Origin of the sequence: Enterococcus sp. DIV1283b (assembly GCF_051710965.1) — a bacterium.
GTDB classification, from domain to species: Bacteria; Bacillota; Bacilli; order Lactobacillales; family Enterococcaceae; genus Enterococcus_B; species Enterococcus_B lactis.
In genome coordinates, this window is the sequence record NZ_JBIOLR010000001.1 from 2500639 (window position 1) to 2550000 (window position 49362).

The 49362-nt window shown below is 38.4% G+C and carries 45 protein-coding genes and 1 other RNA gene (1 of these 46 only partly in view); 12 read left to right on the forward strand and 34 right to left on the reverse strand.

All coding sequences use genetic code 11. The features are described from left to right. Positions 1–68 precede the first annotated feature (68 nt). The 3 genes from IGJ53_RS12325 to spxA all read right to left on the reverse strand — a co-directional run bounded on the left by IGJ53_RS12325 (position 69) and on the right by spxA (position 2547). Positions 69–1067, reverse strand: coding sequence for a competence protein CoiA (locus IGJ53_RS12325; RefSeq protein WP_259741995.1), 999 nt, complete (start codon positions 1065–1067; stop codon positions 69–71). Between the two features lie 97 nt (positions 1068–1164). After that, on the reverse strand, positions 1165–1818 hold the full coding sequence (locus IGJ53_RS12330) for an adaptor protein MecA (RefSeq protein ID WP_010732871.1): 654 nt from the start codon (positions 1816–1818) through the stop codon (positions 1165–1167). A 330-nt stretch (positions 1819–2148) separates the two neighbouring features. Continuing rightward, complete coding sequence (gene spxA, locus IGJ53_RS12335; RefSeq protein ID WP_002296384.1) at positions 2149–2547, reverse strand: transcriptional regulator SpxA; 399 nt, start codon at positions 2545–2547, stop codon at positions 2149–2151. Between the two features lie 764 nt (positions 2548–3311). On the opposite strand from spxA, the gene IGJ53_RS12340 reads away from it, so the two are divergent. After that, positions 3312–4019 (forward strand): HAD family hydrolase, encoded by a 708-nt coding sequence (locus tag IGJ53_RS12340; protein ID WP_002309968.1) that lies wholly within the window; start codon positions 3312–3314, stop codon positions 4017–4019. Between the two features lie 145 nt (positions 4020–4164). Here IGJ53_RS12340 and IGJ53_RS12345 read toward each other — a convergent pair whose 3' ends face one another. From IGJ53_RS12345 to IGJ53_RS12360, 4 genes are all read right to left on the reverse strand, one after another. Further along, positions 4165–7359 carry a DEAD/DEAH box helicase gene (locus IGJ53_RS12345; protein WP_259741996.1) on the reverse strand — a complete coding sequence of 1065 codons (3195 nt, stop codon included), beginning with the start codon at positions 7357–7359 and terminating at the stop codon, positions 4165–4167. 18 nt (positions 7360–7377) lie between these two features. Beyond that, a complete protein-coding gene (locus IGJ53_RS12350; RefSeq protein WP_259741997.1) occupies positions 7378–10506 on the reverse strand; it encodes an AAA family ATPase in 3129 nt (1042 codons plus the stop codon). Between the two features lie 6 nt (positions 10507–10512). Next, complete coding sequence (locus IGJ53_RS12355; protein WP_259741998.1) at positions 10513–11634, reverse strand: exonuclease SbcCD subunit D; 1122 nt, start codon at positions 11632–11634, stop codon at positions 10513–10515. Between the two features lie 187 nt (positions 11635–11821). Beyond that, complete coding sequence (locus tag IGJ53_RS12360; RefSeq protein WP_259741999.1) at positions 11822–12445, reverse strand: lysophospholipid acyltransferase family protein; 624 nt, start codon at positions 12443–12445, stop codon at positions 11822–11824. A 128-nt stretch (positions 12446–12573) separates the two neighbouring features. Between IGJ53_RS12360 and IGJ53_RS12365 the strand changes: the two genes are divergently transcribed. Further along, on the forward strand, positions 12574–13308 hold the full coding sequence (locus IGJ53_RS12365; RefSeq protein WP_002373071.1) for a tRNA1(Val) (adenine(37)-N6)-methyltransferase: 735 nt from the start codon (positions 12574–12576) through the stop codon (positions 13306–13308). Then, on the forward strand, positions 13298–13582 hold the full coding sequence (locus tag IGJ53_RS12370) for a GIY-YIG nuclease family protein (protein WP_002309959.1): 285 nt from the start codon (positions 13298–13300) through the stop codon (positions 13580–13582). The genes IGJ53_RS12365 and IGJ53_RS12370 overlap by 11 nt, the downstream gene beginning before the upstream one ends. A gap of 74 nt (positions 13583–13656) precedes the next feature. Here IGJ53_RS12370 and IGJ53_RS12375 read toward each other — a convergent pair whose 3' ends face one another. The 4 genes from IGJ53_RS12375 to hisS all read right to left on the reverse strand — a co-directional run bounded on the left by IGJ53_RS12375 (position 13657) and on the right by hisS (position 19866). Further along, positions 13657–15540 carry an acyltransferase family protein gene (locus tag IGJ53_RS12375; RefSeq protein WP_010732866.1) on the reverse strand — a complete coding sequence of 628 codons (1884 nt, stop codon included), beginning with the start codon at positions 15538–15540 and terminating at the stop codon, positions 13657–13659. 266 nt (positions 15541–15806) lie between these two features. Continuing rightward, positions 15807–16682: a YitT family protein gene (locus IGJ53_RS12380; protein ID WP_002291388.1), complete on the reverse strand. Its 876-nt coding sequence runs from the start codon at positions 16680–16682 to the stop codon at positions 15807–15809. Between the two features lie 108 nt (positions 16683–16790). Then, on the reverse strand, positions 16791–18560 hold the full coding sequence (gene aspS / locus IGJ53_RS12385; RefSeq protein WP_438750379.1) for an aspartate--tRNA ligase: 1770 nt from the start codon (positions 18558–18560) through the stop codon (positions 16791–16793). Between the two features lie 13 nt (positions 18561–18573). Next, a complete protein-coding gene (hisS, locus tag IGJ53_RS12390; protein WP_002291383.1) occupies positions 18574–19866 on the reverse strand; it encodes a histidine--tRNA ligase in 1293 nt (430 codons plus the stop codon). Positions 19867–20260: 394 nt separating this feature from the next. Between hisS and IGJ53_RS12395 the strand changes: the two genes are divergently transcribed. After that, complete coding sequence (locus tag IGJ53_RS12395) at positions 20261–21208, forward strand: aldo/keto reductase (RefSeq protein ID WP_259742001.1); 948 nt, start codon at positions 20261–20263, stop codon at positions 21206–21208. 87 nt (positions 21209–21295) lie between these two features. Here the strand turns inward: IGJ53_RS12395 and IGJ53_RS12400 are convergent, their stop codons facing one another. The 7 genes from IGJ53_RS12400 to IGJ53_RS12430 all read right to left on the reverse strand — a co-directional run bounded on the left by IGJ53_RS12400 (position 21296) and on the right by IGJ53_RS12430 (position 28479). Continuing rightward, positions 21296–22555, reverse strand: coding sequence for a cytochrome P450 (locus IGJ53_RS12400; protein ID WP_010732864.1), 1260 nt, complete (start codon positions 22553–22555; stop codon positions 21296–21298). 170 nt (positions 22556–22725) lie between these two features. Next, complete coding sequence (dtd, locus tag IGJ53_RS12405; protein WP_002291377.1) at positions 22726–23172, reverse strand: D-aminoacyl-tRNA deacylase; 447 nt, start codon at positions 23170–23172, stop codon at positions 22726–22728. 11 nt (positions 23173–23183) lie between these two features. Continuing rightward, a complete protein-coding gene (locus tag IGJ53_RS12410; protein ID WP_002315645.1) occupies positions 23184–25397 on the reverse strand; it encodes a RelA/SpoT family protein in 2214 nt (737 codons plus the stop codon). Positions 25398–25628: 231 nt separating this feature from the next. Then, the gene (locus IGJ53_RS12415; protein ID WP_002309953.1) at positions 25629–26393 is read right to left on the reverse strand and encodes a 16S rRNA (uracil(1498)-N(3))-methyltransferase; all 765 of its coding nucleotides are present in this window, start codon (positions 26391–26393) and stop codon (positions 25629–25631) included. Then, the gene (gene prmA, locus IGJ53_RS12420; RefSeq protein ID WP_010732863.1) at positions 26394–27341 is read right to left on the reverse strand and encodes a 50S ribosomal protein L11 methyltransferase; all 948 of its coding nucleotides are present in this window, start codon (positions 27339–27341) and stop codon (positions 26394–26396) included. 12 nt (positions 27342–27353) lie between these two features. Beyond that, positions 27354–27842 (reverse strand): DUF3013 family protein, encoded by a 489-nt coding sequence (locus IGJ53_RS12425; RefSeq protein ID WP_002373054.1) that lies wholly within the window; start codon positions 27840–27842, stop codon positions 27354–27356. Further along, positions 27778–28479, reverse strand: coding sequence for a DNA-3-methyladenine glycosylase (locus IGJ53_RS12430; RefSeq protein ID WP_010732861.1), 702 nt, complete (start codon positions 28477–28479; stop codon positions 27778–27780). Before IGJ53_RS12430 ends, IGJ53_RS12425 begins: the two co-directional genes overlap by 65 nt. Positions 28480–28616: 137 nt before the next feature. Here IGJ53_RS12430 and IGJ53_RS12435 point away from each other — a divergent pair, with 137 nt between their 5' ends. The 4 genes from IGJ53_RS12435 (at position 28617) to IGJ53_RS12450 (ending at position 31074) form a co-directional block, all read left to right on the forward strand. Then, complete coding sequence (locus IGJ53_RS12435; protein WP_010732860.1) at positions 28617–29903, forward strand: replication-associated recombination protein A; 1287 nt, start codon at positions 28617–28619, stop codon at positions 29901–29903. A 71-nt stretch (positions 29904–29974) separates the two neighbouring features. Continuing rightward, a non-coding RNA gene (gene ssrS / locus IGJ53_RS12440) (6S RNA) lies at positions 29975–30169 on the forward strand. Between the two features lie 77 nt (positions 30170–30246). Then, positions 30247–30531: a hypothetical protein gene (locus IGJ53_RS12445; RefSeq protein WP_002291361.1), complete on the forward strand. Its 285-nt coding sequence runs from the start codon at positions 30247–30249 to the stop codon at positions 30529–30531. A 72-nt stretch (positions 30532–30603) separates the two neighbouring features. Then, a complete protein-coding gene (locus IGJ53_RS12450; protein ID WP_002335230.1) occupies positions 30604–31074 on the forward strand; it encodes a universal stress protein in 471 nt (156 codons plus the stop codon). Between the two features lie 252 nt (positions 31075–31326). Here IGJ53_RS12450 and IGJ53_RS12455 read toward each other — a convergent pair whose 3' ends face one another. The 9 genes from IGJ53_RS12455 to comGA form a co-directional block, all read right to left on the reverse strand. Beyond that, entirely contained in the window at positions 31327–32511 is a 1185-nt protein-coding gene (locus IGJ53_RS12455; RefSeq protein ID WP_002291355.1) for an acetate/propionate family kinase, read from the reverse strand. A gap of 24 nt (positions 32512–32535) precedes the next feature. Then, the gene (locus IGJ53_RS12460) at positions 32536–33543 is read right to left on the reverse strand and encodes a class I SAM-dependent methyltransferase (RefSeq protein WP_010732859.1); all 1008 of its coding nucleotides are present in this window, start codon (positions 33541–33543) and stop codon (positions 32536–32538) included. A gap of 171 nt (positions 33544–33714) precedes the next feature. Further along, entirely contained in the window at positions 33715–34074 is a 360-nt protein-coding gene (gene comGG, locus IGJ53_RS12465; RefSeq protein WP_086311451.1) for a competence type IV pilus minor pilin ComGG, read from the reverse strand. Then, the gene (gene comGF, locus IGJ53_RS12470) at positions 34046–34471 is read right to left on the reverse strand and encodes a competence type IV pilus minor pilin ComGF (RefSeq protein ID WP_002335232.1); all 426 of its coding nucleotides are present in this window, start codon (positions 34469–34471) and stop codon (positions 34046–34048) included. Before comGF ends, comGG begins: the two co-directional genes overlap by 29 nt. Then, positions 34434–34781, reverse strand: coding sequence for a hypothetical protein (locus tag IGJ53_RS12475; protein ID WP_259742003.1), 348 nt, complete (start codon positions 34779–34781; stop codon positions 34434–34436). Before IGJ53_RS12475 ends, comGF begins: the two co-directional genes overlap by 38 nt. Continuing rightward, the gene (gene comGD, locus IGJ53_RS12480) at positions 34753–35223 is read right to left on the reverse strand and encodes a competence type IV pilus minor pilin ComGD (RefSeq protein WP_259742011.1); all 471 of its coding nucleotides are present in this window, start codon (positions 35221–35223) and stop codon (positions 34753–34755) included. Before comGD ends, IGJ53_RS12475 begins: the two co-directional genes overlap by 29 nt. Then, a complete protein-coding gene (gene comGC, locus IGJ53_RS12485) occupies positions 35198–35476 on the reverse strand; it encodes a competence type IV pilus major pilin ComGC (protein WP_259742004.1) in 279 nt (92 codons plus the stop codon). Before comGC ends, comGD begins: the two co-directional genes overlap by 26 nt. Beyond that, complete coding sequence (gene comGB / locus IGJ53_RS12490) at positions 35473–36522, reverse strand: competence type IV pilus assembly protein ComGB (RefSeq protein WP_438750385.1); 1050 nt, start codon at positions 36520–36522, stop codon at positions 35473–35475. Before comGB ends, comGC begins: the two co-directional genes overlap by 4 nt. Beyond that, entirely contained in the window at positions 36479–37408 is a 930-nt protein-coding gene (comGA, locus tag IGJ53_RS12495; protein WP_438750387.1) for a competence type IV pilus ATPase ComGA, read from the reverse strand. Before comGA ends, comGB begins: the two co-directional genes overlap by 44 nt. A gap of 131 nt (positions 37409–37539) precedes the next feature. Here comGA and ade point away from each other — a divergent pair, with 131 nt between their 5' ends. Next, positions 37540–39267 carry an adenine deaminase gene (gene ade, locus IGJ53_RS12500; RefSeq protein WP_259742006.1) on the forward strand — a complete coding sequence of 576 codons (1728 nt, stop codon included), beginning with the start codon at positions 37540–37542 and terminating at the stop codon, positions 39265–39267. 104 nt (positions 39268–39371) lie between these two features. On the opposite strand, the gene trmB is transcribed toward ade, so the two are convergent. From trmB to IGJ53_RS12520, 4 genes are all read right to left on the reverse strand, one after another. Next, entirely contained in the window at positions 39372–40037 is a 666-nt protein-coding gene (gene trmB / locus IGJ53_RS12505) for a tRNA (guanosine(46)-N7)-methyltransferase TrmB (protein ID WP_259742007.1), read from the reverse strand. 68 nt (positions 40038–40105) lie between these two features. Then, positions 40106–40888, reverse strand: coding sequence for a phosphotransferase family protein (locus IGJ53_RS12510; protein ID WP_002291341.1), 783 nt, complete (start codon positions 40886–40888; stop codon positions 40106–40108). Positions 40889–41091: 203 nt separating this feature from the next. Continuing rightward, positions 41092–42303 (reverse strand): ABC transporter permease, encoded by a 1212-nt coding sequence (locus IGJ53_RS12515; RefSeq protein ID WP_259742008.1) that lies wholly within the window; start codon positions 42301–42303, stop codon positions 41092–41094. After that, on the reverse strand, positions 42296–43033 hold the full coding sequence (locus tag IGJ53_RS12520; protein WP_002309930.1) for an ABC transporter ATP-binding protein: 738 nt from the start codon (positions 43031–43033) through the stop codon (positions 42296–42298). The genes IGJ53_RS12515 and IGJ53_RS12520 overlap by 8 nt, the downstream gene beginning before the upstream one ends. Positions 43034–43170: 137 nt before the next feature. Here IGJ53_RS12520 and IGJ53_RS12525 point away from each other — a divergent pair, with 137 nt between their 5' ends. The 3 genes from IGJ53_RS12525 (at position 43171) to IGJ53_RS12535 (ending at position 45133) form a co-directional block, all read left to right on the forward strand. Further along, positions 43171–43605 (forward strand): HIT family protein, encoded by a 435-nt coding sequence (locus IGJ53_RS12525; protein WP_002291337.1) that lies wholly within the window; start codon positions 43171–43173, stop codon positions 43603–43605. Then, a complete protein-coding gene (locus IGJ53_RS12530; RefSeq protein WP_002373026.1) occupies positions 43598–43945 on the forward strand; it encodes a YtxH domain-containing protein in 348 nt (115 codons plus the stop codon). The genes IGJ53_RS12525 and IGJ53_RS12530 overlap by 8 nt, the downstream gene beginning before the upstream one ends. Positions 43946–44122: 177 nt before the next feature. Further along, a complete protein-coding gene (locus IGJ53_RS12535) occupies positions 44123–45133 on the forward strand; it encodes a peptidylprolyl isomerase (RefSeq protein WP_002316849.1) in 1011 nt (336 codons plus the stop codon). Positions 45134–45200: 67 nt separating this feature from the next. Here IGJ53_RS12535 and IGJ53_RS12540 read toward each other — a convergent pair whose 3' ends face one another. The 3 genes in view from IGJ53_RS12540 to IGJ53_RS12550 are tightly spaced (each overlapping or abutting the next) and all read right to left on the reverse strand, a layout consistent with a single transcriptional unit that may run on beyond the window. After that, positions 45201–46145, reverse strand: a complete 945-nt coding sequence (locus tag IGJ53_RS12540; protein WP_002291331.1) for a 3'-5' exoribonuclease YhaM family protein — start codon at positions 46143–46145, stop codon at positions 45201–45203. Further along, on the reverse strand, positions 46129–48849 hold the full coding sequence (locus tag IGJ53_RS12545; protein WP_438750391.1) for an AAA family ATPase: 2721 nt from the start codon (positions 48847–48849) through the stop codon (positions 46129–46131). Before IGJ53_RS12545 ends, IGJ53_RS12540 begins: the two co-directional genes overlap by 17 nt. Continuing rightward, positions 48846–49362: the end of a metallophosphoesterase family protein gene (locus tag IGJ53_RS12550; protein WP_010732849.1), read on the reverse strand. It continues 704 nt past the right edge of the window; only the last 517 of its 1221 coding nucleotides appear in the window; its start codon lies beyond the right edge, outside the window — the gene reads right to left on this strand; it ends in the stop codon at positions 48846–48848. The genes IGJ53_RS12545 and IGJ53_RS12550 overlap by 4 nt, the downstream gene beginning before the upstream one ends.

Here is a 49362-nt window from a genome sequence, read left to right on the forward strand (position 1 = left end):
TATCAATTTTAGCACAACTGAAACTTGTTTTACATAGAAAACCGGTTCCTGTTCTATTTTTATACTTACTATATTTTCCAAGAGGACAAACGTGTGCATTCATCAAAAAATTGCCGATAGACCATCTCTTCCTCAATCATAGGGAAAAGCCACTTCATTTTATATTCTTTTACTTGGCAAAACCATGAGCTGAAATCAGGTATTTTCTGTTGTTTTAAGGATTCTTCGTACAACATTCGATAAAGAAAAACCTGTTCTCGTAAATAAAAGAAAAACCGACTGTTTTGATAGATCCACGGTGGTAGATACAGAAGGTGCTTGTGACGCAAGTAGCACTGTTCTTGTATGGATACTGTATTTTTTTGTTTGTAAATCAGCTGGCGCGCCAGCCACTTCTTCACATCCTCGCTTAACTTGTCTGTTTTCTTCATCTGATTTATTTTGATTTCATTATTAGTAAATATTTTTTTAAGATCATTACCAGAAAAAGTCCAGCAGCTACTGAAAAAAGAAATGCGACCTGATACAGTCTCTGTAATATGATGATATAAATAAAGTTTTTGGTTCTTAAGGTCAGCTTTCCAGCAATGTAGCCCCCTTTTTCTATTATAATAGCAGCAACTTTTTTCTATCAATGAAAATTGCCGTTGTCCAAGAAAAGAATGACCAAGTATCCACCATACTTGGTAACCGTTGTTCAAATAACTTTTGGTTCTTTCAACAAATCTCTGATGAGACAACCTAGAACATTGGATTTCTAATGCTAGATTAGCCAATAAAATATCTGGTCTCTGCCTCAATCTTGGCAAATAGGCTTCCAAAAATGCAGGTTCTGCTGACTGTCCCAGCCAATCCATGAAACATTCCTTTAACTGCAAGTGTTCTTCTGATTCCCCCTCACTAAAAACCGAACAGTTGTCGGTTTTTCGATGGGCAAAATGAGCACATTTCTTCTTTCCCTTTTTCAAAACCACTCTTTTCCGACAACTACGACAATAATACGTTTTCTCTTTTTCTGCATATTTAGCAGGACAGCATTCATGATATTCATTCATCGCAAGCAGCATTTTTCTCCCTCTGAACTTATTTACGTCTAGCAATTTATTTACACGAAAAAGAGCCATATCGATATATGATCGATATGGCTCTTACTATAATGGTGATTTATACAAAATAAAATTTCGTACGCTCGATAGCATTACGCGCCATCAGACACTTTCCATACTCATTCAGTGTTTCTGGTGTACGATCGCTCTTTTCTGCAAACTCCAAAATTCGAGCAATCTGATTCTCTACATCCGCTTGGTTGAGATTCTCCATCCAGAAATGAACGACTAGGTAATAACGCTCTTCGAATAAGTACAAATCAGTCCAAGCAGACTCTAGTTCAACATCTGTTGCCAGCTGGATCACTTGCTCAAAATCTTCAAAAGCAAAAATTGCTTGTCTTTCCTGTTCTTCTAGGGCGCTTCCAGATAATTCTTCTTCCGGATCGCTACCAATAATTTGCTGACGGAGAAATTCGCTCACGTCTTCTGAATCAACAGCAGAATCTTCTGATTGAGAAATTTCTTCCTCTGGCAGGTTTTTACTGATAAACAGTTCTAATCCGTCTCCTTTTGGCAAAACTTGGAAAGTGACAGCTTCGCTTCCTCGGAACTCCTCTTCGATATCAACTTCTTCCAGAATACTATAAAAGAAATTTTCGATTTCTTTGTGATTGCCAAGTAAATCCAAAAATGAAACGCCCCGTTCTTCTAAATCTTCATGACCTATCAGTACACGGATCGTATTTTCATTAATATGTTCCATTTCCATTTTGCTACACCTCACTTTGCCGCAATGTTCAATATAGATTCATTGTAGCGAAATCAGCTTAAATGTAAAGAAAAAAAATCCCGCTGTTAAATGAATTTAATAAAACCAGCAGATTTTTTCAATCGTTCAAGCTATCTTATTTAACTATAACATTTTTGGGAGATGAATACTATATAGCCGACTTTTTAGCTAATCAATCACTTCTGTTTTTCATACCATGACCACTCTCACACCTTTTTTTGTGCCCACAATAAAGAACGCTATTTATAAAAACAAAAAAACTTGGAAAAACTATCATTATAATAGTTTTTCCAAGTTTCATTTTATCTTCTATAATCCAGCCATCAATTGTGCTTGACGCAATTCTAATTGTCGTACATCGCGCGGCAGGAATCGACGAATCTCATCTTCATTAAAACCAACTTGTAGACGTTTATCATCAATCATGATTGGACGGCGAAGCAATCCAGGATTGTTTTGCACAAGTTCCAATAGTTCTTGTAACGGCAGATCATCTAAATCCATGTTCAGTTTTTGGAATACTTTGGAACGTGTCGAGATGATTTCTTCTGTTCCGTCTTCTGTCATTTGTAAAATCGCTTTTAATTCAGAACTGTTCAATGGTTCTGAAAAAATATTACGTTCAACAAATGGAATCTGATGTTCTTGCAACCACGCACGAGCCTTTCTGCAGGAAGTACAACTTGGGGAAGTATATAATGTTAACAACGTGCACCACTCCTTTTCGTGATAAGAATCACTTTTTTGTAACAGAAGATCATAATGATCTCCCATCTGTTTCTATTATACATAATCAACTTTTAAATAGCTACCTTTTTTTCATAATTTTTTTAAAAAAATGAAAGTTATCTAAGGTTAATATACAGTAAAACCAGCGTTCTTGCTTTTTCTATCATTTAAAAATTAGAGTTTTCAAATCTAATTCAAATTTTATAAGACGATGAAACAGCCAATAAAACTGTACTATTATTTTATCTAAAAACACAAATGAAACCGATTTCTTAAGATTTTTTATGTTTTTTATTTCTTTGATAGTAATGATTCTTGTCATTTTAGATAATATTGTTCTTTATTATAACGCTTATTTTCTCTGTTATATAAGCGGAATATTTTAAAGCAATGATTACTAGATAAAATTTACTACAAACAAATAAACTAAATAACGTTATTTTATGTTTGAATAGTTATATTGAGACTGTATTAAAAAAATAAACCTTTCGAAAATTCCTCAGAGATTGCATTAAAATAAACCAACCGAGTTACACAATAATGATTAATTTGTTCATCAAACCTATTGACGTGTTTCATGATTTTTAGTGAAAAAAACTGAAATCTAAAAACCTTATTCTGTCAAGGAAACAGAAATATAGTAAGAAAAACCTTTATTTATCAGCTTTTTTAGATAATTTTTTCTGTTACAATAGTCAAGGATTTGTGAAAAAATCAATGAAAACCGAAAGGCGTGTAAAATTTTGATTAAATCAGTTGTGTTTGATGTTGATGATACAATGTATGATCAGCAACAGCCATTTCGAAACGCGGTAAAAAGAGTCGTGCCGCTTGTTTCAGATGAAGATATGCATCCACTATATATCCGATTCCGTCATCATAGTGATGAAAACTTTCCAAAAGTAATGGCAGGAGAGTGGACGCTAGAATATATGCGAGCACATCGAATCAGCCAATCACTAAAAGATTTAGACTACCCTCACATCACAGAAGAAGAAGGTCTCCTATTTCAAAAAATTTACGAGGAAGAACTTGATAATATCTGTTTGCATGAGGAGGTCAAAAAAACACTTGACTTCTTGAAGGAAAAAAATGTCCCATTAGGAATTATCACAAATGGACCGACTGACCATCAGACAAAAAAATTAAAACAACTTCAATTGAATAATTGGATTCCTTCCCACAACATGCTGGTTTCTCAAGCAACAGGGTTCCAAAAGCCAGAAAAAGAGATTTTCCAGCTTGCTGAGAAAGAATTTCATATGCTTCCAGGAGAGACTCTATATGTTGGCGACAATTATGACAATGATGTTTTAGGTGCAAAAAGTGCCGACTGGCAAGCACTTTGGTTCAACCATCGAGAACGCAAAATCGACCAGACACCTATTTGCGATATCGAGATTTCTTCTTTTGATCAGCTATTAGAAACAATGAAGACAATCTTTGCTTAACTCCTATAAATAAAAACAAAAAATAATAGCAAGGAAATCGGGTTAAAACGGAAACCCAACTTCCTTGCTATTCCTTAAATCAACTAAACACTTGCTTTTTTCGAAAGATCTTCTTATCCACTACTGAACGATTGTTTCGAATCTCTTACTTCTCAATCTCACCTACACTTAAGATCATGCGGATATCTTCTTCAGTCAGTTTTGTCAGCTGTTCTTCATTTCCTTGGATCACTTTTTGGAACAGTTCGCGTTTTTCTTGTTGGAGCGAATCCATTCGTTCTTCAATCGTTCCTTCAGAAATCATACGCCATACTTCTACCACATTTTTCTGTCCGATTCGATGCGCACGACCAGCAGCTTGTTCTTCAATTGCAGGGTTCCACCAAAGGTCATACAAGATGACCGTATCTGCTCCTGTCAAATTCAGTCCCGTTCCCCCAGCCTTTAAAGAAATCAGGAAAACATCTTTTTCGCCTGCATTAAATGCATCTACCATACTTAATCGATCTTGCGGTTTTGTACTGCCTCTTAAATAAAATGTTGAGATCCCCAGCTCGGCTAACTCTTCTTGTAAGATAGTAAGCATACCTGTAAATTGAGAAAACAGCAGAACTCTGCGTTTGTTTTCTTTGGCAGCGACTAATAGATCTTTTACTTGTTCGAGTTTGCCAGAACCGCCTTGGTAATCTTCAATAAACAGACGAGGATCGCAACAAATTTGACGCAACCTTGTCAGACCTGCTAGTATCCCGATCCGGTTTTTCTTGAATGCTTCAGAATCCATTGACGAGATTTCTTCACGCATTTGACGCAAGTAAGCTAAATAAACGGTCTTTTGTTCTTCTGTCAGTGCAGAATATAGATTCATTTCTGTTTTTTCTGGTAAGTCTTTCAACACAGTTTGTTTATCTCGCCGTAAAATGAACGGTCGGATCATTTGCGCAATTTCTTCTGCGGCAAGTTCTCTGAATTTTGTTTTGGTTGGGAAAAATCCTGGCATGATTGTTGCAAACAATGACCACAATTCTTCTAAATTATTCTCGATTGGTGTCCCACTTAATGCAAATCGCTGAGGCACAGCTAATTCTCTCAATGCTTGAGCAGTTTTCGTACTACTATTTTTGACCATTTGCGCCTCATCAAGGATCAAATAATCAATTTTTTGTGATTGGTAATCAGCTAAATCTTGTCTCAAACTGGCATAAGAGGTCACTCGAATATCTGCGTCTTTAGCCAGCAATTCTTCCCGTTCTTTTTTATTCCCATTGATTACTTGGATACTCAAAGAAGGAGCGAATTTTTTTACCTCTGCCTGCCAGTTGTAGATTAAGCTGGCCGGCGCTACGATCAAAGCAGAAAAGCTTTCCCGTTCTTCTTTTTCCGAAAGTAAAAAGGCAATCGTCTGCAGTGTTTTCCCAAGTCCCATTTCATCGGCTAAGATACCGCCAAACTGATAATGGCCTAACATCTTCAACCATCGGAATCCTTGCTTCTGATACTCTCTCATCTTTGCATTCAATCCTTTGGGAAGTTGTGCCTGATACCCTTCTGGATGAATGAGATCTTGGACCATCGTTTGAAACGATTCGCTAAAAGTAGCATTGCTTTTTTCCAATTGATTTTGAATGATCAGTCCTTGATTCTTAGGTACATGGATCGTCCCTTCTTCTGAACGTATTGACTCTCGTAATTGTTGCAATACTTGGCTTGTTTGTTGGAATTCCTCTGAATCAAAAGAAAGAACCTGTCCGTTTTCCAATGTATAAAAAGCATCATTTCGCAACAAGCTTTGCAGTACATGATCAATCTCTTGCTCTTCTATCCCCGATACGTCGAACCGAATATCAAGCCATGAACCAGTCTCGGTTACTTCGATTTGCGGTTGATGTTTATGCGCATCTAAATACAACTCCCGCAACTTTCTGCCAAGTCTGACTTCACCAAACTGACGGAAAACAGATAGTTCTGTGCGGAAAAAGGCATACAGCTCCTCCCCGCTTGGCAACGGACGCTCATAGCCAGTTTCATTTTTCTGGTAGCGATACATCCTGAATAAATCAAGGACTCGTTTTTCTTCAGCTCTGTCACGCAGCACCTGAAAGTCCTGCTTGGCCGAGATCTCATGTTTTGGATCGGTCGAATAGATGACTTCGCCATAGACGAAATCGACTCGAGCTTGGATTTTTCCTTTGGCTTTTCGGAAAAAGAAAATAAATTCGACTGGAATATCTGCTACTTCCTTTTCTACTTCAGAGGCAACCACTACGTCTCCAATCTCCGAAAGAAGAGGAATGATTTCTTTAAACAAGGCCGGTAGTTCTTTTTTCTTGAATACTACTTCTGGTTTATCCAATCGGCGAATCAATTGTTTCCAAGTTTGATAAACTGTTTGTTGATGCTTCGTTAGAGAATAGAATACTCCCTGGATAAGTCCCCACTGATAATGCATAAAGAAAAAATCAAAATCATTTAATGCTTGTAACAAGTAATCTTCTCCCTGTTTTTCCACTTTGAATGATAAAGGCTTGTTTTGATCAGAAAATTGGATTCCTTGATCGTTTTGTTCATTTATCTGCAGATGCAAACGTGTCGTCTGATTCATCTGTTCTAGCAGGAAGCGGGCTTGTTCTACTGGGAGAAGCAGGTATCTTTTGTCTAGTTTCCCTTTGACTTGCAAGCCATTCGTGCCTAATAATTGATGCGTTTGGGCACTTCCTGCAAGGTGAGCGAGTATTTTTTGATCTTCTTTTTGAAAAGCCCGTTTATCTAGACGAAACTGATACTGCTTATTGACTGTGTAGGTTTCTTTTTCTGTGTAAGCCTGTAAAAAATCATAGATGTTTTTTACGATATATGTTTTTTTCGGCGATGCCAAAGAACCGATACGTAAGTAAAGCGCCAAAATAGAAAGCTCTGGATGATACTGATTTGTCTCAATCGTTTCTACTTGGTATTCAATAATCAAGGGTTGCACCGCTTGAGGATTTTTTTGTATTTTTAGACGAGAAAAACCTTTTGCAATGATTTCTCCTTCACTTGTTGTTTTTACCGGTTCTAACATCGGCTGGTCTTTTTTCATGATACGAGATAGATTTTTCGACCGTAAGTAAAGTTCCACAGCAACTGTATGCTTACAATATTTATGTTCCTCCCAATATGGACATTGGCAGTAATCTATCTCTTTTGCTGTCCCATCCAAATCAACCATATACAATTCACTGCCCAAGACTTCTGCATGCCACACGTTTTCTTCTTGGTCAGGGACAACCGATAACACTCGGCCTTCTTGCAAGTATTGACGCCCACGTGCAATGACTTTTTCCGGAATACTCCATTTCATAGTTACCAATCTCCCTTTTTATCCAAGTTGATAGCGTATTTTGCTTTGTCCGCTACCTTCTGTATCAATTCTTATTTGCTGTAATACTCGTTCTTTCAATTCTCTTACATGACTAATGATCCCGATCATTCTTCCTTCACTTTCAATCGTTTCTAAAGCTTCCATCGCCATTTCCAAAGCTTCTTCATCTAATGACCCAAAACCTTCATCAATAAACAATGCATCGATTGCTACCCCACCAGCTTGTGTCTGGATCACATCCGCAAGGGCTAATGCTAAAGAAAGTGCTGCAATAAAACTTTCACCACCAGACAGCGTATGCGCGCTTCGAGACATGCCTGCCTGATCATCATAGATATTGATTTCTAATCCGGTTTTCCCTCGATAACTGCCGATCGTATCCGCTAGTTCAAACTGATAACGATTTTTCGTTAAACGTTGGAGATGATCATTTGCTACTTGTAACACTTCTTGTAGATAAACTTGAAGCACATACCGTTCTAAACTAGTCTTCTTAGGATTTTCTCCGTTGAATGTTTGCGAAAGCTGCTGTAATTGCGTAAGTTCATCTAATTGCGTCTGGCTTGTGTGATAAATCGAAAGACATTCATCGTAGATTTTCTGGTTATTGATTTTTTGTTCTTGTAAACTGTATATCTTTTCTTGCTTTGTTTCGATCATCTCTCTTATCTCTTCCAATTGCTGGCTGATCTCTTCTGTATCTGGAACTATCTCCGTCAGCTGGATATTTTCTAATTGACGTAGTCGGTCAGCTGTCACTAATTGTGCTTCATGATAAGTAGTGATTATGCGCTGGTTCTCTTCGTATTGTGCTTGCTGTTGTGCGAATGCACAGACTTCCTCAGTTGTTGAAAAATACGATTGGCTTTCCAGCTTTTCAGCTATTCTTTGCTGTTCTTTTTCTATTTTTTCATCTGTTTTTTCTATTTGTTCCTGTTGAAGATCAAGTTGTGTCCGAAGCATATGCAGATCTTGCAACAATTGCATTCCTGCTTTCTGTTCAGCAGCGAGTTGGTTCGAGTCTTCTTCTAACTGTTTTTCAAGTTGTCGTATCTCTTCTTCTAAACAGTTGCTATCCGTATCTTGTAATTGTTTTTCTAAACTTTTGATTTCGCCTTGCAGTTGTTGAAGCTGATTATTTTTTGCTGTCTGTTGCTGCTTGTAGACAGCTAATTGCTGCTCAATCTTTTCTACTTGTTGGCTTATTTCTTCCAGTTCTGCTCTTGCATTGGCTATCTTGCTTTTTCGTTTATCTAAAGATTGTTCGATTACTGTAAGAGCAGTTGTTGTTTTTTGTTCTGTTATCGCAGGAAATGCCTGTTGCAAAGCCTGTTGTAAGTGTTTTTCTTGTCCAGCTAGTTGTATATTCGTTTCCATGATTTTTTGTTCTAAATCAGATAATTGCTGTTGAAGATTATTTTCATATGCTTCATTTTTGGCAATGATTTGCTGGGTTCTTTCTACAGCTGACTCAGCTTCTGCCAGTTGTTGCTCTACTTTTAAGATATCTTCCTTATTTGGCTGTTCATGTTTTGATTGTTGTACGGGATGTTCTGTCGACCCACAAACCAGACATGGTTCCCCCGGACGCAAAAAAAGCTGAAGACGAGCAATTTGCTGCTTTGCCCATTGGCTCTTCAGCTGTTCTGCTTGTTCTATCTGTTGTTTCAATCGCTGATTATTTTTTGTTGTTTCTTCGGCTGCTTTTTTGAGCTCTTCTCTTATCTGTTCGAGTGATTCGATGCTTTTTGTTTTTTGTTGTTCTATTTCCTGCTGTTTTTCATCTAGATATTTTAACTGTCCAAAAGCAAGACGATCTTCCTGCAGTTTTTCCTGATCCAATAAGATTTCTTGAAGAATTCGAGTTCTTTCCTGATAAATAGCCTGTTTTTGATGTAGCTTTTCGGCGTTCGTTTCTTCTTTATCTAATGAATGTTTTAATTGTTCTGCTTCTTGTTTTTTACTACGCAAGGCTTCGACAATCGGTACCATCATCTGTTTGTTTTGCAATTGTTGAGCAGCTTCTTTGATTTTTGTTTGCCGATGTATGCGGTCTGTTTCATTTTTTTGCCACTCTTCATAATGTTGCGTAGTCACCGCTAGTTTCTTTGTTTGTTCACTGCTTTTTTGTGACAGTTCTATTTTTTCAGCTTTTATTTCTTTCAGGTGCTGGATTGGTTCAATTAAGCGTTGTGTAAATTCATAATACCCAATCCATCGTTTCTTTTCCTCTATTTCGTCTTTTTGAGTGGCTAATTTCTTTTGCTTATTTAGTAATGTCGCTTTTTCTTCATAGCTTTTTTTCAAGGTTTCAAAACGATAGTAGGAATTTTCTAATTGTTTCTGTTTCTCCTGATAGTCTGCTAAAACTTCTTTTTCTTCAGCGATTTGTTTTTCTAGTATGGCCTGATGGTTTGTCCATTGGGAAAGAACGGCTTCAAACCCCGCTGCTGCTTCCTCTTCTTTGACTAAAACAAATCTTTTTTGCAGAAGATGAAGTTCTTGCTCTAAATGATCTAGTTTTTGTTGCTGTTGCTTTGCTTTTTCCTTTAATCGCTCATTGAACTGTTGGAAAAACTGAGTACCGAACAAATGACGTAAAACAGTCTCTTTCTCACTGCTTGATGAAACCAAAAAATTACGGAATTCTCCTTGGGGCAGTAAAACGATTTGGGAAAACTGTTTCGCATCGAGATTCATCAGTTCTCTGATCAACTGGTCTGCTTCTGTACGTTTTGTGATTTGTTTTATTTCTTTTCCTTTCCCATCAAAAATGGTCAACATTACTTTAGCTGCCTGTTTTTTTGTTCCGTTTCCTTTTCGTTTCGCTAAAACTTGTTCTGGTTTTCGTTCGATTTCATAGCTCATCTGCTGATGTTCAAAAGAAAAAGTCACGCTTGTTTCTTCTTCTGGTGTAGCAAACAAGGAACGCATCTCTTTTCCAGAACGAAGTCTTCCGGAAGTTTCACCAAAAAGTGCGAAAGTGATCCCATCAAAAATCGTCGTTTTTCCTGCTCCTGTCTTCCCGCTGATCAAAAAAAGTGGTGCTTCTGTCAATCGTGAAAAATCAACGGTCTCATTGATAAAAGGACCAAAATTTTTAAGTTTTAATTTTTTCGGTTTCATTCTTGATCATTCCATTTCCATGATTTCTTGCAACGTTTCTCCGAGCCATTTTTCTTGGTTTGCCGTTAGCTGTTCTTCCGTCATTTCACTAAAAAATGCTTCTGCTAATTTTTGAGGATCTTTCATTTCTAGTACTTTTCGTTTGCGCTTTGTTTGTTCTGCTCGGCCGTTTGCCCGTTCAATCCCCAAAATACGAGGATATATTTGCCGAAGCTGGTTCATCATATTCGGGATGATCGTTCTGTCCGTGAGATAGATATGGATATAATTCTCCCGATTGACGGACTGATAGAAGGCAGGATCCAACAATTCTTTAAAACTTGCTGTTATTTCTTCAATATCATGCAGTGGTTCGATCTCCCTAAAATTCAACTCTAGGTCTGTTGCCAGGTCAACGATCCATACGCCTTTTTTCTGGTTGATCTCAGATAGAGAAAATTTCAACGGCGAGCCACTGTAGCGAGCATTATCCTGTCTTAAAGCAGCTTGATTATGCAAATGTCCTAGTGCTACATAATCAAACGGTGCAAGCAGTTCGCCTGGAATCGAATCCAGACCCCCTACTTCGATTTTCGTTTCCGAATCAGATTTTACACTTCCCATTACAAAAAAATGGCTAATCAATACGTGTTTTTTCCCTGAATCAAACAGCTCCTGCATTTTATCTATCACTTTTGCTACCGCTTGCTGGATCGTTCGGATACTGTCATCTTCAAAATATAATCTGGCTGCAATTGGTTCAAAGTAAGGAAGAAAGAAAAATTGTATGTTGTTAAACTCGACTGGTTCGAAAGCTTCTGCTAGCTGCGTTCGCAAAAAATAGTTCGAATAACTGAACCATGGCGTACCAGCTGAAAGTCGCGTACTGCTATCGTGATTTCCTGATATAGCAAAAATTGGGATCCTTTCCTTTAAATTCCAATCAACCATCAATTCATTGTATAATGCTACGGCATCGACAGCCGGCACACTCCTATCATATAAGTCTCCTGCAATCACGATTGCCTCTACTTTTTCTTCTTTCGCGATATCCAGTATAGAAGATAATACATGACGTTGGTCTTCAATCAAGTCATAACCTTGTAGTTTTTTTCCGATATGCCAATCGGCTGTATGTAAAAAACGCATCCAATCACCTCAAAAAATGTCCTTCTAATCATTATAACACTTTGATCCATTACATGACACCTGTCTTCTATTTTGCACGTTGGAAAGCAAAAAGAGGGCAGACTTGACGTCTCTCCCTCGTTTTTCATCGAAAAGTCTGAACAGAACAGGAGATTCAAAAAGACCGCCTATTCATAAACTTATCACTTTATTTTTTTTTGATTTCATATTTGAAATCTGGGTTCACTTCTTTGTCCAATTTGTCAAAAGCCGCTTGTGTTCGTCGTTCGATCTCCGCCATTCCTTCTTTATCCGTTTTCTTGATATCTGATAGGTCGATTGGTTCACCGAAACGCACTGTCACTCTCTTACGTTTGAACAAATCCCCAAGTGTCAGTGGACCTTGGTATACGGCTGGTACGATTTTCGCTTTAGACATTCTGGAAATCAACGCCATCCCGCCTTTAAGTTCTGTAGCATGCCTTGTCCCACTGGGGAACATGATTAAACTTAAATTTGTCGATTTTAAAATCTTTACAGGTGTTTTAATGACGCTTGGTCCTGGATTCTCTCTTTTAACTGGAAAAGCATTGGATCGAATTAATATAAATCGCAGAACCGGATTTTTGAACAGTTCTTCTTTTGCCATAAAGCTGAATTCCTTCGGTGCTGCAGCTACCGCTAGATATAATGGGTCCCACCAAGTACGATGGGGAGCAACTAGTATGTAATTCTCATCTTGCGGTAATACTTCTTTATTCTCATAACGGGCATTTCCATTGACTAAAGCTAATAGTACTCGAACTACCCCTCGCATAAATCGATAAAACATAGTCTCTTCCTTTCCCTTCTTATGGTCATAGTATGCATAAAAAACAGAGGTTTGACAAGCCACCTTGGTTCTTTTTAATAAAAATAGTATAATACAAACGACTATTTTTTTCATTTTGGAGGGAATCCATGCTTCACGAAGACGAACGAATCGACCAATTATACGCAGAAGATATAAAAATTATCCAAAGTTCCCAAGTATTTTCTTTTTCTTTAGATGCTGTGCTACTTGCTCACTTCTCTCGTGTGCCTAAAAAAGGACAGATTGTTGACCTTTGCGCAGGTAATGGTGCAGTAGGCCTGTTTTTAAGCAAACGAACTCAAGCAGCTATTGATGCTATCGAACTTCAGCCTCGCCTAGCAGACATGGCAAGACGCAGCATCGCGCTGAACCATCTAGATGAACAGATGACAGTCCACACCATCGATCTGAAAGACAGCTTATCCGTCGTTCGGCATAATTCTTGTGACTTAGTCGTCTGCAATCCACCTTATTTCAAAGGACTGCCAACAAATAAAACGAACCCTAATAAACACCTAGCAATCGCCCGTCATGAGATCCATACAACATTAGAAGAAGTGATTGATAATTCAAGTAAGTTACTAAAAACAAATGGGCGTTTCGCTATGGTCCATCGACCTGAACGATTCTTAGAGATCATCCAAATTATGCAAAATCATCGGATCGCACCTAAACGGATCCAATTTGTTTACCCAAAAGCTGGAAAAGAGGCAAATATTTTGTTAGTTGAAGGAATCAAAGAAGGTAAATTAGATGGATTCAAAGTCGCTCCGCCATTGATCACTTACGATGCGGACGGGGAATACACAGCAGAGATCCGTGAGATGCTCTATGGCAAATAAACATTATTTTTACGTATTATTCTGTAAAGATCAAACATTTTATGGTGGGTACACAACAGACCTTTCTAGGAGACTAGGGGAACATAACAATGGTACTGGCGCTAAATATACACGTCTTCAAAAAAGAAGACCTGTTAAGATGATCCATGCAGAAGTATTTTCTTCAAGAAGCGAAGCAACAAAAGCAGAAGCTGCATTCAAAAAACTCACCCGAAAACAAAAAGAACATTATTTGAAGACACACTCAACCGTTTTGCTTCCTGAAAATAGATGACTGTTAAAAACACGATAAATATAAAAAAACTTCAGGCAAAAACAACTGTTTTTGCCTGAAGTTTTTTGTAGCTATTATTCTGATACGTTTGTCTCACTGCTGTTCGTACTTGAACTTCCTCCTAGCAAGGCTTCACTGACTAAGTGAATGTAATGTGTCATCCCTTCAGGATTTGGATGGACTTGGTCATCATAAAACCAGTCACTATGGTCATTACTGTAGCTATACCAATCAATCAGCGTCATATTGTCGTATTTTTTCGTCATCTGTTCAAGCATCGCATTCACGTCATTTTGCCAACGTTTCGTCGGTACTCGGACATTGACCCAGTATACTTTTCGATCACCGATTGCATCCATCACGCTATCAAACTGGGCTTCAGAGAATGAGCCATTCGTTCCTAGTCCAATTAGAACAGTGTCTTTCAATAAATCTTGTTCCTTTAATTTTTCAATATACGGTACACTGGCGTATAATTGTCGCCCCACATCGCCATCTACCACTACTTTTGGATAAAGCTCTTGTAGATCAGTTGCAGCATCTAGCATAACTGAATCACCAAATGCCGTTAGCTCTAATTTTTGTGCCTTGTTTCCTTGGGTCTTAGACAACTCATACTTATCAAGAATCGCTTGGTCAACTGAACTAGTGGTATTTTCTGAATTGTTCCTGGTTTCTTCTGCTAATTTTTTACTTTCAGCGATCTTTGCCTGCAATTGTTTTTGATCGGCCGTTACAGCATTTTTCGGTGCTGTAACGAAACCAACGAATGCAATTGCTACAAGTAATGTGCCTGGAACGACCCATGGTTTGCTCTTACTGATGATTGGTTTGCTGAACCATCCTTTCATCACTTGGAATGTACGACCATAGTCAAAACGTGCTAGCGGACGTTCCACATATCGATAAGAAAGTTCACTGATGATTAAAATCAATGTGATTTCCACTAAAGTATGGAACAGAACATGATCAGCAATATCAGTCACTTTTGCTTCATAAAAAATCATAACTGGAAACTGATACAGATAAATCCCGTAGCTTCGTTTGCCAATCCAAGTAAATACTGGATTTGTCAGCCAACGATTCAAGCTTGCTCCAGGATGTGCTGTCACTGCAACTAGTACTACGCATAACAGACTCACTAGGAGCATCCCTCCATAATAGATGAAATTGTAATGATCATCTAAAAAGAAGAAGCAAAGAATCAGTGCCAGAAGTGAGATTCCTCCAGCGATATTCAAGATACTTTTTGCTTGTTTTGGGATGTTTTTCTTCAAACGAGTACTTGGCCAAACAAAAGCGAGCGCACTTCCCAACCATATAGAAAACAGACGGGTGTCAGTTCCATAATAAACACGGGTTGGATCGCCCCCTGGTGTATACAAAATCATCATCAAGATCGCAGAGAGGAAAGATGTACCTAACACGGTATAAAAGATCCATTTTCTTTTACGAACAAATACCATCAACAATACAAACAAGATTGGCCAAACCAAATAGTTTTGACCTTCTACCGCTAAAGACCAGATATGTGTAAACGGTGATTCATTAGCAAATCGATCGAAATAAGATAAACCGTTATTGATTTGCCACCAGTTGTTGACATACAGTAAGCTGCTGACGACAACTCCTCGAAGATTATTCAACAATCCTCGCTGGAACAAGGTGATATAAGCCGAAGCTGTAACGAGCATAAAAACGAGTGCCGGATAGAGTCTCTTCATTCTTCTGACATAAAATTGCCAAATATTGATTTTTCCATTTTGTTCCCATTCCTGCCGTAGCAGATCCGTGATCAGATAACCAGATACGACGAAAAAAATCGGAACGCCCAAATAGCCGCCTTTCATACTAGTTGGCAGAAGGTGATATAAGATAACACCAACCACAGCTAATGAACGGAGCCCATCAAACCCAGTGATGTAGCGGCTGTTTTTTAACCTTTTTTGTTTTTCCATTCAATATTCCAACTTTTCATAAACTTTTTTCATTCGTAATATACGGGTATTAAGTGAAAATAGCAAGTAGAATCGTGTCCTTTCTCTACTATTTTTTTCTATCATCCCATAAATTTTAAAAAATAAACATGCTTTTTTTCAACTTTAAGAAAATTTCAAATAAAAAAGTAGTTTCTATTTGCTGATCCGTCCTTTGGTAGAAAAAAACTGCAGACAAACGAATGTCTGTCTACAGTAGTATTTCATGAATTTTTGTCAAACTCGATCTAAATGCCATCCTCGTAGAAACGCCCAAGTATCTGGACATTTTCTGCAATACTTACAAAAGCTTGCGGATCAGAAGCTTTCATCGCTTCTCTGAGTAAAGGTAGTTCGTATCGTGTAACGATCGTCATCAATACTGTCTGCTTATCATGTTTATAAGCACCTTCTGCTTCATTGATGATCGTGATCCCTCTACGCATACAGTTTTGGATTTCATTCACTACTTTTTCTGGATGTTTCGTTACGATCATTACCTGCATTTTCTTTTGTTTAGTATAAACGACATCAGTTACTTTTCCACTGACGAAAATAGACAACGTACTGTAAAACATGTATTGCCAGCCAAATAGAATTCCAGCAACAAAAACGATCAATGCATTGAAGTAGATCGAGATAGAACCAATCGACTTTCCTGTTTTTTTACGAATCGTGATACTCACGATATCTAGACCACCCGATGATAGGCCATTTCTCAACGCTAGCCCAATCCCTAGTCCCATCACAGCCCCACCAAACAACGCACAAATGATTGGATCGGTAGATAAGACTGTTTCTGGTAAAATATGGATACAAAGGGAGGTCAAAGTGACTGTGATAAAAGTGAAAATTGTAAACTTCTTCCCGATTTTGAACCACGCCAAGACGAACAAAGGTATATTCAGTAAATACAAAGTGGTTGATACCGGCACCTCGAACCCTATCAGTGATTTTGACAAAGTCGTCAAAATCTGAGCCAGACCAGTAATACCACTTGAATAAATATGTCCTGGTTGATAAAAGAAATTCAATGCGACAGATGCAATCAACGCATAAACGATTGATACCGAAAGTTTGGTCGTGTAATCATGGTAAGCCCAATTTTCGAATGTTTTTTTCATGGAAAAGCCCCGCTTTATATGTTATGGCTTCATTATAAAGTGTTTTTCAATTAAATCAAGGTTGCCAAAAGAAGCAGATTCGACAAATCCTTTTTGCCTTTTTATCGACTATTCTTCTATATTTGTTACATCAATATTCAATTCGAACAATTGTAAAGGTGAAACCATACTTGGTGCATCACTCATCACATCGGCTGCTTTCCCGTTTTTAGGAAAGGCAATGACTTCACGAATATTGTCTTCTCCTGCTAGTAACATTGCAAAACGATCCAATCCTAATGCAATGCCACCATGTGGAGGGAATCCGTAATCTAAAGCTGTTAGCAAGAAACCAAATTGTTCTTCCATTTGTTCTTTTGTAAAGCCTAAAGTTTTCAGCACTTTTTCTTGAAGTTCCCGAGTATGGATCCGGATAGAACCTCCACCTAGTTCATAACCGTTCAAGACGATATCATAAGCTTCTGCATAGACTTTTGCAGGGTCTTCAGCCAGTAATGGGATATCTTCTGCTTTTGGCATCGTGAATGGATGGTGAGCAGAGACATATCGACCTTCTTCTTCTGAAAATTCAAATTGAGGCCAATCAGTTACCCATAAGAAATTGAATTTTGATTCATCGATTAGTCCTAATTCTTTTCCTAAACGTGTTCGGATAGCCCCTAATGCAGCAGCGACGATTTCACTTTTATCTGCGCCAAACATCAGCAAGTCACCTGGTTCTGCATCTGTTGCTTTGATGATTGCTTCTGTTGCTTCTCCCATGAATTTAGCAATCGGGCCTTTCAGACCGTCTTCTTCCACTTTCAGCCATGCAAGTCCCTTAGCTCCGAATTGCCCTACATATTGTCCTAACTGATCCATATCTTTTCGTGAGTAGCGATCTGCAGCGCCCTTCGCATTCAATGCTTTCACGACTCCGCCGTTTTCAAGAGCCATTTGGAAGACTTTGAATTCTACTTCTTTGACTGTTTCGCTTAGATCGATCAATTCCATTTCAAAACGTGTATCCGGTTTGTCACTGCCGTAGCGAGCCATTGCTTCATCATAGGTCATACGGGGAAATGGCAATGTGACTTCGATGCCGCGAACTTCTTTCATTACCTTCGCAATCAATCCCTCTGTGTAAGTTTGGATTTCTTCTGCTGTTAGGAACGTTGTTTCAATATCTACTTGCGTAAATTCAGGCTGACGATCTCCACGTAAATCTTCGTCACGGAAACAACGAACGATTTGATAATAACGGTCGAACCCAGCATTCATCAGCAATTGTTTGAATAGTTGAGGAGATTGCGGCAACGCATAGAAATGTCCAGCATGGACACGTGAAGGAACTAAATAGTCTCTTGCGCCTTCTGGTGTAGATTTTCCTAGGTAAGGTGTTTCAATATCTAGAAAGTTATTATCGTCTAAATAATGACGAATCGCTTTTGTTGTCGCATTTCTCAATTTGATGTTTTTAGTCATTTTGGGACGTCGCAGATCCAAATAACGATATTTCAAACGTATTTCGTCACTGATTGCTTGATCATCTTCAATTTGAAATGGCGGTGTTTTTGCTTGATTCAAAATCACGATTTCACTTGCAATCACTTCAAATTCTCCAGTGGCCATTTTAGGATTTACTGCATTATCACCGCGTCTTCTGACTACCCCAGTTACTTCGATCACGTATTCACTGCGACATTTATCTGCAATTTCCCATGCTTCCTTGTTGATTTCAGGATTGAAGACGATTTGAACGATTCCTTCACGATCACGTAGATCGATAAAGATTACTCCCCCAAGGTCTCGTCTTTTTTGTACCCATCCTTTTAATGTAACTGTTTGTTCTAATTGTTGTTCGGAAACTAATCCGCAATAAATCGTTCTTTGTGCCATTTCTTTTTTCCTCCTACTCGAATAAAGTCATTTCATCATAGACTTCATCAAAATGCTCATATATTTCTTCTAATGGAAAACTTTTTTCTTTTCGGCTTGCCATTGCTTTGACATTGATTGTTTGGCTAGCAAGCTCATCTTCACCGATCACCAATACTAATTTGGCATTCGCTTTATCTGCTGTCTTAAATTGTGCTTTTGCTTTACGGTTCATGAAGTCGCGGTCAGCTGAAAAACCGAAGTTTCGAATCGCTTGGACCACTTTCAATGCTTCGATATTTGTTTCGTCTCCGAGTGCGACCACATAAGCATCCAACTCATTAAATGCAGGGATAACTACTTCCTCTGCCTCCATAGTCAAGAGTAATCGCTCGATACCCATTGCAAATCCAAAGCCAGGTGTTGAAGGACCACCCAGTTCTTCCACTAAATTGTCATAACGTCCGCCTGCGCAAATCGTTGCTTGTGCCCCCATTTTCGGTGCGTCACTCATGATTTCAAAAATCGTATGCGTATAGTAATCTAATCCGCGAACCATATTACTGTCGATTTCATAAGGAACAGCCAATGCATCCAGCATGGAAACAACGGTATCAAAATGTTTTTGAGCAGGTTCGCTTAAATAATCTAAGATAGATGGCGCATCTGCTACAAATTTTTGATCTCGTTTGTCCTTACTATCCAACACACGCAAGGGATTTTCGTGAAGACGGCGTTTAGAGTCTTCACTCAACTCTGCTTCAAAAGGTAAAAGATAGTCGATTAATGCTTGACGATAGGCTTGACGTGTGTCTTTATCACCCAATGAATTGATGACTAGACGGATTTGCGTGATTCCCAACTGTTTGAAGAAATCGAGTGCCATCACCATGCTCTCCACATCTGTTGCAGGATTCTCTGATCCAAATGCTTCTACTCCGATCTGATGGAATTGACGTAACCGTCCTTTTTGCGGACGTTCGTAGCGAAACATTGGTCCCATATAAAAAGTTTTGAACGGTTTTGCATACTCTGGACCGAACAATTTATGCTCAACAAAAGAACGAACGATTGGTGCTGTACCTTCTGGTCGAAGCGTCACATGACGTTCCCCTTTGTCATAAAAATCATACATCTCTTTTGAAACGATATCCGTTGTATCCCCTACACTTCGGGATATCACTTCATAGTGTTCAAAAATCGGTGTACGCATTTCATTATACTGATAATCTCTGAATAATAAACGTGCTGTTTCTTCGACAAACTGCCATTTTTCTGATTCGCCTGGCAAAATATCATTTGTTCCTTTTGGTCTTTGGAAACTCATAGTTTTCTCTCCCTTTCTTAGCTATGTAAATAAAAAAATCACCCTTGTTCATCATGAACAAGGGTGAATGAAATTCATACACGGTACCACCTAATTTTGAAAGATTTCTCTTTCCTCTTACGAATAACGCTCGTACGCGGGACGGCTTTTCACTCGTCCATCTCCAGAGTGTCTTTAGGCTAATGAAACTTTAGATCATTTTCAGCCTCGATGATCCTCTCTTGTAAAGTTTCAAAAACTTACTCGCTCTTTCATTGACATTCGATATTACTTATAACCTACTAAAAACCAGTCTCAAAGTCAAGAGTTATCTGACTATTTCCCCTCACAAAAACGTTTTAGTTCAGCTTTTTGTTCTTTTGTTTTAGACTAGACAAAAAAGGAGGAATCAGCTATGGCAGAAATAAGAATCGGACATTCACAAGTCTACGCAGAACAGCTTGGACTAGGAGCAAATGCCGTTGGGGGACACAATCTTTTTGACGGTTTGGAAGACGAGACAGGAAAACAAGTGGTTCGTACAGCTTTGAATAGCGGAATCAATTTGATCGATACCGCCTATGCTTATGGAAACGGCCGTTCTGAAGAACTGATCGGTGAGGTATTGAAGGAAAAAGAATATGATCGTTCACGTATCGTCATTGCTACAAAAGCTGCTCATGTACCAAATAAAGGACGAACATTTGACAATTCACCCGAGTTTCTCAAACAATCGGTGGAAGACGCACTGAAACGTCTGCAAACTGATTACATCGACATTTTTTATATCCACTTTCCGGATAAAAGCACACCAAAAAATGAAGCAGCTGCTGCATTGCATGAATTGAAAGAAGCAGGAAAAATCCGAGCAGTTGGTGTATCGAACTTCACGTTAGAACAATTGAAAGAAGCGAATGCAGATGGATATGTCGATGTAGTAGAAGATAAATACAGTTTGATCCATCGGGAGGCTGAAAAAGAATTATTTCCTTATCTTGAAAAAAACAAAATCAGCTTTGTCCCCTATTTTCCTCTTGCTTCCGGCTTACTGACAGGAAAATATGAACGTGGTCAGGAACAACAATTCGGCGAAGGAGATCCTCGAAAAAGCAATCCGGATTTTCAAGGAGAACGTTTCAAAGAAATTTTAGACGCTGTCGACATACTTCGCCCCATTGCTAAAAGATACCAAGCCACCCCTGCACAACTTGTTCTAGCCTGGTATATAAAGAATCCAAGAGTGTCTGTAGTCATACCCGGAGCTAAACGTCCAGAGCAAGTCTCTGATAATGTCCAAGCTTTAGATTTGCATTTATCCAATGAGGATTATCAAACCATTGATGAAGCATTTCACGGATTTTGAGCAATTGACCTTATCCACTTATAGTAATATGAAAAAAGGAAGATCAAACAGTGCTGATCTTCCTTTTTTCGATAAGTTTATGCTAATCTAATTCTTATAAAGTAGCGCTCGGCTATTTGGATAAGTCGGAAACTGATTGAATGGGATCGTCCAATCTTGTTCAGGTACAGAGAATTCAAACTTGTTTACTAGCTGATCGGAAAACACACGTAGGCTGTGGAGAGTGATCCATTCTCCTGCGCAGCGATGCATTTGTCGAAAGTCTCCTCCACCTTGTGCAATCATCTCATATTCTTCTTTATATGAAATATCTTTTGCTTTTCCTAAATATCGTTTGATCATAAAGGAATCTGGTGCTTCAACCGTTCGTTCATCATGATCTGTTCCATATAAATCTAGAATGACCCAACTATCTTCTGGTATACGATAACCATCGACTTCTACTTCTTTCAGAGAAATCGCAGGTAACATCGGAAAGAACGGATAATAGCGTCTCATTTCTTGAATGAACGGATCTTGCAACGTAGAAAAGTCGTTTTTCAATTGTTGGTACAAATCAGGTCTGCTGAAAAGCGCGTGTCCCATCAACGCCGCCCATACAGTCAAAGCAACTGTCGGACGGATGATATTCAATAATTCAACAGCTGCTACTTCCAGAGGCAAAAGCTGTCCGTCTAGATCTGTGGCATTGGCAAATGCATACAATGCCACATTTTCTTTTCCAGCCACAGGATTTTGCCGAGCTTCCTCAATCAAGCTTTGCGCCCATTTCTCTGATTTCTTGCGATTTTCGACACCTTTTATGTGATCGATCGGAGAAGTAAACGTTCCGCTGATCATAGAGATTTGATATTCTGCTAATTTTTCGACTTCATCCTTAGAAAGCAAAGACAAATTGATACCTGCCCACTCACAAATCGATGTAAAGAAAACCATCTTGCTTAAATCAAATAATTCAAATTGACCATGCTGTGTTTCAAGTGCTTGCGTCAGGTTCTTATCTAAGATACGATGATAATCTTCCATTCTTTCGGGGGTCATCAGATCCATAAAAATATTTTTTCGATGATGATGGGCAGCTCCATCCAAAGTCTGTACTCCGCCTTGACCAAAAAGTGTCTTCAACACTAATTTTGGCATAGCACCTTTTCGTTTGAAATTTCTTGGGTCATAAAATATTTTTGCCGCTGACGATCCGTAGATCACAATAGCTTCTTTATTGAAAATCTTTGCTTTGACAACGGGAGCGTCTGCTTCATGACGTAGCTCTTCCAACATGTTGTATCCTTTTTGATACAATCTTTTTAGATCCGTGATTTTGACATCTACTACTGGTACTTCTTTCATCTTCAGCAACCTCCTAAAAATAACTTGTATAATTTAATCTTAACTTTTTTTCTGACTGCTGACAAAAGAAGCGCTTTTTGTAGACGAGAAAAAAGTCGCTTAAGTTAGAGTTTTTCAGTCTAACTTAAGCGACTTGATTTATATTTCTTATTGATGAAAACCAACTGACTTTATTTGTTTTTAGAATCAATAATAATCGTTACAGGTCCATCATTGACGAGAGAAATCGACATATCTGCTCCGAATTGTCCGGTAGCGACTGTGATGCCGCGACTTCTGATTCCTTCATTGAACGATTCGTATAAAGGAATAGCTATTTCTGGTCGTGCGGCTTCCACAAAACTTGGTCGATTTCCTTTTTTCGTATCCGCAAATAGTGTGAATTGAGAGACACTTAAAATTTGTCCTCCTACGTCTTCTACACTAATATTCATTTTTCCTTGATCATCTTCAAAAATACGCATTTGTGCGATTTTTTTTACTAGATATTCCACATCTTTTGGCGTATCTGTTTCATGGATACCTAATAAAACGAGTAGGCCACAGCCAATTTTTCCAATCTCTTGCTGATCAACTGACACTGCCGCTTGACTCACCCGTTGAATGACTGCTCTCATATCTGGCCCTCCTATCCATTCGTCCGGCGTACACTGTAGACATCAGGTACTGCTTTGATTTTATCCACGATACTTTTTAGGTGGGACAAATTCTGGATACCAACCGTCAAATGGATTGTCGCCATTTTATCTTTATTCGTCCGAGCTTCGACGCTGTTGAGATTTTTCGTCAGCGCATTGACTGTTTGAAGTACATCATTCAATAAGCCTGAACGGTTATAGCCGTAGATTTCCAAGTCTGCATCATACTCTTTTCGTGTATTCGATGTATCTTCCCATTCGACTTCAATCAAACGTTCTGCTACATTTGGTTTATCAGGCTGAACATTCGGACAATCTCGACGATGGATGGATATCCCTCTGCCTTTAGTGATGTAGCCAACGATATCATCACCAGGAATCGGATTACAGCATCGGCTGATACGAATCAGTAAGTTTTCTACCCCTTGAATGACAACGCCACCTTCATGACGTACTTTCATTTTCTCAGGTTCTTTTTTCGGCTGATTCATGATTTCTTCTGCTTCTTGCTTTTGCTGCTCGATTTTTTGTTCTTTCCGTTCTTTTTCTGTCAGACGATTGGCCATCGTCAAAGGACTGACTTCCCCATATCCTACAGCTGCATATAAATCATCTTCTGATTGATAGTTAAAACGATCAAGTGCTTCTTGAAGTTTGTTTTTTGTCAAAATATCTTTAGGTGTAAACCCTAAATCTGTAATACACTTGACCACAGACTCATGACCTTTGATTACGTTTTCTTCCCGATCTTGTGCTTTGAAGAAACGCTTGATCTTATTTCTTGCTTTGCTAGTTGCAACCAATTTCAACCAGTCACGACTTGGACCAAATGAATTTGGAGAAGTCATGATTTCAATGATATCCCCGTTTTTTAATTTGTAATCAAGTTGCACCATTTTGCCATTTACTTTTGCACCAGTGGTTTTATTACCGATATCTGTATGGATACTGTATGCAAAGTCCAGTGGTCCAGATCCTTTTGGCAGCTCAGTAACGTCTCCTTTTGGCGTGAAGACATAGACTTTATCACTAAAGATATCTCCTTTTACACCTTCCATAAATTCAGAGGCATCATAGCTTTCATCTTGGAGTTCAAGTATCTCATGGAACCAGCTTAATTGTTTCGTCATACCATCTGGTTCTACTTTTTCATTTTTTCCTTCTTTATACGCCCAGTGCGCAGCCACCCCGAATTCAGCGATTTCATGCATTTCCTGTGTACGGATTTGGATTTCTACTGGATTTCCTGCCGGACCAATCACTGTAGTATGCAAAGATTGGTACATATTAGCTTTTGGCATGGCAATATAGTCCTTGAATCTGCCAGGCATTGGTTTCCATTTTGTGTGGATCGCACCTAATACAGCATAACAATCCTTGATTGAATCTACGATTACTCGAATAGCTAGCAAGTCATAGATTTCGTTGAACTGCTTTTTCTGATCTTTCATTTTACGATAGATCGAATAAATATGTTTTGGCCGTCCATAGATCTCTGCAAAAATCCCCAGCTCTTCTGTTGCTACTCGAATATCCTCAACAGTACCATTCACGTATTTTTCACGTTCTTCTCGCTTCGTCTGCATCAAATGAACGATACGGTAATACTGTTTTGGATTAAGATAACGAAGTGCTGTATCTTCTAATTCCCATTTGATTCGGCTGATCCCTAAACGATGTGCAAGAGGTGCATAGATTTCTAAAGTTTCTTGAGCAATCCTTCTTTGCTTATCTTCTCGCAGATGTTTCAACGTACGCATGTTATGTAGTCTATCAGCTAATTTGACCATGATAACGCGTAAATCTTGAGCCATTGCCAGCAGCATCTTTCGATGATTTTCTGCTAGCTGCTCTTCGTGGGATTTGTATTTTATTTTCCCTAATTTGGTTACTCCGTCTACTAACATAGCGACATCATCGCCAAATTCTTCTCTCAGATCTTCTAAGGTGACTTCTGTATCTTCAACCACATCATGCAAGAAGCCAGTAGCCACTGTGTGGGGGTCCATTTTTAAATCTGCTAATATACCTGCGACTTGGATAGGATGGATAATGTAGGGTTCTCCTGATTTTCTAAACTGTCCGTCATGTGCAGCAGTCGCATATTCGCATGCTTTCTCAACAAATGCTACATGTTCGGGCCCCATATATTGACTAACGAGCTTTATGACACCGGGACCCGTTAAAATTTCTTCTTTTGGCACAGGAATCGATCCCCCTTTCTTTTTCGGTAAAACAGGAATCGGGACAAATATCTGTTTGATAGTTGCCCCAAAATCCGTGAAGTTATACATTTTTTTACGGAAATGTTCGCTTTTAAAAAGCTTTTTCAAACAATTTTTCGTATTCATTGTACAAATAATTGTTTCTATTATACAAATTGTTCCCTATTTTTTCAATTCTTTCCGTCGATACTCTTTTATTGATGAAAAATGTTAGCTATGAGAGGGATCCATTAACTCCCATTGATAGCTAGCAGCACTTAATAAATAAAGAGGCGCTGTTTCTGTACGAAGGATTCTTGGTCCTAATCCACATAGTATCCCTTTGTGTTCTACGAAATAATCGATTTCCTCGTGGGATAAGCCGCCTTCTGGTCCAAAGACAGCTAAGATTCGACTGCCCGGTTTTGTTTCACTAAGAATTTTGGCTACATTTGATTTTTCTCCTTGTTTTGCTGATTCCTCATAAGCAACCAAGACCACATCATAATCATCTAGCCGTTCAAATAAGTCACGTTTCGTTTCCAGTAACTCTACTGAGGGCACGATTTGCCGATGGGATTGTTCCGCTGCCTCTTGAGCAATCTTTTCAAGCCTTTGTTGTCGCTTCATGCGTTTCTTTGCATCCCATTTAACCACCGAGGCTGATGCCGGAAACCCAATAAAAGCTTGTGCGCCTAATTCAGTGGACTTCTGAATAACCCAATCCAACTTTTCTCCTTTAGGATAGCCGCTTGCTATGGTTATCGAACTTGGCAGTTCCTTTTGGTTTTCTTCTTTTTTAATTTCTTTCAGATAAACAGCATCTTCGGTAATTTTTGTGATTTCTGCAACAACGGCTATCTGATCATTGAATGCCAAAAAAACTTCATCTTTCGGTTCCATTCTCATAACCCGTACAATGTGATGATAGGTTTCCCCTTTTAAAATAAAATGGTCTTTTGGTTCATACGATTCTTTCAAAAAATATCGTTGCATCTATTCCACCTCTGGTTTTTTCAAAATAATTGCATACCAGTCTTTTTGTTGGAAAATTTGATCCACGATGAATCCTTGTTCTATCATAGCATCTAGAACCATTTGCTTCTTCTCTTCAATGATTCCTGAAACGATCAATGTCCCAGTTTGTTTTAGTAAACGCCAAGCATCCGGGATCATCAATAAGATGATATCTGCTAAAATGTTCGCAACGATTACATCACTTTCAATCTCGATTCCTTTCAAAAGATCATTAGCCGATACGTGGACATCTTTGGCTACTTCATTCATATCCATATTTTCTTTCGCTGAACGAACGGCTACTTCGTCTAAATCAAAGGCATAGACATCTGTTGCACCAAGATATTTTGCTGCAATACTTAGCACACCCGACCCGGTTCCAACATCCAGCAATGTTTCGCCACCACGCAATACTGTTTCTAGTGCTGTCAATGTTAAGGAAGTCGTCGGATGGGTGCCTGTACCAAACGCCATACCTGGATCTAATGTGATGATTTTTTCTAGAGGATCTTCTGTCTGATAATTTTCCCAGCTTGGCGCAACCGTCAGCATTCGCGTAATACGCACCGGATGATAATATTTCTTCCATGCTGTTGCCCAATTGCTTTCCTCTACTTCGCTAACAGTTACTTTGTTTTTTCCAATCGCTAGACCAAACTCAGGCAATTGCGTGATACGATCTTTGATAAAAGGCAAGATTTCCGGTAAAAAAGTCGTTTCTGGAAAATAAGCCATGACTAGCGCGCCTTCTTTCAACGATGTAAAATCATTTTTATCTAAAATTTCACCATATTGATCCGATTGAAAATGTTCAACATCTAAAGAGTCTTCAATCGCAACACCACTCGCTCCTGCCTCCATCAAAATATTAGCGACCGCTTCGACTGCTTCACTTTCGGTTTCTACTTTTACTTCATTCCATTTCATGTCTGTCACTCCTTAGTAACTTGGGTACGGTAAATAAGTATCTGTGTCATTTTGCTGTTTTGCTTCTACTAACTCTGCTAGTTTCTGATTATCCCAATGGAGTTCGAATACAGCTTCGTCATCATCTTCATCTAAAAAATCAAGCAAATCACTTTGCCCTTGTGCTAATACTTCATTCAAATATTCCACTAAAGAATCAGCTACTGATTTTGCCAACCCTTTTTTTCCTTCATAGGGGATTACTGCTAGATAATTTTGTTCATCAAAAACAGATTTCTGAGGATTAAAAAGGAGTACGCCATCTTCAAATTCGATAATTGGTTCTTGCGAAACAATCCCTTCTGCATCGTCAATCTCAAATTGTGCTTTATTTTCCGCAAACAAACGAACAACGATCTCGATCGTATGGTTTTTTGTATCCCAATCTAAAGCCACATCATAGTCCGTCACTTGTTTTTCGATTATTTCGTCTAAGTATGTTAATAGATCCTTCTTTTTCATTTTCTTTCCTCCAACCCCAATCTTCCTCGATTTGGTTTTTTCTTTGTAAAGAGATATATGGATTGCCAGACACAACAAAACGCAACGGCTTTTCTGTCCATTCCCCTTTGTTCGGGATACCGATTCTAGGCAAAGCATCGATTTTTTTTGGTATCTTCTTTTTCTCAAAAACTAAACGTAACGAACTATCTGCTATAGACTGTCCGTAGAGTTCTTGAGGAATTGCTAATGCTTCCACTAATTTTCCAGGACCGTTGCTGATATCTGGACCAGTTTTTCCACCACGATTTTTACTCATTCGTTCAATCATTGCAGCTGGTTCGATTGCACGTATCATTACTCCCTGAGGAATCCCTTCTGGCTGAGTGATGATGTTCAAAATCCGATGAGTATGCATCGTATAAAGGTAGATCGTACCTGGTTTTTCATACATTGCCCGCACACGTGGTGTTCTTCTTAACCCATAGCTATGGGCGGCCTCGTCTTCTGGACCTAGGTATGCTTCCGCGTCTACAATATATCCAGCTAATCTTCCTTCTGGTGTGTCATGCTCCAAATACATCCCCAATAAATCCCGCGCTACTTCCGGCGTCGTTTTATTCCAAAAAAATTCATCTATCTTTTGTTTATCCGTCATTTTTCTCACCTACTTTATCATACACAATATTAGTTGGATAAGCTATGAAAACAAAACAACAGAAGGCTGTTCTTTCTAGCTATATTACTAAATATGTTATAATTAAGGAACGTAAAAACAAGAAGGAGGAAAATCCTATGCAACAGCCATTGGCTTATCGCATGCGACCTCGAACGATCGATGAAGTCGTTGGTCAGCAGCATCTAGTCGGTGAAGGAAAAATCATACGCCGCATGGTCGATGCTCGCATGCTCTCTTCCATGATTTTATATGGGCCTCCTGGTACTGGAAAAACGAGTATCGCAAGTGCGATTGCCGGTTCTACTAATTATGCATTTCGCATGCTGAACGCTGCTACAGATTCAAAAAAAGATCTGCAGGTTGTAGCGGAAGAAGCTAAAATGAGTGGTACTGTGATCCTCTTATTGGATGAAGTACACCGATTAGATAAAACAAAACAGGATTTTCTGCTTCCTCATTTAGAAAGTGGCCGAATCATCTTGATCGGAGCGACTACTGAAAATCCTTATATTACTATCAATCCAGCAATCCGCAGCCGCACACAGATCTTTGAAGTCAAGCCGTTAACAGAGCAAGACATCCAGTTGGCAGTGAAACACGCCTTAAAGGATAAGGAACGCGGTCTTGGTCAACAAGCAATCCAGTTAGATGAAGAGGCTCTTCTTCACCTTTCGCGTGCAACGAATGGCGATTTGCGTAGTGCTTTGAATGGGTTGGAACTGGCTGCACGATCGACTCCTCCAGATAAAGAAGGAAAGATTCATCTTACTCTGTCGATTATCGAAGAATGTGTCCAAAGAAAAGCTCTTACCCATGACAAAAATGGAGATGCTCATTATGACGTTATTTCAGCGTTTCAAAAATCGATTCGCGGAAGTGATGTGGATGCTGCCCTTCATTATCTCGCCCGTCTAGTTGAAGCAGGTGATCTGGCAAGTATTTGTCGTCGTCTGATGGTTATCGGTTATGAAGATATAGGTTTAGGCAATCCTGCTGCTGCTGCGCGTACAGTAAACGCTGTATTAGCTGCTGAACGATTAGGGTTACCTGAGGCACGTATCCCGCTAGCAGATGTCGTCGTTGATCTTTGCTTGTCGCCAAAATCCAATTCTGCCTATATGGCATTAGATGCAGCACTTGCTGATATTCGAGAGGGCAAAGCTGGTGATGTTCCCGACCATTTGAGAGATAGCCATTACAAAGGTGCGAAATCCCTCAACCGCGGTGTGGGTTATCAGTATCCTCATCATTTCGATCATGCTTGGGTCAATCAGCAATATTTACCAGATAGGTTAAAAAATGCTCAATATTACCAGCCAAAGGATACAGGAAAATATGAACAGGCGCTAGGTCAACAGTATTACCGCATAAAAGAGTGGAAAAAACATCCCCCAAAAAATTAAACAAGAAAACGGTTCTATTTCTGCGAGCTCTCTCATTGCTCTTTTTAAATTCATATGCTACTATAGAGATGGGAAATCTGTGATGTTCGAATTGTCCTCTTTGTGTGTTGACCGAACATTTTTATTGATATCTTGGGACCCGTCTTGTGTCACTGCTGGTAACATGCCTTATCATTTGGTAGTTCGAAGCTACGACCATGGGACCCACCTGCTTGAATTCGCGGGATCAATACTACAGGACAAATAACGGCATTAACGGAGATTACCATCTTTTAAAGAATAAAGCAATTTGCTCTTGGCAAATTGCTTTTTCTATTTGTTGCTTATTTTGGAGGATTTGTTCATGATTAGGATTTTGATGATTATCGCCACTTTACTATTATTATTCGTTAGCTATTATTTATTTAATAAACAGGATATCTTTTTTGTATTGATCAAGAAAAATGACAAAAATCAAGGATTCCTACAATTTTATGGAGCTGCGTATGCTGTTTTAGGCGTTATGGGTATTTTAGCCGCTTTTTTCAATCAACGCTTTATCGCTTTGATCTTTTTATTGATCGTGATTCTCGTTTCTGCCACCTTCAGTATCCGCTTTGCAAAAAAAATTGCTGAACCAAAGCAGTAAATAATTCTCTTTTTCCACAAAGTGTTCTACAATAAAAGAGTACAACACGATTGACTTGAGGAGTGAATGCTTATGTTACAACAATACAAAAAAATCATGGTTGCCGTAGATGGTTCTGATGAAGCTGAATTAGCTTTTAAAAAGGCGGTCAATGTAGCTATCCGAAATAACGGAGAACTTCTATTAGCACATGTCATTGACACACGTTCTTTCCAAACCGTTTCATCTTTTGATGGAATGTTGGCAGAACAAGCTACTGAAATGGCAAAGCAAACATTGGCAGATTATGAAAGCAACGCGAAGAAAGCTGGCTTGAATAATGTAACCTCTGTCGTAGAATATGGCTCACCAAAACAAATTATTGCGAAAGAAATCCCAGAAGATAATCAAGTAGACTTGATTATGTTAGGAGCTACAGGATTGAATGCTGTAGAACGTTTATTTATTGGTTCTGTTTCTGAATATGTTATTAGAAACGCGGCTTGCGATGTGCTTGTTGTTCGAACTGATTTAGAAAACCAATTGCCTCCTAAAAAAGACTAATTGATGAAAAGCTGTGTTTCAGAGGGGATCTCAAAAGTAAAACTTTTGAAGATCACTTGTCTGGACACAGCTTTTTTTGTTCTTCAAAAAATAAAGTCGCTTATTGAGCGTCTTTCCTCTCACGATTCAAAGAATACTTGGATTCACTCACTTCTTTATATTCAGATCCTTCTGTGTCAAAAATAAAAAAGCATGTCCTCTTAGAAAACGGATATAAAATATCCATTTTCTAAAGAGAACACGCGTGTATTTTTAGCCGCGCAAACGCTCCACGTCACGGGCAATCATTAGTTCTTCATCTGTTGGAATCACTAATACTCTTACTTTTGATTCTTTTGTAGAGATATCTACTTCTTCACCATGCAATTCATTCAACGCTGGATCGATTTCACAGCCAAACCAAGACATACCTTTAATGATTTCGTTGCGCACATGTCCGTCATTTTCGCCGATACCAGCAGTAAAGACGATTGCATCGACACCATTCATCGTTGTCACGTATCCGCCGATATATTTTCGGATGCGATCCACGAAGATATCATAAGCTAAACGAATGTGTTCTTTTTCATAGTTTTTTTCAAGATCACGCATATCACTAGACAATCCTGTTAGGCCTAGCAAACCAGATTTCTTATTCAAAACATTGATCATTTCATCAATATCAATCTCTAATTTTTCCATTAAGTATGGAAGAACAGCTGGATCGATATCGCCTGAACGAGTACCCATTGTCACACCAGCTAATGGCGTGAATCCCATAGAAGTATCCATGGATTTACCACCATTTACAGCTGTGATTGATACTCCGTTTCCTAAGTGGCAAGTAATGATTTTTAGTTCTTCAATCGGTTTGTTCAATAATTTTGCTGCACGTTCCGATACATAACGATGGCTTGTGCCATGGAAGCCATATTTTCTTACTTTGAAATCTTCGTAATAAGACACTGGCAAGCTGTATAAATAATTTTGCTTTGGCATTGTTGAGTGAAAAGATGTATCGAATACAGCTACGCTCAAAATGTCAGGTAAAATCTTTTTAAAGGCTTTGATTCCCATCAGGTTAGCAGGGTTATGCAAAGGAGCAAATTCTGCTAATTCAGCAATGCGGTCCATTACTCCCTCATCGATCACTACTGAATCCCCATAAGTTTCTCCTCCGTGAACAACACGGTGCCCTACACCGGTGATTTCATCATAAGAACTTAAAATTTGCAGTTCAATCAACTGATCTAACAGCATTTTTACTGCTACTTCGTGGTTTTCGATATCCATGATTTGTTCGAATTTTTGACTATCGCCGTACTTGATTGTAAAAATAGAATCTTGTAAACCGATACGTTCGACGATCCCTTTCGCAACTACGGTTTCTTCTGGCATTTGATATAATTGCCACTTCAAACTTGAACTCCCAGCATTGATTGCAATTGTTTTAGACATATGACTCTCCTTCTCGTTGAATGATTACAGAGCAGATGATTTCCAGTTTTTAAACTCGTTGAAAAATTCCGTCACCTTCTCTGGTTCTTTTAGTGAAGCAAGTTTCACAAGCAACACTTCTTTGACTTGTTTTGCTTGTGGTCCTTTTTTCTGTAAGATCAAAATACTTTTTTGTGATTGTTTGTTGCGGAACAACTCATCTGGCAATTGAATCATTCCTTGAAGATAGCCTTCTTCTTTAAACCATTTTTTGATTTCTTCGCTTTGATCCGTTTCTAAAAAACCGCTTGGCATCAAAAACAAACCAAAACCATCCGGCTTCACGTATTTCATCGATTGCTCCAGCAATAAATGATGTGCATAACTGTGGCCTTCTTCGGTACTTGTTAAAAATTCTTTTGCTTTTTCGTCATTCGGATAATAACCGATCGGCAAATCGCTGATTGCAAAATCGACAGGATCGATTAATAAATCCTGCAACCCGTCTTGATGGAAGTATTGAACATTTGCTTGTGTCAAATCACTTGTAGAAGCTGCCACAGCCAACAATGTATCATCAATATCCACACCAAATCCTTCTGTTTGATACCCCGCATTCGATAGGTTTAAAAGAACTGTTAATAACAAGTTGCCCATTCCTGCCGCAATATCCAGAATCTTAACTGGTTCCTTTTTATTTGTGTATAGTTGTTCAATAAGAAAAACAAATAAAAAACCGATACTATCAGGAGTGAGTTGATGGTTCGCCTGCAGATGTTCTGTCTGGTTGCCCTTCAATAAAAGCAATTGAGACAATCTGCGCCATTCTTCTGGCTCGAAAGAAAGTTTTTTCAACTCTTCATAAAGAGCCGCGATCCGTTGTGTTGTCTCTTTTGTCGGCACTCCATCCACCACACGTACTTGATAATCATCTATTAGATTTTCTGCATTTTCGACATAGGCTTCTAAAAAGGAAGTTCCCAATGCATTCTGTAAAAGCTGAATAGCTTCCAGGTTCTGATTGAACCCTTGTTCCATTTTTTCTGGTAACATGGTGCACCTCATTTCTAGATATATTATAACAATTTTTTCACCTGTTTAATTCTATCGAACAATTGACAAAATTTCAATCGTTTTCACTGTTTTTTATTTGTGAAACGGCAAACATTTTTTTATTAAAAACAGTGTTATAACAGAAAAGAGGGCGTTTTCACGAACAATCCCTCATTCTGTACCAGTATCTGTATCATTTTTTACTTCTTCTATGAATCGAAAGATAAACGGCGAGACTTCTATCTCCAAGAATAGAGACTGTTGTACCCATTGATATGTTACAGATCCCGTTGTGTAGTAAAAAATCCCTTCCGACTTCTCAGCAAGTATAGACTGTTCCGATAGAGCCATCTGTTTCATTATTTTTGCTATATAATAATTTTTTATTCGTATATTCAGATCCATTGACAAACGATAGCTTTCTAATGCTGCCGTCAATAAAAACGTACATAAAAGAAATAAAAGCAACACAGAAAATAAAATAGAGCCCTTACAACATTTTCTATTGATCGTTTTTTGTCCATATGGCATATCCATCTTCTCCATTTTCAAAGTGTACATAAAAAGAAATTGTGTGTTCTTTTTCCAATAATTGAAACTCAGTGATACTTGTTAACATAGGTTGATGTCCGCCGGAAGTTCTTCTTTTACGTATCATCGTCTGATATCTTTCGATGATGTACTGTTTATCCTCTACAGTGTAATACAATTGCTGATTTTTCACGGAAACATTGTGACTGCTGTTAAGTTCCTCTTCTAATTGTGCTAAAAATATCAGCCACTCTTTTTGATCTTTACGCTGCAGAAAGTCACTTACTTGGATGGTTTGCTGGATCAAAAGATTGAATGACAGCAATATACTGCTTACTATCATCAGTCCAATCAGACATTCAATCAGCGTAAATGCCGGGATTTCTTGTTTTTTCAATATTGATCGCTTCTTTCTCCATATTGACAAGCACTTTTTCGATTACTCCATTATTTTCGACAATTTGGATATCGTACATAATCATTTCTTCACTTCGCTCTGGCCTTTTGTGATATATCCGCTGTGTTTTGGTATCTTCGTAAACCATTCGAATAAGTAGCATTTCCTCCCCGCTGTTCTTTTCTGCCTGAAGTAAAAAAAGCTGACCAAAACTCACTAAGTATACACAGACGGAAGCAATCATCAGCGCTGTAAGGGACTCTAATAAAATAAACCCTTTTCTATTCACTTCTTTTTGTATAGCGTCCACTCCCCATCTGGAATTGATACGTAATCGTTTGCCCTTTTTCTTCCCAATAAAATTGATACGCTTTTAGTGAACTTTCATTTCCAGTTCCAGCAGCAAAAGTGATGGAAGCATGGCGTTTCAAGGTAATCTCATCAGGAATATCTAATACTTTCCAGCTCGCTTCATCGGGTTGCGACATACGAAAAATGATCTGATTTTCGTCATTATTCCAATAAAAACCTGTTTGGATTTGGTTCACAATAGCGATTTTTTGAGTGGTATAGATTCGCTTTTCAAACTGGCTGAAAAATTGATAGACTGTCAATTCTTTCTTCCATTCAGAAAATGCGAGAACTGGAAAGGAAAGGATTGTTGTAAGCAATAAAATCAGTAAGAGTGACTCAACCAACGTATATCCTGATGCTAATGTTTTACCTTCAAGGTCGCTGGTAGATGTCTGCATGTTCTCGTTTGATATAGCCTTCATTCAATAATTCCTCCACGGTAGGGATTCTTCCATTGTTTTGAAGCGCGTAGAGCTCTTTTTGTGTGCCTACCAACTGAATGATTGCTTCACGACTTTCTTGGTCTACATGATTCCTATAACGTGACAAATTTGGGACGAACAACAATACTAGTACACTGATGATCAGTAAAACGATCAGCATTTCGATTAATGTAAAACCGCTATAATAAGGTGTTCTTTTCTTTTTCATGGCAAGACCTCCTCGATACTTCCATAAACAGGTAATAAAACAGCAGCATAAACCAGTAAAATCAAAACCGCTACGCCTAAAAAAACAATTGGCTGAATAAAATGCAGCCAGTGCTGAAGTCGTTTGAAAAGCTGTTTTCTTGTCCATTCGCTGTAAAATATCAGCTCTTTCCCTAAATTTCCCTTTGCCTCTCCCTGTAAAATAATCTTGCTGAATTCTTCAGATAGAAAACGGTAATTCTGGAACTGATCAGCTAATGGTATACCTGCCTCCAATCCTTGTATCATCTTGGAAGCAAGGTGTTGAAGGAGACTTTCTTGTTTCGTCTCCTTCAAGCAAACGATGATTTGCCTTAATTCGAAACCTTCATGAAAAAGTTTGCCAATCTCTAGCGACAAATAAGCAGATTGATACAAGGAATATATCGGCCCAATCACCAATTGTCTGCTTATCCATTCACTCCGATCAATAGGAGACAATTTCATCAGCCGATACCTTACTAGAAAAGTCAATAAAGTAACCACTAGGATAAATAGTAGAACGTACCAGTGAAAGACTTGTATCAGCTGAATCCTCCAATGCTCTTCCATAACCATCCCTGAACCAATAAGCTGAGGCAAAACGATCAAACGCATACTAAATAAGATACCTAGCAAAAAGGTGAGCAATAGCATCGGATAGGCAAGCAGCTTTTTCAAATCATTGCGAAATCCTTCGACCAGACGAAACTGTTTGGCAATTTCCAACAAAGTTGCCGGCAGATTCCCGTGAAGTTCAGCTAATTCGATCTGTACCAGTTGTTCTGCTCCATACCCTGTTTGCGAAAGTACTTCACTAAACGGTTGTCCTTCCTTTAGCTGATGTTGGATGTTTGCTAAAATAGCAGGCTGGAACGAACGGATCGTGAGTAATAAATAAAGGGATTCTTGCAAACTAAAACCAGTTAAAAGCAGCTCTCCCATGGTTTGTGCAAACTGGTTTTGCTGGCTTCTTGTCAATCCTTTAGAATAGTTCTGACTGCCAAGTTTTTTTCTGAGCTTCTTCATAGCTTTCCTCCCATGATTTTTTTACTGGTTCTTCCTCCATAAATTGATAACTCCACAAGACAGAAGGATGGTGATCGGCATCTTCCAAAAGTTCTTGATAAATGACTCCAGCTAAACATTCAGATAGCTCTTCTTTTTTCTTTGTTAGTTCATGGATTCTGATCAATGTACCTTCAAGATTGCGTGCGTGTACGGTTGCGAATACCCGATGTCCCGTTAGTGCAGCTCTTACCGCAGCATGTGCAGTTGATTCATCTCTTATCTCGCCAATGATCAACAAATCAGGGCGATGCCGTAATGCGAGCTTCAAAAGTGTGTCATAAGTCTGTGCTATTTTGGGATTGATCTGCAATTGCAGAAAGAATGGTTCTTCGATCTTTACAGGATCTTCGATGGTGATTACTTGTCGTTTTTCTTTCAAAGCCAACCGATACATCAATGACGTCTTGCCTGACCCGACTGGTCCGCTGAATAGATATAATCCACGTCTAGCGGTTTTCTGCAAAATAGTTGCAAAATCTCGAGAACTAAAGCAACGATGAAGTGTTTCAGAAATACCGTATAATAGCCGAATCACTAAGCTTTCTCGTTGAAGGTAATCTCCTACAGAAGACAGTCGTAACCGAACCTTCTGTTTTTCTAAAGAATAGGTCAATGCACCTAATTGAGCTTTTCTTTTTTCTCCGATATCCATTTGCCCCAAATACTTAAATCTTGAAATCAATTGCTGGCCATCTGCCGAAGATACTTCCTTCCAGAATGTTCGTTTTTTGCCATAGCGAAAATAGATGTAAAATACTTCTGAAGCTGGCAAGACATATACGTCTTGGGCATGTTTGGCGAAACTTTCACTTATCATTTGATCTGATAATCGTTTTATTTCCATTATTCTCCCCTCCACAAAAAACATACGTCTTTTTGAACTTTTTGTTTCAAATAAAATGAATTTATTAAAAAACATTGGCAAAAAACGAATTTATGTTATACTTATAAAAATTTATCTTGGGAGGCATTCCATTGGAATCAACATTAAAGAGATACATCGAAGTAGCAAGTAAAAAAAAGCCCGCTGATCTAGTGATCAAACAGGCTAAGATCGTCAATGTCTTTACGAAAGAGATCATGGAAAAAGATGTAGCGATTTACGAAGGAATGATCGTAGGGATTGGTGAATATGAAGGAAAAAGCGTACATAATGCTAAGGGGCAATATCTAGTACCAGGATTCATTGATGGCCATGTGCATATTGAAAGCTCACTTTTATCACCAAGTGAATTTTCAAAAGTATCCTTGCTTCATGGAGTCACTACTGTAGTAACGGACCCCCACGAAATAGGAAACATCGCTGGGAGTACTGGTCTTCAATTTATGATAGAAGACGCAAGACAAACGCTTATGAATATTTTCTTTATGCTCCCTTCTTGCGTACCTGTCACCCCATTTGAGACAAATGGTGCAAATCTAAATGCCAAAAATCTAGCACCTTTTTTACAAAATCCCGAAGTTTTAGGCTTAGCTGAAGTCATGAACTATCAAGCAGTAGCAAATAATGAAGCAGATATCCTAGAAAAGATCCAATTGATGCACCAGCATAAGAAAAAGATTGACGGACATGCAGCTGGTATCGGCATGGAAGAATTAAATGTTTATCCTGCAGCAGGTATTCGGACGGATCATGAAGCTACAACTGCAAAAGAGGCTAAAGAACGTTTGGATCTTGGTATGTATTTAATGGTTCGAGAAGGGACCGTTGCAAAAGATCTGGCATCGCTACTACCGGCGATCACGCCTGATAATTCAAGAAGATGCTTCTTTGTCACCGATGATAAACTCATCAATGATTTAGTTAAAGAAGGATCGATTGACCATATCGTCCGTCAAGCTATTTCAATGGGAATTGATCCATTACAGGCAATCCAGATGGCAACATTGAATGCAGCAGAATGTTTTGATTTGAAAACACTAGGTGCGATTGCTCCTGGGTATCAAGCTGATTTCTTCTTAACAGACGATCTTACCAAGTTGCCAATTCATGAAGTTTTCTATAAGGGAACATTGGTCGTCCAATCTGGTCAACTCGAAGACCATTTATTTGCTGATCATTCAAATCCATATACATGCTGTCTACCAAACCTAAATGCTCAACCGTTGCACCCTCGTTCGTTAGAGCTGCTTCTCCCTTCTTCGCAAGCCCATGTGATCGAAATTATCCCGAATAGTCTCGTCACGAACGATTTGGTAGAAAAAGTGGACCGACAAGGCGAACGATTCATTCCTTCAATCGAAAAAGACCAATTAAAGATTGCGGTGATCGAGCGTCACCATCAAACCGGAAATATTGGGTTAGGCATCGTAAAAGGATTTCAGCTGAAACAAGGGGCGATAGCGACAACAATTGCTCATGACTCTCATAATCTAGTTGTCGTGGGGACAAATGATGAGGATATGCTGCATGCTGCTAATCTTTTGATTCAAAAAGGTGGCGGGATGACTGTTGTCAACAAACAGAAGGAAATAGCTTGTCTTCCTCTACCGATAGGCGGCATCATGACACAGGAACCTTTTTTGGTCGTCAATGAACAGTTGAATGAATTAATAGCTGAAACACATCAACTAGGGGCAACTAAAACCTTTGATCCTTTTTTGACACTTTCTTTCTTAACATTATCTGTCATACCCGAATTGAAGATCACCGACAAAGGATTATTTTCATTCTCTCGATTCCAATTGATTCCACCTTGTTGAAAACCGAGGAAATAGGTATATCTTAAATCAAAAAAGTCCCAGAAAATGCACATGACAGATGTAATGTGTTTTCTGGGATTTATCTTTTTATGAAAGTAAAAAGTTCATTCACAAACTTTTCTTTTGGTCTTATCTTTAAATTGAGCTTCTACTCGATAAATACGTTGACCTTTCGAAGAAAATTTTTCTTCATACTCCGTCATAATATTGCCTTCAAATTGGCTTTGATGCAAATCCAACCATACCTGTTTGAGGATCATGCCATATTGAGAAAAACTTGCCAACGAATACTCAAACAATCCTTGATTATCTGTTTTGAAGTGGATTTCTCCATTTGGGCGGAGGATCTGTTCATCTACAGCAAGAAAAGTTTTGTATGTCAAGCGCCGTTTTTCATGTCGTTTTTTCGGCCATGGATCAGAAAAATTCAGATAGATCTGGTCTACTTCGCTGTCAGCGAAATATTCTGTCAATGCTGATCCATCCACATGCAGAAGCTTCAGGTTAGGAAGCGGTTGTTCGATCAACTTGTCTAATGCTATAGAAACAACACTTACTTGCATTTCTACTCCAATATAATTGATTTCAGGATGGGCTTTTGCCATTCCAGTGATGAACTGGCCTTTCCCCATTCCAATCTCAATGTGGATTGGATGATTGTTTCCAAACAATTCATTCCATTTTCCCTTCCACAATGTTGGATCACTAATTACAAAATTCGGGTGAGCCGCTAACATTTCCGCTGCTCCCGGACGATTTCGGACACGCATTATTTATCTCCATTCCTTTCTCTAATTAAAAAGGTCTGGCCAAATCTCCGCAGAGTTTGGGCCAAACCTCAGCCACTGAAAATTCGTTTTAATTGTAAAATTTCTTCGTTCATTCGTCGATGATCTTCACGTTTGCAGTATCTAGTGATTTCTTGGAGCAAATTCATGGCTGCATACCAGTGAAACTTTTCAAGCATTTCGTCAGTCGGACGTATGCCATAACTGATCAGCCATTGATTCCAACTGGATAGAGGCACATAATTTCCTAAAATCGTTGCAATATCTACCGCAGGGTCTGCAAACATGATTGAATCCCAATCCACGAGATATAAATAATTTTTACATACTAACCAATTTCGATGATTTACATCTCCATGCACTACTGATAGATTTTCCTTATCTATCGGCGGGATCTGCTCACGAAGAAATCGATGGACGATTTGCAGAAATTGATTTTTCTGGAGTTCTTCTGGTAATTCTTTTTCATATTTTTGCAACATCTTCTCCGGCGTCATAACACGTCCGCCGATACGGGTCAGCATGGTTTTAAGAGAATTTGAATGATGTAAATGGTACAAAACATCAATCACGTCATTTCTTTGACCAATCTCATTAGGAGTTAGCAAGCGGCCTTCTAGCCATTCTTGTGCTGTCAAGGTATCGCCATTCCCCGTTCGTTTTGTCCAAACAAGTTTTGGTGTAATTCCTTCCCTTGAAAGAGCAGCCAACATCGGAGTCGTGTTTCGTTTAATAAAGACTTTGTCTTCATCACGCATGCCTATGTATGTTTTTCCTGTATCGCCTTTGATGGGACGTAACCGCCACTCTTGGTCTAACTGAAACTCCATCATGCATTCTCCCGTCCTCTTACTCTTTGTTTTGCAGTACTTATTATTCTAGTCGCCTGATCACTACACGTCAAGCACATATACGTTCTTTTTCATTTATTTGCCATTCAAAAAACCGACTTTTCTCAAAAAAAATAGAACGAACAGCATTCTTACTGTCAACGCTCTATTTTTCATGTTCATTTTTATCCTACACAGCTTTGTTTTCAGTCTGACATCTTCTTCAAACGAGTTGGTACATATAGTTTAACAAAGAGACCCGTAACAATCAAATAAGCCGCTAGCGGAACCCATCGCTGCTGACCATCCAATACGACTGCAGCAATCAACCCAAAGATAACCGATGCGATAACTAATACCCATGTGAGCAGATACTGGATTGCTTGCTTCTTCTGATTCTCATGGATTGGATAAAGCTGAACGAGCACCATGTAGCGGAACTGGCTCGCTAAAGGCAGCAATTGGAAACCGATCAAATATAAAAATAAAGAACCGATTATCAGACTAAAATAAAAGTCAATCACTCCGAAAATCAATAGCCCACCTATAATTACTAACCGGAAGTAAAGACCACTAAAATCAGAACCTCTTGCCAATCTTCTTGCAAACAAGTAAAGATAAGTGTTTTTTGATTCTCTTTTAATATGAGTCAATAGAGGATCCAAGTAGCGTCTTCTTTTTACCTTTGCCGTAATTTCAGGAACATCTGTGAATAAATTAATAAATTGATAGATCTGATACAACCTTTGTTCTTCTGCGTGCACCATTTTCTCCCAATCCAATCCTTTTTCCTGTTGCTTCCACAAAAAACAGTAATATAGACTTGCCTGTACCAATGCACCTGCTACCCCTGCCCAGACCAGCCAATAAAATGAAAGAAGCAAAATGAGCATAGAAGAAAGTAACCAACCTGTTTTCCAATAACGAATGACCTGTTGATTTAGCCGAAACAATTCTGCTCGCTTGATTTGTAGATGACTGAATTTCAAACTCCATAATATGATCAGATAGATAAAAAACATCGAAAAGACTTGCTGAGTACTAACCACCACTAATGGCATAGCAAATCCGCATGCCAATATCAAAAGGATCATCGGAAAAATGCAAGAATAGCGAAAAGCTCGTTCCAAATAGGTCTGCATTTCTTTTTCTTTCGGAAGTAAAAAAACAATATCTGCTGCCTCCGCAAAAGTAGCCATCTTGCCTACAAATAAACAGAGCATCCAAAATACAGAGATTATCATTCCCCCAAGTGCAAAAGGCGGATGCAAGGTTTTCAACCAACTAGAATAGTACAATCCCACGCCACCAATTAAGAAAAGACAAACTAAAACAAAATGATCGTTCAACACATAGCGCATATATTTCATCATTTTCTTTTGATGCCTTGCTAAACGTTTTTGAAAAAAACTACTCATGTGCCTGCTCCTTTGTTAAAGCGATATAGATTTCGTCCAAAGAAGAATCCGGCAGATGAAATTCTTTTCTCAACATCTCAAGGGTCCCATCTGCTCGTATCTCTCCGTTATGTAAGACCACAAAACGGTCACAGTATTTTTCTGCAGTAGCTAAAATATGCGTAGACATCAAAATACCGGCTCCTTCTTTTTTCATCTCTACCATCAATTCAAGCAGCGCATTGATAGCCAGTGGGTCCAATCCTAAGAATGGTTCGTCAATGATATATAAAGAAGGCTCGATCAAAAAGGCGCATAAGATCATCACTTTCTGCTTCATCCCTTTTGAAAAATTAGCCGGAAACCAGTCAAGGCGATTAGACAAACGGAAAGTCTCTAACAGCTTTTCAGCTCTTTTCATTGCTGTATCCATAGGTATATCATAAGCCATCGCAGTGACTTCGATATGTTCCCTCAAAGTCAATTCTTCATATAAAGAAGGCGTCTCTGGAATATACCCAATTTGTTTACGATATTCTTCCGTATTTTTCTTTAAAGATAGATGATTGATTTCTATCGTTCCCTTTGTAGCTTCCAACAGACCGATAATGTGCTTGATGGTTGTACTTTTCCCTGCTCCGTTCAGCCCAATCAATCCTACTATCTCTCCAGGCTGTACGTTGAAACTGATATCTTTTAACACAGGGAGATGTCCATACCCTCCTGTGACATGATCGATAATTAAACTCATTCTTTTTCCTCCGCCATTTATTTTTATTTATTATACCACGAAGAAAATGACGGTATTTTGTTTTTTTCCTTACAATGGCTTTAACTTATGGTAAAGTTAAGCTGAAGTATTTATTCTTTATGGAAAGGATGTTTTTTATGGAAAACTGTATTTTTTGCAAAATCATCAATCAAGAAATCCCAAGCTATAAAATTTATGAAGACGACAAAGTCTATGCTTTTTTAGACATTTCTCAAGCAACGAAAGGACACACGTTAGTTGTCCCTAAACGTCATGTAGCAGATATTTTTGAATATGATCCTGAACTTGCAGGAGAAGTTTTTTCACGTGTGCCTAAGATTGCTCAAGCTTTAGAAAAAGCTTTTCCAGAAATGAAAGGTCTTAATATCTTGAATAACAACCGTGAATTAGCTTATCAATCTGTTTTTCATTCACATATCCATTTAGTTCCTCGCTATAGCAAAGAGGATGATTTTTCTATCCACTTTGGCAACCATCAAGACAGTTATGGACCAGAAGAACTAAAAGCTATTCAAGAAACAATCGTAAAGCAGGTGCACAGCGATGATTAAAAACTTTTTCAAAGGACTGTTATTCGGAGCTGCTGCTGGAACTGTCGGAGGTCTGTTATTTGCACCTAGGAGCGGGAACGAAACAAGAAAAAAACTGATTGAAGAACTGGAAGAAGCAACCACTCTGACAAACGATTTAAATAACAGTTTGGATCATTTTAAAAGCGCATTGATCGAGACAAAAGAAACAGCTGAATCTGTGATTCCCGCTTTCCAAGAAGCCATCAACAAAGATATCGAAGATTTTAAATTCCAGGCCGAACCACGTATCGCCCAAATCAATGAACAAGTAGAAAAACTAACAGCTGATCTGCCTGAGTATCCTGATCAAATACAATAATGATCATTTTCTCAACAGATACGACTGTCTAATAGAGGAATAATTGCACATTTCCTAGGAATGTGATGAAATTTTGAATTTTGTTTGAAACTATCACGAGAACGCTTTTAAAGGGCATGGGATATGGTATAGTTAATATATAAAAAATAATAACTAATTACAGGAGTGCAAACATTAATGAAAAAAAAATCAATTATTTTGGCAGCTACTAGTGCGTTGGCTGTTTTAACTCTAGCGGCTTGTTCAGGCGATACCAATAAAGATATCGCAACGATGAAAGGCGGAACGATCACTGTATCTGATTTCTACGATGAAGCAAAGCTCGAATCATCGAACCAATCATTAGTACAACGGATGATCATCTATAAAGTATTCAATAACAAATACGGCGATAAAGTAACAGATAAACAAGTGGATGCAGAATACGACAAACAAGCGAAATCTTTAGGTGATACTTTTGAATCACAATTAGAAACTGCTGGGTATACGAAAGATTCTTACAAAGAATATATCCGTAACAATCTAGCTTTTGAAGCTGGTTTGAAGGCTCATGTAGATATTACAGATGATGATTTGAAAACTGCTTGGGAATCTTTCCATCCAGAAGTAGAAGCACAAATCATCAAATTATCAAGTGAAGATGAAGCAAAAGATGTAAAAAAATCAGCGGACGATGGGGATGATTTCTCTAAATTAGCCGAAGACAAATCAACTGATTCAGAGACAAAAGAAGATGGCGGTAAAGTCAAATTCGACTCGACGACAACAACCATTCCTGCAGAAGTAAAAGAAGCAGCTTTCAAATTGAAAGACGGCGAAGTCTCTGATGTTATTACTGCAACAAACACTACTTCTTATGCAACAGAATACTATGTTGTCAAAATGGTGAAAAACCAAAATAAAGGCAACGACATGGATAAATACAAAGATCAATTAAAAGAAATCGCTACTGAAACAAAATTAAGTGACAATGCATTCACGACTAAAGTAATCGGTGAAGAATTAAAAGATGCAAATGTAAAAATCAAAGACGATGCCTTTGAAAATGTGTTGAGTGCATTCACAACAACTTCATCAGGTGCTAAAGACTCAAGTGAAGCCACATCTTCAACAAAGAGCTCTGACACAAAATCAACTGATTCAACAAAAGAATCTTCAACTGAAGAAACAACTGATTCATCAAAATAAAAGAAAACAAAAAAAGCGAAGACTTATGTCTCGCTTTTTTGTTTTGAATGAAAAAAATAAATTTTTGCTATAAATCTTTTGGTACATAGAAACTTCGGTTGTCCATACCGAAAATCCGATCTGTGTATTTTCCTGGTTCTGTTTGACGAATCGAAGTCAACATCATCTGCATGGAAGCATCAATATTGTCGATTTGATGTAATATTTCTGCTTCCATTATTCTTGGACGTACAGGTGAACCATATTCTAATAGGCCGTGATGTGCTAAAACCATATGACGTAATACGAGAACATCTTCGTCAGCTTCGCTGATTTTCAGCGCAAGACAGGCTTTAGTTATTTCTTCGTCAATCAATACCAAATGTCCGATTAAATTCCCTGCAAGCGTATATTCTGTCGACATAGGACCGGAAAGTTCGATCACCTTTCCTAAATCATGCAAAATGATACCCGCATATAATAATGGTCGATTCAACTCAGGATATTCATCGGCAATTGATTTTCCTAAGTGAAGCATTGTCAAAGTATGATAAGCTAATCCACTGGCAAATGCATGATGGTTTCTTTTGGCTGCCGGAAACTCAAAAAATTGTTTTTGGTATTTATTGAGTAGATAGCGAACGATCCGATTCCAATGCGCATTTGTGATTTCAAATAATAATTGATTGATTTCTTCTTCCATTTCTTCTTTCTTCAAAGGGGCTCTTTCCATGTATAAACTAGGTTCCCCTGGCTCATCCATCCTTGTTAAACGCATGTGAAGAATCTTTACTTGCGGGTTCCCTTGATAAACCTCTCTTTTACCGTTTAGAAAAACGACTGTGCCGGCTGTAAATTTATTGATTTCTTCTTCCGAAGCATCCCAGTACTTGCCATCGATGGTACCTGAAGTATCTTGGAAAGTAAAAGCAATAAATTTTTTTCCGTTTTTAGCGATTCTTACATCTGCACTTTTGATCAGGACAAATTGCTCAAACTGCTCATCGATTACTAAATCACGAATTTTTTTCATTATTTGCTCCTTCTAATTGTTTTACGGTTTGGTTCATCTCATGGTAATAGCTTACCATTTCTTTATCAGAAGAAAAACAAATTATTTGATACTTTTCTCCAAATTTAGCTAAAAGTTCAGCTAATTGATACTTTCGCTGATGATCATAATGAAGCCAGCCATCATCTATGATGATCGGACATATCGAACGATTGGCTTCTAACGAGAGGTAAGCAAACCTCATCGCCATAATCAGCTGATCTTTCGTACCTGTAGACAACTCATAGATTGGAAAGTCTGTATATCCGTCTGTTAAAGTCAGTGTATCGTTTTTCAGTAATATCTTCTGATAATTTCCTTTTGTTAAAATACCTAAATAATCACCCGCTGCTTTTAACAACTGAGGTAATTGTCTTTCACTCATCTCTGTTGAAAGATCGCCTAAAAATGTCCCGGCGATTTCAAATGCACCCCATTCCTCTAGCAATTCTTGCAATTTTGCTTTTTGTCGGCTAGCTTGTTGATAGAGTTCGTCCAATGTGCCGTCTCTTTGCAGCTCTTCTACTTGAAGTTGGAGTCGTTGCCGATTTTCACTTGCTTCTTTTTCTTCTTGCTGGAGTTGGGCTTGTTTTTCTTTCAGTTGCCGCAGTCTTACAGATAATTTCTCTTTCGTCAGTTCTTCAGGAAACAGTGGACGAAGCATTTCTGACAGTTCATTGTACCTTTTCATCTGCTGTTCGGCTTGTTTGGCTTTTTGTAAAAAGACAGGTACTTCCGAAGGATAAGATAATCCAGCTTGGCTCAATTGTTCGCTGTATTCTTGTACCCATACTTTTTGTTTCTTTTTCAATTGATTGATTTCTTGCTTCAATAAAGTATTTTGCTGATAGCTTCTAGCAAATTTCATCTGTTCCATTTCTTGGATAAAACGGGAAAGCATAGCCATTTTTTCTGAGATCGTCTTATCTTGTATGGGTAGCCATTCTTTAACAAATTCAAATTTCTGATCGATCTGTCGTAGTTTTTCTTGGATTTCCTGCTCTCTTTTATGTTTCCGCACAAATACGCCATACAATTTCTGATAATCTATGACTTCCTGGCCATATTCTTTCATGTGTTTGAGTGTATCCATCTTTCCTAAGTGCCGATGATCAGCAAAACGATATACTTCTTGCTGAAGAATTTGTTTTTCTTCTTCTATTCTCTTTTGTTTTTCTTCTGCTTCTGCTAATTGGGCTAAAGCTAAATCAAGCTGACCTAGTTTTTCTTGCCACATTCCTTTTATTTCTGATAAATCATTTTTAGGTTTGACCTTTGATTGCTGTTTGTAGAAGAAATAGCCCGCCATGCCTGCACCAATCAATAAAAAGACCACTTTTAAGGGCATTGGTACAAATATACCTGCAATGATTATTGCTCCGCCAGCAATTAGCATATATGGTTTAGATGAAGGGGTTGGTGCTATCTCTGACTGATTTTGTAATAATGCTGGATAAGTCTCTTCCAACTCATTCACTTCTGCTTCGATCATTTTTTGCTGTTCTTTAGCTATCTGGAGACGCACAGAAATCTGGCTTTCTAGCTCAGCAATCCTTCTTTCTTCAGCCAGAAGATTCTTCCACTCTTCTTCATATAAAAATTCTTCCGGTAACGGATTTTTCTGCCACTGCCATCTTTGTTCCAAGATCTTCAATTCTGAATTTGTTTCTCTAGTCTCTATTTGAAGTCTTTGCCATTCTTCGCTTAATTGTTCCGTTGTAAACTGGAGTTGTTGGAGGTCTTTTAGTTCTTGCTCCTGCTCTAAATAAAAATAATATCTAGCTGACTGCTGATCCATCCCGCTATGCTTTTCCAGAGTTGCTTCTAATTCTTCTAAACGCTCATTTGTTTGCTGATACCGTTTGGAAAAAGACTCCAGATCAAGAAGAAGTTGTTCATCAGGAAGACCTGTGGCGATGTTTTTTTTGAGGGATTGCCATTCTTCATATAAAGAAAAATTGAGTTCTTGCTGTCTGGCTAGTGCAAATTGTTTATTCGCTTCATTTAGTTGTTCCAGTAACTGTTGCTGTTGCGACTCGTATTCCTGTTCTTGTTGGATCAACTTGCCAAAATAAGCTTCCTGTTCTTGTTTTAGATGGATTTTCTCTTGAAGCTCTTTCCATTCATTTAATTTTTGATTGATCAGCAGTTTTTGACCTTTTTTCTTGAATAGCTGTTGTGCTTTCTGATAATATTCTTGTCTTTTTTGGAATACTTGAGAACTGCCCGTAATCCCTAAAGAAATCAGTGCATCATGTAGCTCTTTTTCTCTCAAGTGATCTAGTTCCATCAACTGTTCTTGCTGGAAAGTAAATACCTGCTGGAATAACTCTTTCGTCAAAGGTGCAATCAATTTTTCTAGTAATTCATCACTTCCAACTTGATTCCCCAGCCATACCTTCGATTTTCCACGGTTTTGCTGTTTATAGCGTTCGACAGCAAATTCACCATATACAGGATGTATAAGCCATATTTTGCCGCCATAGGCTGAGCCGTCTTTTGGTGTATAATCCTTTTTTTTACGGCCTTTTGAAGGGAATCCAAATAAGATGGCTTGGATAAATTGATAAATCGTTGATTTTCCTGCTTCGTTTCCCCCATAGATCAGCTGATTGCCTGAATAAAAATCAAAACTTTTTTGACGCCATTTTCCAAAAGCAGCAATCTCGATCCTTAAAATCTTCATTCCTGATCCTCCTCAAATAAAAAATCTTGATTAAGTAGCTGCTTGGCTTTTTCAAGTGTTTCTTCTTGATATTCCGGCAGTTCGCTCAATATTTTAGCTGCTTCTTGGTGGCTATATACTTCATTTAAAATTTGTTGGAAATCTTGAGGTGTCTGATAGTATTGAAATAGCTGTTCCATCAATTTAGCAGAAGCAGCAAGTGGAATCTTCGTATAAAAAGTATCCTCCATGAGAGAAATACGCCAAATAAATAAATCACTTATCCTATCTGAAAATTCCTCTAACAGATAATCTAATAACTCTCCTGATTGTATTCGCTCTAGAACATCTGTATTGAGATGGTCATAATCTTTTAATTTTATCTCAATTAAACTAAACCCATCCTCTACTTTTGAAAGTTGCTGACGAATATGAACAATGACCTCTTTTGTCGTTCTCGCTTGCCTCAATGATATTTCCTTTGTCTTCCAATAGACCTCTGCTACTTTAATCGGATGTATTTGACAACTTCCT

What these genes read in the sequence shown, in the direction of transcription:
- comGA (WP_438750387.1), bottom strand. Translation starts at nt 37,408, where the DNA reads ATGGAAATAAAACGATTATCAGATCAAATGATAAGTGAAAGTTTCGCC.
- IGJ53_RS12530 (WP_002373026.1), top strand. Translation starts at nt 43,598, where the DNA reads ATGATTAAAAACTTTTTCAAAGGACTGTTATTCGGAGCTGCTGCTGGA.
- comGB (WP_438750385.1), bottom strand. Translation starts at nt 36,522, where the DNA reads ATGAAGAAGCTCAGAAAAAAACTTGGCAGTCAGAACTATTCTAAAGGA.
- aspS (WP_438750379.1), bottom strand. Translation starts at nt 18,560, where the DNA reads ATGGCACAAAGAACGATTTATTGCGGATTAGTTTCCGAACAACAATTA.
- dtd (WP_002291377.1), bottom strand. Translation starts at nt 23,172, where the DNA reads ATGAGAGCAGTCATTCAACGGGTGAGTCAAGCGGCAGTGTCAGTTGAT.
- IGJ53_RS12445 (WP_002291361.1), top strand. Translation starts at nt 30,247, where the DNA reads ATGATTAGGATTTTGATGATTATCGCCACTTTACTATTATTATTCGTT.
- IGJ53_RS12325 (WP_259741995.1), bottom strand. Translation starts at nt 1,067, where the DNA reads ATGCTGCTTGCGATGAATGAATATCATGAATGCTGTCCTGCTAAATAT.
- IGJ53_RS12375 (WP_010732866.1), bottom strand. Translation starts at nt 15,540, where the DNA reads ATGGAAAAACAAAAAAGGTTAAAAAACAGCCGCTACATCACTGGGTTT.
- trmB (WP_259742007.1), bottom strand. Translation starts at nt 40,037, where the DNA reads ATGCGTGTCCGAAATCGTCCGGGAGCAGCGGAAATGTTAGCGGCTCAC.
- IGJ53_RS12460 (WP_010732859.1), bottom strand. Translation starts at nt 33,543, where the DNA reads ATGTTACCAGAAAAAATGGAACAAGGGTTCAATCAGAACCTGGAAGCT.
- hisS (WP_002291383.1), bottom strand. Translation starts at nt 19,866, where the DNA reads ATGAGTTTCCAAAGACCAAAAGGAACAAATGATATTTTGCCAGGCGAA.
- comGG (WP_086311451.1), bottom strand. Translation starts at nt 34,074, where the DNA reads ATGCCATATGGACAAAAAACGATCAATAGAAAATGTTGTAAGGGCTCT.
- IGJ53_RS12515 (WP_259742008.1), bottom strand. Translation starts at nt 42,303, where the DNA reads ATGAGTAGTTTTTTTCAAAAACGTTTAGCAAGGCATCAAAAGAAAATG.
- IGJ53_RS12365 (WP_002373071.1), top strand. Translation starts at nt 12,574, where the DNA reads ATGCTTCACGAAGACGAACGAATCGACCAATTATACGCAGAAGATATA.
- IGJ53_RS12355 (WP_259741998.1), bottom strand. Translation starts at nt 11,634, where the DNA reads ATGCGTTTTTTACATACAGCCGATTGGCATATCGGAAAAAAACTACAA.
- IGJ53_RS12520 (WP_002309930.1), bottom strand. Translation starts at nt 43,033, where the DNA reads ATGAGTTTAATTATCGATCATGTCACAGGAGGGTATGGACATCTCCCT.
- IGJ53_RS12360 (WP_259741999.1), bottom strand. Translation starts at nt 12,445, where the DNA reads ATGTTTTATCGATTTATGCGAGGGGTAGTTCGAGTACTATTAGCTTTA.
- IGJ53_RS12455 (WP_002291355.1), bottom strand. Translation starts at nt 32,511, where the DNA reads ATGTCTAAAACAATTGCAATCAATGCTGGGAGTTCAAGTTTGAAGTGG.
- IGJ53_RS12430 (WP_010732861.1), bottom strand. Translation starts at nt 28,479, where the DNA reads ATGACGGATAAACAAAAGATAGATGAATTTTTTTGGAATAAAACGACG.
- IGJ53_RS12435 (WP_010732860.1), top strand. Translation starts at nt 28,617, where the DNA reads ATGCAACAGCCATTGGCTTATCGCATGCGACCTCGAACGATCGATGAA.
- IGJ53_RS12415 (WP_002309953.1), bottom strand. Translation starts at nt 26,393, where the DNA reads ATGCAACGATATTTTTTGAAAGAATCGTATGAACCAAAAGACCATTTT.
- IGJ53_RS12380 (WP_002291388.1), bottom strand. Translation starts at nt 16,682, where the DNA reads ATGAAAAAAACATTCGAAAATTGGGCTTACCATGATTACACGACCAAA.
- IGJ53_RS12535 (WP_002316849.1), top strand. Translation starts at nt 44,123, where the DNA reads ATGAAAAAAAAATCAATTATTTTGGCAGCTACTAGTGCGTTGGCTGTT.
- IGJ53_RS12370 (WP_002309959.1), top strand. Translation starts at nt 13,298, where the DNA reads ATGGCAAATAAACATTATTTTTACGTATTATTCTGTAAAGATCAAACA.
- IGJ53_RS12350 (WP_259741997.1), bottom strand. Translation starts at nt 10,506, where the DNA reads ATGAAACCGAAAAAATTAAAACTTAAAAATTTTGGTCCTTTTATCAAT.
- IGJ53_RS12525 (WP_002291337.1), top strand. Translation starts at nt 43,171, where the DNA reads ATGGAAAACTGTATTTTTTGCAAAATCATCAATCAAGAAATCCCAAGC.
- comGD (WP_259742011.1), bottom strand. Translation starts at nt 35,223, where the DNA reads ATGCAGACATCTACCAGCGACCTTGAAGGTAAAACATTAGCATCAGGA.
- IGJ53_RS12345 (WP_259741996.1), bottom strand. Translation starts at nt 7,359, where the DNA reads ATGAAATGGAGTATTCCGGAAAAAGTCATTGCACGTGGGCGTCAATAC.
- prmA (WP_010732863.1), bottom strand. Translation starts at nt 27,341, where the DNA reads ATGAAATGGAATGAAGTAAAAGTAGAAACCGAAAGTGAAGCAGTCGAA.
- IGJ53_RS12330 (WP_010732871.1), bottom strand. Translation starts at nt 1,818, where the DNA reads ATGGAAATGGAACATATTAATGAAAATACGATCCGTGTACTGATAGGT.
- IGJ53_RS12395 (WP_259742001.1), top strand. Translation starts at nt 20,261, where the DNA reads ATGGCAGAAATAAGAATCGGACATTCACAAGTCTACGCAGAACAGCTT.
- comGC (WP_259742004.1), bottom strand. Translation starts at nt 35,476, where the DNA reads ATGAAAAAGAAAAGAACACCTTATTATAGCGGTTTTACATTAATCGAA.
- IGJ53_RS12450 (WP_002335230.1), top strand. Translation starts at nt 30,604, where the DNA reads ATGTTACAACAATACAAAAAAATCATGGTTGCCGTAGATGGTTCTGAT.
- IGJ53_RS12425 (WP_002373054.1), bottom strand. Translation starts at nt 27,842, where the DNA reads ATGAAAAAGAAGGATCTATTAACATACTTAGACGAAATAATCGAAAAA.
- IGJ53_RS12400 (WP_010732864.1), bottom strand. Translation starts at nt 22,555, where the DNA reads ATGAAAGAAGTACCAGTAGTAGATGTCAAAATCACGGATCTAAAAAGA.
- IGJ53_RS12540 (WP_002291331.1), bottom strand. Translation starts at nt 46,145, where the DNA reads ATGAAAAAAATTCGTGATTTAGTAATCGATGAGCAGTTTGAGCAATTT.
- IGJ53_RS12545 (WP_438750391.1), bottom strand. Translation starts at nt 48,849, where the DNA reads ATGAAGATTTTAAGGATCGAGATTGCTGCTTTTGGAAAATGGCGTCAA.
- IGJ53_RS12510 (WP_002291341.1), bottom strand. Translation starts at nt 40,888, where the DNA reads ATGATGGAGTTTCAGTTAGACCAAGAGTGGCGGTTACGTCCCATCAAA.